Genomic DNA, 41,533 nt, shown 5'->3' on the forward strand with positions numbered 1-41,533 from the left:
CCATCTTTAACATCGAACGTCGGTGTTAAACGTGAAGGATAACGTTGCTTCAGCTACGGCCCGAAGGGCGAGCGAAGCGAGTCATCCTGCACTCCAATCATTTTTATGATGGGGTAGGTGGACGCAGTATCGGTAGTATCCAGCGCAGTTTCGGGTGATTAGCTCAGCTGGGAGAGCACCTCCCTTACAAGGAGGGGGTCGGCGGTTCGATCCCGTCATCACCCACCACTCGGGTCGTTAGCTCAGTTGGTAGAGCAGTTGACTTTTAATCAATTGGTCGCAGGTTCGAATCCTGCACGACCCACCAATTTCAGCATTTAACTCAGATGCTGAACGTGAAGGATAACGTTGCGTCAGCAACGGCCCGAAGGGCGAGGCAAAGCCGAGTCATCCTGCACGACCTACCAATTTCTGAATTGGTGTCGAGTGAAGTTATTCAGGTAGCACCAGAGCGGGTCGTTAGCTCAGTTGGTAGAGCAGTTGACTTTTAATCAATTGGTCGCAGGTTCGAATCCTGCACGACCCACCAATTTCAGCATTTAACTCAGATGCTGAACGTGAAGGATAACGTTGCGACAGCAACGGCCCGAAGGGCGAGGCGAAGTCGAGTCATCCTGCACGACCCACCATCCTGAATGATGGCAGCAGTAAAATCCCGCAAGGGGTCGTTAGCTCAGTTGGTAGAGCAGTTGACTTTTAATCAATTGGTCGCAGGTTCGAATNAACATCAAACTCAGATGTTAAGCGTGAAGGATAACGTTGCGTCAGCCACGGCCCGTAGGGCGAGCGAAAGCGAGTCATCCTGCACGACCCACCAATTTCGAATTGGTGACGAGTGAAGAATATTCAGGCAGTACCCGAGCGGGTCGTTAGCTCAGTTGGTAGAGCAGTTGACTTTTAATCAATTGGTCGCAGGTTCGAATCCTGCACGACCCACCAATTTAACATCGCAGTCAGATGTTAAGCGTGAAGGATAACGTTGCGTCAGCAACGGCCCGTAGGGCGAGCGAAAGCGAGTCATCCTGCACGACCCATCATCCTGAATCGTTCCAGTTAGCAGTAAACCCGCAAGGGGTCGTTAGCTCAGTTGGTAGAGCAGTTGACTTTTAATCAATTGGTCGCAGGTTCGAATCCTGCACGACCCACCAATTTAACATCAAACTCAGATGTTAAGCGTGAAGGATAACGTTACGTCAGCAACGGCCCGTAGGGCGAGCGAAGCGAGTCATCCTGCACGACCCACCAATGTAAAAAAGCGCCCTAAAGGCGCTTTTTTGCTATCTGCCATTTCCTCGAAAATCACAACAATCCGCAATACCTTAATACTGCGTTATTCTACCGTCGCGCTGCGTTTACCGTGGCTACAATTGGCACAGGCCAGCAGCCCGGACAGATGCGTAGCATCGCCTCCGGGAAATGTGCCGGGCCTGATGCCTTTGCGTGGCTTCGTCCCGGGGGCGGCGCTTGACGCGCCTTGCCCGGGCTACAGATTCGTGCGTTCTGCAGGTTTAGCAGCCCGGACAGATGCGCAGCATCGCCTCCGGGAAATGTGACGGCCTGATGCCTTTGCGTGGCTTCATTCCGGGGGCGGCGCTTGACGCGCCTTGCCCGGGCTACAGATTCGTGCGTTCTGCAGGTTTGGCAGCCTGGACAGATGCGCAGCATCGCCTCCGGGAAATGCTCCCTGTGGGAAAAATTCCTCACGACATTTTCTGCACAATCGGCTATCTTGTTTAGCATATAAAACACCATGACCGGTTAATACCTTTCTTCAGGCATTATTACGGTCTGAAAGTTAAGCCAGTGAAACGAGACTGCAAGATGAGCGTAATGTTTGACCCGGAAGCGGCGATTTATCCTTTTCCTCCGAAGCCCATGCCGTTAAACCGCGATGAGAAGCACTTTTATCGCGAAAAAATTAAACGCCTGCTGCGCGAGCGCGATGCGGTGATGGTGGCCCATTACTATACCGACCCCGAAATTCAGCAGCTGGCCGAAGAGACCGGCGGCTGTATCTCCGATTCTCTGGAGATGGCGCGCTTCGGCGCCCGACATTCTGCCTCGACGCTGTTGGTCGCCGGCGTGCGCTTTATGGGAGAAACGGCGAAAATTCTCAGCCCGGAAAAAACCATCCTGATGCCCACGCTCCACGCGGAGTGCTCGCTCGATCTGGGCTGCCCGATCGAGGAGTTTAGCGCTTTCTGCGATGCGCATCCGGATCGTACGGTCGTGGTCTACGCCAATACTTCAGCGGCGGTAAAGGCGCGCGCCGACTGGGTTGTGACGTCGAGCATCGCCGTGGAACTCATTGAGCATCTTGATAGCATGGGTGAAAAAATCATCTGGGCGCCGGACCGCCATTTAGGCAGCTATGTGCAGAAACAGACCGGCGCCGACGTACTGTGCTGGCAGGGCGCCTGCATCGTTCATGATGAATTCAAAACTCAAGCGCTGGCGAGAATGCGGGCGCTTTATCCGCAGGCCGCGGTTCTGGTTCACCCGGAATCACCGCAGGCGATTGTCGATATGGCTGACGCGGTGGGGTCAACCAGCCAGTTGATCAATGCCGCTAAAACGCTGCCGCACAAGCAGCTCATCGTCGCCACCGACCGCGGCATTTTCTACAAAATGCAGCAGGCGGTACCGGAAAAAGAGCTGCTGGAAGCGCCTACGGCAGGCGAAGGGGCAACCTGTCGCAGCTGCGCCCACTGTCCGTGGATGGCGATGAACGGCCTGCAGGCGATTGCGGAAGGGCTGGAAAAGGGAGGCGTTGAACATGAAATTCACGTTGATGAACAGCTGCGAACCGGGGCGCTGGTTCCGCTAAACAGAATGCTCGATTTTGCGGCTACACTTCGGGGATAGCTCATTACTGCGTTACAGAACGCTCTGGGGATAAGATGGATTTTTTTAGTACGCAGAACATATTAGTGCATATACCCATTGGCGCCGGGGGATATGACCTGTCGTGGATTGAAGCGGTCGGCACCGTCGCAGGATTGCTGTGCATCTGGCTGGCGAGCCTGGAGAAGATTGCCAACTATGCCTTTGGGCTGATCAACGTCACGCTGTTTGCCATTATCTTCTTTCAGATCCAGCTCTACGCCAGCCTTCTGCTGCAGATCTTTTTCTTCGCGGCCAACGTCTACGGCTGGTACGCCTGGTCACGACAAACCAGCGATAACCAGGCGGAACTGCAAATCCGCTGGCTGCCGCTGCCGAAAGCGTTAGGCTGGCTGGCGGCCTGCGTGGTGGCGATTGGCCTGATGACGGTATTTATCGATCCGGTTTTTGCGTTTCTCACCAGGATTGCCGTCGCGCTGATGCACACCCTGGGCCTGCAGGTTGCTATGCCGGCGCTGCAGCCAGACGCGTTCCCGTTCTGGGACTCCTGCATGATGGTTCTCTCGGTTGCGGCGATGATCCTGATGACGCGCAAATACGTCGAAAACTGGCTGCTGTGGGTGATTATCAACGTCATCAGCGTGGTTATTTTCGCCCTGCAGGGCGTTTATGCGATGTCGCTCGAATATCTGCTGCTGACCTTCATCGCCCTCAACGGCAGCCGTATGTGGATTAACAGCGCGCGTGAGCGCGGCTCTCACGCGTTTTCCCGCTAATGGTGATGATGGTGTCCATGCCCGGCGTGCGTCATGTTCAGACGGCACTCCGGGCCGCTGCAGGGCTGATACTCCATCTGAACCGTAATGTGTTCAATTTCATACTTATGCTGTAAGAAGCCCTGGATTCGTTCAAGCAGGCCGTCGTGATCGTGCGGCGGTACCACCTGCACGTGCAGCGTCATCACCGTTTTTTCTCCAACCAGCCACGCATGAACGTGGTGTACGTCGCGAACTTCCGGTATCGAGCGGCGCAAATCGCGCTTTAAGGCGTCGACGTCAAGCGAACGCGGCGCGCCCTCCAGCAGCTCATTAACGCTCTCCTGCAGCAAACGCCATGCGCTGCGCAGAACCAGGCACGATACCAGCACGGACAGAATAGGATCGATAGGCGTCCAGCCGGTGGTGATGATCACGATTGCGGCAATAATGGCCCCAACCGAACCGAGTAGATCCCCCAGCACATGCAGAGCGGCGGCCCGCACGTTGAGGTTACGCTCTTCACTGCCGCGATGGAGGATCCAGAAGGCCAGAATATTGGCCAGCAGGCCGGCAACGGCGATGATCATCATGGTTTTACCGGCTACCGGTTGCGGATGATGAAAACGCTGAATGGCCTCCCAGACGATTAATATCGTAATGACCACCAGGGCGATAGCATTGAGAAAGGCCGCCAGCGTGGTCAGCCGCAGCCAGCCAAAGGTGTGTTGAGCATTAGGCGGGCGACTGGCGAAACGCACGGCCAGAAAGGCGAACAGCAGCGCTGCGGCGTCCGTCAGCATATGCCCGGCATCGGCCAGCAGCGCCAGCGAACCTGAAATGAGTCCGCCTGCAACCTCAACCAACATGAATCCGGCCGTGACGCAGAACGCCAGCAGCAGCCGACGGGCATTATTATCTTCGGTGGATTGCGGAGAATTATGCGAGTGTGATTGCCCCATGGTGCCATCCCTACATTATTATTTTGATGATTACTTTATGACATGATTCACCTCTTGGGGTGAATAAAATGAAAAAAGGAGAGCCTTAGCTCTCCTTCCGGGCGGATACCGCGCAGATTATTGGGTGGTACCGTCGGTTTTCGTCGCCTCGTCCTGGCCGACCTTTTTATCGGTATCCGGGCAGCGGCCATCTTTGCACATTGAGTTTTTGTGGACTTCATCGCTCGACATCCCGTCGTGGTTCATGGTCGAGCCGTTGGGGTGGAGCATGGTGCCGCCGGTATCGGTGGAACCGGCGTTAATGTTACCGTTGTCCACGTTGTTTGGCGCCACGTTTTCACGCGCGTCGGGGGCGACCTGACCCGCGTCGGCTGCCGAATTGGCCTGCCCGTTGTTCGACTGCGCGCCGGTATCGGCGGCCAGCGCCGCGCCGCTGGCCAGGCCCAGGGTTGCTGCGAGGAGAAGACTGGTTAGCTTGTTCATTTTCATTGGATGCTCCTGTTATATCGATTTACCGAATTACCTCTTCCAACAGTGCATTGCCGGAGGTTCTACTCGTTGTAGTTAAAGCTTCGCTGTTAGCGATCGGCATTAATATATAATGCTGAATGCTAAAGAAAATTAAGTTCTAACAGTTAAAAATTATAGCTTGTGGCCACTATTCCGCGACTTTATGGCGTTTTTTAGCCTATTTCCAGGAATATTCTGCCGCTACTGTAAAATCACGTTTACACTTTTTGAGCGAAGAGATAGATTGGAGGGATTGCATTTAACTAGATAAGTATGGCAACGCTGGAAATAAGATGAATTATCAGAACGACGATTTACGCATTAAAGAGATCAACGAATTATTACCTCCCGTTGCGCTCCTGGAAAAATTCCCCGCTACCGAAAACGCCGCCAACACCGTTGCGCATGCGCGCAAAGCGATCCACCAGATCCTGAAAGGTCATGACGATCGGCTGCTGGTCGTGATCGGTCCATGCTCCATTCACGATCCGGCGGCGGCCAAAGAGTATGCCGAGCGTCTGCTCGCGCTTCGCGAAGAACTTAAAGGCGAGCTGGAAATCGTGATGCGCGTGTATTTTGAAAAACCGCGCACCACCGTGGGCTGGAAAGGGCTGATCAACGATCCGCATATGGATAACAGCTTCCGCATCAACGATGGTCTGCGGATCGCACGCAAGCTGCTGCTTGATATTAACGACAGCGGACTGCCAGCGGCCGGGGAGTTCCTCGATATGATCACCCCGCAGTATCTTGCCGACCTGATGAGCTGGGGCGCGATTGGCGCGCGTACCACCGAGTCACAGGTGCACCGCGAACTCTCTTCCGGCCTCTCCTGCCCGGTAGGCTTTAAAAACGGCACAGATGGCACCATTAAAGTCGCTATCGACGCCATCAATGCCGCCGGCGCGCCGCACTGTTTCCTGTCGGTGACCAAATGGGGACATTCGGCGATTGTGAACACCAGCGGCAATAGCGATTGCCATATTATCCTGCGTGGCGGTAAAGAGCCGAACTACAGCGCGCAGCACGTGGCAGAAGTGAAGGTGGGTCTGGCGAAAGCAGGCCTGCCCGCTCAGATCATGATCGATTTCAGCCATGCCAACTCCAGCAAACAGTTTAAAAAGCAGATGGATGTCGGCACAGACGTATGCCAGCAGGTTGCCGGCGGCGAGCGGGCGATTATGGGCGTGATGATCGAAAGCCATCTGGTGGAAGGCAATCAGAGTCTCGACAGCGGTGAGCCGCTGGCCTACGGTAAAAGCATTACTGATGCCTGTATCGGGTGGGAAGATACCGATACGCTGCTTCGCCAGCTGGCGAATGCGGTAAAAGCGCGCCGCGGTTAGGTTTTACGGCGAGTCTCAAAATAAAAAAGCGTGGAGGGCTCCACGCTTTTTTTACATCCCGCGAAAATTACTTCGCTTTACCCTGGTTCGCTACGGCAGCGGCTTTCGCGGCGATCTCGTCGGCGTTACCCAGATAGTAATGTTTAATAGGCTTGAAGTTCTCGTCGAACTCATACACCAGCGGTACGCCGGTCGGGATGTTCAGCTCGAGGATCTCTGCTTCGCCCATGTTGTCGAGGTATTTCACCAGCGCGCGCAGGGAGTTACCGTGAGCGGCGATAATCACGCGCTCACCGCTTTTCAGACGCGGCAGAATGGTTTCATTCCAGTACGGTACGACGCGGTCGATGGTCAGCGCCAGGCTCTCGGTGGTAGGCAGCTCAGCGTCGGTCAGTTTTGCATAGCGCGGATCGTGACCCGGGTAGCGCTCGTCGTCTTTGGTCAGCTCCGGCGGCGTTACCGCAAAGCCGCGACGCCACTGCTTAACCTGCTCGTCACCGTATTTTTCAGCGGTTTCCGCTTTGTTGAGGCCCTGCAGCGCACCGTAGTGACGCTCGTTCAGTTTCCATGACTTTTCTACCGGCAGCCAGGCCTGATCCAGTTCGTCCAGCACGTTCCACAGGGTGTGGATGGCACGTTTCAGCACAGAGGTATAAGCAAAGTCGAAGCTGAAGCCTTCTTCTTTCAGCAGCTTACCGGCCGCTTTTGCTTCACCCACGCCTTTTTCAGACAGGTCAACGTCATACCAACCGGTGAAACGGTTTTCGTTGTTCCATTGGCTTTCGCCGTGACGAACGAGTACCAGCTTAGTTACAGCCATACACTTACTCCTCAATACACGTCATCTTTCTCGCCGCTTTGATGCGACCCGAAATCTGTAGTGTGTATATTTATTGATTGATAACTATTCTCATTATATTGCCGCGACTTACCTCACGGCAATGCTTATCCCTAACCATAGCGAAAATAGTCGCTCAGTGTAAGGTGCTTGTAAAACAGAGGTTATGTTTTTGTCTGTAAGTGGCGTATTTTTCAGCGAAAGGATAAAAAAAGCCCTCCATCAGGAGGGCTGGATATTATTTCGCAATAAACTGATATTCCGTCAGGCTGACGTACTCTTCGCCGGGGCGCAGTACGCAATCCGGCTGCGGCCATTCCGGATGGTTCGGTGAATCCGGCAGGAACTCGCTCTCCAGAGCCAGACCTTGCCAGTCAGCGTAAGGCTGCGCGGTGCGCGACGGCGTGCCGGCCAAATAGTTGCCGGAGTAGAACTGCAGCGCCGGAGCGGAGGTATAGACCGTCATCTGCAGCTTTTCGTCCTGCGACCAGACGTGAGCCGCCGGGCTTTTGGCATCGCCCAGCGCCTGGAGCAGAAAGGCGTGGTCGTAACCTTTGACCTTTTGCTGGTCTTCATCGCGCAGGAAATCGTCCGCCAGCATCTTCGGCGTGCGGAAATCGAAGCTGGTCAGGGTGACGTTTTGCAAATCGCCTCCCGGAATACCGTCGCTCTCAACGGGCAGATACGCATCGGCAAAGATTTGCAGCCTATGGCTACGCACGTCGCTCTGCACGCCATCAAGATTGAAATAGACGTGGTTGGTCAGGTTTACCGGGCAGGGCTGATCAACGGTGGCGCGATACTCGATGGCGATACGATTATCGTCGGTCAGGCGGTAGTGCGCCGTAGCCGTCAGATTGCCGGGGAACCCCTGATCGCCATCGTGGGAGGAGAGTGAAAACAGCGCGTGACGATCGTCGGCGCTGACAATCTGCCAGCGGCGCTTATCAAATCCTTCAGGACCGCCGTGCAGCTGATGGCCGGCCTCGTTGGAGGGCGTCAGATTAACGCTATGGCCATCAAGGGAAAAGCGGCTGTTGGCGATACGGTTCGCGTAACGGCCTACGGAAGCGCCGAGATAGGCGGCCTGGCGCGTATAGTCGCCAGGGGTCGCGCAGCCGAGCAGCGCTTCGCGTACGCTGCCGTCGGCCAGCGTCACGCGCGCGGAGAGCAGCGTCGCGCCCCAGTCCATTACGGTGACCGTCATGCCTGCGTCGTTACGCAGGGTGAGGAGATTCCACGGCTGGCCGTCCGGCGCCAGCTCCGTTGTTGGGTTTAGCATTGTCCAGCTCCCTGCGACGGTTTGCAGACGTAAAAGGTCTCTTTGATACCGGTTTTCGCTTCATACTCTTTGGCAACGGCCTGCTGTACGGTCTCGACCAGATCTTCCGGCACCAGGGCGACGATACAGCCGCCGAAACCGCCGCCGGTCATGCGGACGCCGCCTTTATCGCCGATGGTCGCCTTGACGATGTCCACCAGGGTATCAATCTGCGGGACGGTGATTTCAAAATCATCGCGCATGGAGGCGTGGGATTCCGCCATCAGCTCGCCCATCCGCAGCAGATCGCCTTTTTCCAGCGCCGCGGCGGCTTCTACGGTGCGGGCGTTTTCAGTCAGCACGTGGCGAACGCGTTTGGCGACCACCGGGTCAAGCTCGTGGGCGACGGCGTTGAACTCTTGCAACGTGACGTCGCGCAGGGCCGGCTGCTGGAAGAAACGCGCGCCGGTTTCACACTGTTCGCGGCGAGTGTTGTATTCGCTGCCGACCAGAGTGCGCTTAAAGTTACTGTTAATAATCACCACCGCGACGCCTTTCGGCATCGAGACCGCTTTGGTCCCCAAGGAGCGGCAGTCGATCAGCAGCGCGTGATCTTTTTTACCGAGCGCGGAGATCAGCTGGTCCATAATGCCGCAGTTGCAGCCGACGAACTGGTTTTCCGCTTCCTGGCCGTTCAGCGCGATTTGCGCGCCGTCGAGCGGCAGATGGTACAGCTGCTGGAACACGGTGCCGACGGCGACTTCCAGCGAAGCCGAAGAGCTTAACCCCGCGCCCTGCGGCACGTTGCCGCTGATGACCAGATCCGCGCCGCCGAAAGCGTTATTCCGCTGCTGGAGATGCTTCACCACGCCGCGGACATAGTTTGACCACTGCTGGGCATCGTGGCTGGTAATCGGCGAGTCGAGAGAGAATTCATCGGTCTGATTGTCGTAATCGGCGGCAATCACCCGCACGGTACGATCGTCGCGCGGCGCACAGGCGATGACCGTCTGGTAATCAATGGCGCAGGGCAGCACGAACCCATCGTTATAGTCGGTATGCTCGCCGATCAGGTTAACGCGGCCAGGGGCCTGGATAACATGGCTGGCCGGATAGCCAAATTTCTCAGCAAACAGGGCTTGGGTTTTCTCTTTCAGACTCATGGTTATACTCCGGATTCGCGAAAATGGACGTCGCTCACAGCGCGCAGACGTTCGGCGGCCTGCTCGGCCGTCAGGTCACGCTGGGTTTCAGCCAGCATTTCATAGCCGACCATAAATTTACGCACCGTCGCGGAGCGCAGCAGCGGCGGATAAAAATGCGCGTGCAGCTGCCAGTGATCATTCTCTTCATCGTTAAACGGCGCGCCGTGCCAGCCCATAGAGTAGGGGAATGAGCACTGAAACAGATTGTCGTAACGGCTGGTCAGCTTTTTCAGCGCCAGTGCGAGGTCGCTGCGCTGGTCATCGGTTAAATCAGTCAGGCGCTGTACGTGCGCTTTCGGCAACAGCAGCGTCTCGAAGGGCCACGCTGCCCAGTAAGGGACCACCGCGAGCCAGTGTTCGGTCTCGACGACGGTGCGGCTACCGTCGGCTAATTCGCGCTGCGCGTAATCCACCAGCATCGGCGCGCCGTGCTCGGTGAAGTACGCTTTTTGCAGACGATCTTCGCGTTCCGCCTCGTTAGGCAGAAAGCTGTTTGCCCACACCTGACCATGCGGATGTGGGTTGGAGCAGCCCATTGCCGCGCCTTTATTTTCAAAGACCTGCACCCACGGGTAGGTTTTTCCGAGGTCGGCGGTCTGCTCCTGCCACGTTTTAACCACGCCTTCCAGCGCCTCCACGCTCAGTTCCGGCAGCGTTTTGCTGTGGTCTGGCGAGAAGCAGATGACCCGGCTGGTACCGCGGGCGCTCTGACAGCGCATAAGCGGGTCGTCGCTTTCCGGGGCGTCAGGGGTATCGGTCATCAAAGCCGCAAAGTCATTGGTAAAAACAAACGTACCGGTGTAGTTCGGGTTTTTGTCGCCGGTGACGCGGGTATTACCCGGGCACAGGAAACAGTCCGGGTCGTGCGCGGGCAAGGTCTGTTTTGCCGGCGTTTCCTGCGCCCCCTGCCAGGGGCGCTTGGCGCGATGCGGAGAAACCAGAATCCACTGCCCGATTAACGGGTTATAACGACGATGTGGATGGTCGACGGGGTTAAATACGCTCATGAAGGTTCCTTAGTCGGGATAACCCTGCGGATGACGGGACTGCCAGTGCCAGGTGTCCTGCGCCATTTCGTCAAGGTTGCGCGTCACGCGCCAGTTCAGCTCGCGATCGGCCTTTTCAGCGTCCGCCCAGTAGGCCGGGAGGTCGCCTTCGCGGCGCGGTGCGAAGTGGTAGTTAATCGGTTTGCCGCAGGCTTTGCTAAATGCGTTGACCACGTCGAGCACGCTGCTGCCGACGCCTGCGCCAAGGTTATAGATATGCACGCCGGCTTTATCGGCCAGTTTTTCCATCGCCGCGACGTGGCCGTCTGCCAGGTCCATCACGTGAATGTAGTCGCGTACGCCGGTGCCATCTTCGGTTGGGTAGTCGTTGCCGAATACCGCCAGCGATTCACGACGGCCAACCGCGACCTGCGCGATATACGGCATCAGGTTGTTCGGAATACCCTGCGGATCTTCCCCCATATCGCCCGACGGATGCGCGCCGACCGGATTGAAGTAGCGCAGCAGCGCGATGCTCCAGTCCGGCTGCGCTTTTTGCAGGTCGGTCAGGATCTGCTCAACCATCAGCTTGCTTTTACCGTAAGGGCTCTGAGGCGTACCGGTCGGGAAGCTTTCGACGTAAGGGATTTTGGGCTGGTCGCCGTAGACGGTCGCGGAGGAGCTGAAAATAAAGTTTTTCACGCCCGCGGCGCGCATGGCGGAAACGAGTTTCAGTGTGCCGGTTACGTTGTTGTCGTAGTACTCCAGCGGCTTAGCGACGGATTCCCCGACGGCTTTCAGGCCGGCGAAATGGATCACCGCTTCAATGGCGTGATCGTGGAGAATTTCCGTCATCAGCGCTTCGTTACGAATGTCGCCTTCGACAAAGGTGGCGCTTTTCCCGCCGAGACGTTCAATGATTGGCAATACGCTGCGCTTACTGTTGCAGAGATTGTCGAGAATAATCACTTCGTGTCCCTGCAGTAGCAGTTGAACGCAGGTGTGACTTCCAATGTAACCGCTACCACCTGTAACCAGTACTTTCATGATTCGCTCCAATAGGCTTATCGTGTGAGAAGAAGATAGCATACCAAAGAAGCCAAAAGTGTGACACAGGCCAAATTGGTGGAATCGTTTACACTAAAATTTTTAAACAGCCCATTTGAGTTTTTTTGTTTTAAAAACAGGGTGATGTTATGTCTGGTAGCTATTATTCTGAAAAAAACAGGGATCAGCAGACCCCTGTACAGGCTTAATTTTACAGCGGATCCAGCTGGTAAGTGTAACCGTCTCCACTACTCACAAAGGCCAGTCGGTGGGTGATACAGTCCGGGGCGTCTTCGGCGTGATGAGAGACAAACAGCAGCTGCGTCGCCCCTTCGCCAATCAGCACATCAACGAAGCGGCGCACCAGCTGGCGGTTGAGCGGGTCCAGCCCCTGCAGCGGTTCGTCAAGGATCAGCAGAGTGGGGTGTTTGACCAGGGCGCGGACGATCAGCGCCAGCCGCTGCTGCCCCCAGGAGAGGCTATGGAACGGCGCATCGGCGGTGCGTTTGTCGATACCCAGAATATCCAGCCAGTTCTGCACCAGCTTATGCTGCTTGTCGGAAACGGCCTGATAGATGCCGATTGAGTCGAAGTAGCCGGAGAGAATCACGTTACGCACGTTGGTGCTGACGCGGTATTCAAGGTGCAGGCTGCTGCTGACGTAGCCAATATGCTTTTTGATATCCCAGATGGTTTCACCGCTGCCGCGGCGGCGGCCAAACAGGGTCAGGTCGTTGCTGTATCCCTGAGGATGGTCGCCGGCGATCAGGCTGAGCAGCGTGGATTTACCGGCGCCGTTGGGGCCGACTATCTGCCAGTGTTCGCCAGGGTTCACCGTCCAGCTCAGGCGGTTAATAATCGGACGATCGTTGTACGAAACTATGCCGTCGTTCAGCACGATGAGCGGCGCTTCGGCGTCCAGCGCAAGACGCGCTGCCGGTGCGTCGGGCTCCGGCAGCGTCATGCCGTCAAGCTTTTCGCTATGCGCGAGCTGGGCAATAAGCGCCTGCTGCAGCAGGGCCTGCTTTTCGCCGGTTTCGCTCAGCACGCAGTCCGCCAGTACCCCGGCATACTGAACGAACGCCGGGATCTCGTCAAAACGATTGAGGACCAGCACCAGGGTGATACCTTCCCCGTTCAGCGCGGCCAACATCCCGGCGAGCTGCTGGCGCGAGGCGACATCAAGACCGTCGAACGGCTCATCAAGAATAAGCAGGTCGGGATCGCCCATCAGCGCCTGGCACAGCAGGGTCTTGCGCGTTTCGCCGGTTGAGAGATATTTAAAACGGCGTTCGAGCAGGTGGCTAATTGCAAACTGTTCAGCAAGGCGGGCGCAGCGGGAGGGGTCTTTAAACTCATCCTGGATAATTTCCGCCGTCGTGCGGCCGGTGTCTTCTTCTCCCGGGCTGAGCAAATCGGTGTTATTGCGCTGCCACTCATCGCTGACCAGCTTTTGCAGCTGCTCAAAAGAGAGACGGGTGATGCGCGAGAAGGTGCACTCACGCTGCCCGCTTAGCAGGGTCAGCTCGCCGGAGAGCGCCCGCGCAAGCGCCGATTTCCCGCTGCCGTTGCTGCCGACGAAAGCCCAGCTCTCGCCAGCCTGCACGCGGAGGTGTTCAATATTTAACGTTTTTGTATCGCTAAGACGAAACGTGCCTTGCGAAATTTGCAACAATGACATTGTGTATCCCACTTTTTGCAGCGATTTGCTTCAGGGATACGTCTTCGCGAGCGCAATGTCAATGCCGTTAGCACAACGTGGCAAGAATGATGCGATCGGCATTAAAATATGCTATCACCTCCGCCCCTTCCGCCAGATCGCGCGTCTGTTCCACCGGCAGGGTGGCGCAAAGGCTCTGCCCATCCGGGAGCGCCATCAGCACTTCACACTGTTCCGGCCCGCGTTCGATGTGGTTGATACGTCCGGCCAGCTGGTTGTCGGCCCGTTCCGCCTGTGCGGCATCCTGAGTAATGCCAACCCACGGCGCTTTCAGCAGCACTAGTACTTCCTGGCCTTCCTCAAGGCCCAGACGATCGGCGCTTTGGGCGGTAATCGCGACCTTAAAGCGGGTTTGGCCGTCGGCCAGCAGAACGTCAACGTGCTGCTGGACCTGCTGATGGTCGCGGCCGGTAATGGTGCCGAACCACTGGTTGCGCGCGCTGGTCTGCAGAGAGAATCGCGAAATGGCAGCCAGCAGGCTGTCGAGGGGAAGGGCGTCATCATCGCTCAGGACATCGAACGCTTTCTGCTGAATCTGCGCCAGCAGGTCGTAGAGCTGAATCAGCCGCTGCCCGTAGCGGGTGAGGACCGCGCCGCCGCCGCCTTTGCCGCCGGTCGCCCGGTCAACCAGGGTCTGCTCGCTGAGCTGATTCATTTCATTAATCGCATCCCAGGCGCTTTTATAGCTAATGCCCGCGTTTTTTGCCCCCTGGCTAATCGAGCCGGTCTGTTCAATCTGTTTCAGCAGGGCGATACGGCGAGGATCGGCGAACAGGCGCTGCTGTAATTTGAGGGTAAGAAGAATTTCAGCCTGCATAATCATATCCTGATGAAAAAGGGTATTGTGACCGATAGCGGTCATCTTGCAAGATGCATCTCTCACGGTGGCCAGCGGGGCACCGCACAAATGGGGCGTGTTTTTCCGGCTGAATTGGTTACAATAAACTATTCGTACTTTCTGGAGCCAACCATGTTAGAGCTATTGAAAAGTCTGGTTTTTGCCGTAGTCATGGTCCCTGTGGTGATGGCGGTCATTCTGGGCCTGATTTACGGGCTGGGCGAAGTGTTTAACCTCTTCTCCGGAGCCGGTCATAAAGACAGCAGACCGCAAAATCACTGATTTCCCCCGCGCCCGGTTCTGCCGGGCGTTCTTATTTCTTCCCCCCTCCATTTTTCGAACGCTGATTACCCCTAATTTTCGCTGGGAAAAACCTGGCGCTATCGTTATATTGTCTACTACATAACGAACTGACGGGAGATTCAGATGACAGGTCAATGGTTACGCTTTTTTGCCGGAGCAACGTTAACGCTCTCCATTGCGGGCCACGCGCTGGCGGAAGAGGGCAAAGTGACGGTTTTTGCCGCGGCATCGCTCACCAACGCCATGCAGGATATCGCCAAAGAGTATAAAAAAGAGAAGGGCGTGGAGGTGGTTTCTTCATTTGCCTCTTCATCGACCCTGGCACGGCAGATTGAAGCGGGGGCGCCGGCGGATCTGTTTATCTCCGCCGATCAAAAATGGATGGATTACGCGGTCGAGAAAAAGAGCATTGATACCGCCTCGCGCGCGACCCTTCTCGGTAACAGCCTGGTTGTCGTGGCGCCAAAAGCCAGCGCGCAGGGCGAGATAAACATCAGTGATAAAACCGACTGGACCAGCCTGCTGAAGGGCGGCCGCCTGGCCGTAGGTGACCCGGAACACGTGCCGGCTGGCATCTATGCGAAAGAGGCGCTGCAAAAGCTGGGAGCCTGGGAAACCCTGTCGCCGAAGCTGGCGCCGGCAGAAGACGTGCGCGGCGCGCTGGCCCTGGTTGAACGCAGCGAAGCGCCGCTGGGGATCGTTTACGGCTCCGATGCGGTCGCCAGCAAGGGAGTAAAAGTTGTCGGTACCTTCCCGGAAGATTCGCATAAGAAAGTGGAATATCCTCTGGCAATCGTCGACGGCCATAAAAATGCCACGGTCAGCGCGTTTTATGACTATTTAAAAGGGCCGGAAGCGTCCGCTATCTTTAAACGTTACGGATTTACTACCCACTAATGTTCTTAAGCGATCCTGAATGGCAGGCGGTACTGCTGAGCCTGAAAGTCTCCTCCCTGGCGGTGGTACTGAGCTTGCCTTTTGGCATCTTTTTCTCCTGGCTGCTGGTGCGACGAGATTTTCCCGGTAAAGCGCTGCTCGATAGCATTCTCCACCTGCCGCTGGTACTGCCACCGGTGGTGGTAGGGTATCTCTTGCTGATCGCGATGGGGCGACGCGGTTTTATCGGCAGCTGGCTGTATGACTGGTTTGGTCTGAGCTTCGCGTTTAGCTGGCGCGGCGCGGTACTGGCGGCGGCGGTGATGTCCTTTCCACTGATGGTGCGGGCCATTCGCCTCGCGCTGGAAGGGGTGGACATTAAGCTCGAGCAGGCGGCGCGTACCCTCGGCGCTGGCCGCTGGCGGGTGTTTTTCACTATTACGTTACCGTTGACGCTACCCGGCATTATCGTTGGCACCGTGCTGGCTTTCGCCCGCTCGCTGGGCGAGTTCGGCGCCACCATCACGTTTGTTTCCAATATTCCCGGCGAAACGCGCACCATCCCTTCGGCCATGTATACCCTGATCCAGACCCCCGGGGGAGAAGGCGCGGCCGCGCGTTTATGCTTGATTTCGATTGCGCTGGCGCTGGTATCGCTGCTGATTTCCGAATGGCTGGCCCGCCTCAGCCGTCAGCGGATGGGGAAATAAACATGCTTGAGCTCGATTTTACCCAGACGCTGGGTACCCACTGTCTGCAAATTTGCGAGACGCTTCCCGCCAGCGGCATTACGGCAGTGTTCGGCGTCTCCGGCGCGGGTAAAACCTCGCTGATTAACGCCATTAGCGGCCTGACGCGCCCGCAGCAGGGGCGCATCGTCCTCAACGGCAGAGTGCTGAACGACGTTGATAAAGGTATCTGCCTGGCGCCGGAAAAGCGCCGCATTGGCTACGTTTTTCAGGACGCGCGCCTGTTTCCGCACTATAAAGTGCGCGGCAATCTGCAATATGGCATGGCTAAGTCTATGGCGGCGCAGTTTGACAAGCTGGTGGCGCTGCTCGGCATTGCGCCGCTGCTTGACCGCCTGCCGGGCGGCCTCTCCGGTGGGGAGAAGCAGCGGGTGGCGATTGGCCGGGCGCTGCTTACCGCGCCGGAGCTGCTGCTGCTGGATGAGCCGCTGGCATCGCTGGATATTCCGCGCAAGCGCGAGCTGTTGCCCTATCTGCAGCGTCTGGCGCGTGAAATCAAGATCCCGATGCTGTACGTCAGCCACTCTCTGGACGAAATCCAGCATCTGGCGGATAACGTGCTGGTGCTGGAAGAGGGGAAAGTGAAAGCCTTTGGCTGTTTGGAAGAGGTGTGGAGCAGCAGCGTGATGCACCCCTGGCTTCCCCAGGAGCAGCAAAGCACGATCCTGAACGTGACCGTTGCCGCTCAGCATCCGCAGTATGCCATGACCGCGCTGGCGCTGGGGGATCGGCAGATATGGGTTAACCGTCTTGACAGGCCGCAGGGCGAAAGCGCGCGGATCCGCATTCAGGCCTCGGACGTTTCTCTGGTACTGCAGCCCGCTCAGCAAACCAGTATCCGCAATATTTTACCCGCGCAGGTCATGCAGTGTATTGAAAGTCATGGGCAGGTTGAGGTCAGGCTGGAGATAAGCGGCCGTACCCTTTGGGCGCGCATCAGCCCCTGGGCGCGCGATGAGCTGGGGGTGACCCCGGGCCAGCGGCTGTATGCGCAGATAAAAAGCGTGTCGATAGCCGCCTGATTACAGCAGGTGGCGATAGATGTAGTCGGCGATGCTGGTGGTTTCGTTTTCACCGATCACCACGTTGGCGCGCGCTTTGACCTCCTCCACCGCGTTGCCCATCGCCACGCCGGTACCGGCGGCTTCCAGCATGCTGAGGTCGTTATAGTTGTCGCCGAAGGCGATAACATCCTGCATCGACAGGCCCTGCGACGCGACCCACTGCGCCAGGCGTTTGCCTTTGCTGTTGCCTTCCCGGGCAATGTCCACCTGATCGTGCCACGACCATTCGCACTCCAGACCCAGCGTCTGGCCAACGTGTTGGGCAAAGCGCTGCAGTTTGGCGGTATCTTCATCGGTCAGGGCGAATTTCCACACGGCGTTAACTTCGCGGGCCGCCTGCGCCAGAGAATCGACCTGAGTGAATACCGGACGCTGCTCGACGGGCAGCGACTGCGCCCAGCTGGCGGTGCGGATAACGTGCCCGGTCGGCTGCTCGTACAGCATGGCGTCATCGACGTACATCAGGCCGTGAATATCATGCTCGTTCAGCATTTCCGTCAGGCTCAGGGCTTTATCTACCGGCATCGGGTCGGATTCAAGCACCTTTTTTGCATGATAATCATACAAATAAGTGCCATTGCAGCAAATTGCAGGTGTATCCAGCGCCAGCGCCTGATAAAAAGGATGGATAGCGACGTGATGTCGGCCGGTGACGACGATGATCTGATATCCCGCGTCTTTGGCGCGAGCCAGCGCATCGAGCGAGGCGGGGAGGATGGTCTTTTTGCCGGTTAAGAGCGTGCCGTCTAAATCGAGGGCAATCACGCGTGAGGTCATGGGTTGTTTCCGGTTAATGATGAAAAGTTAGCAGGCTATGATGGTACACCGCTGTGCCATTCCGGCAAACTTTTCAGCATCTACCGCTAAAGAGCCGATACACTTGATCTTTCAGGCTACCAGGAGGCAACCTGAAGAGCGTTGTGTATGCATATTGTGTTTTTCAGGGTGTCGTTAGTCTGAAAAATGAAATTTCCACGTGCAGTGAGGAAGGAGTATTCATGAAACAAACCGTTTATACCGCCAGCCCGGAAAGCCAGCAGATTCACGTCTGGGATCTGGATCTTGAGGGGAAACTGACCCTGGTGCAGGTTGTTGATGCCCCGGGCCAGGTGCAGCCGATGGTGGTGAGCCCGAACAAAGAGTTTCTCTACGTCGGCGTGCGTCCGGAGTTTCGCGTACTGGCCTACCGCATTGCGCCCGATAATGGCGCCCTGACTTTCGCCGGTGAAGCCGCGCTGCCGGGTAGCCCAACGCATATTTCTACCGATCGTCAGGGGCGCTTTGTGTTCAGCGCTTCCTATAACGCGGGCTGCGTGAGCGTTACGCCGCTGGTGGACGGCCTGCCGCGAGAAGCGGTGGCGGTGGTTGAAGGTCTGGAAGGCTGCCACTCGGCAAATATCTCTCCGGATAATCGCACCCTGTGGGTACCGGCGCTGAAGCAGGATCGTATCTGCCTGTTTACCCTGAGCGACGACGGTTTCCTCGCAGAGCAGGAGCCGGCTGAAGTGACCACCGTTGAAGGCGCGGGCCCGCGTCACATGGTGTTCCATCCGAATCAGCAATACGGCTACTGCGTCAACGAACTGAACAGCTCCGTTGACGTCTGGGAGCTGAAAGATCCGTACGGAAAAATCGAATGCGTGCAGACGCTGGACATGATGCCGCCTGATTTTGCCGGCGTGCGCTGGGCGGCGGATATCCATCTGACCCCGGATGGCCGTCATCTCTACGCCTGCGATCGTACCGCCAGCATTATCACTATCTTCAGCGTCTCGGAAGACGGCAGCGTGCTGTCCATCGAAGGCTATCAGAATACCGAGACCCAGCCGCGCGGCTTTAACCTCGATCATAGCGGCAAATATCTGATCGCCGCCGGTCAGAAATCGCATCATATCGCGGTGTATGAAATCAAAGGCGAGCAGGGACTGCTCCAGGAAAAAGGGCGCTATGCCGTAGGCCAGGGCCCGATGTGGGTCGTGGTCAACGCTCGCTAAGTTCTCTGTCAGTGACGAAACCTCGCCGCGGCGAGGTTTTTTTACGCCTGCGCAGGGGCTACTTCACCCGCATACGATACTCAATCATGCCGCTTTTCTCCGCGACCCAGTTATACAGACGCTGGCCCCGAAGGTTGGTCTCATGCGTGTGCCAGTACAGGCTGGCTGCGTGACGTTTGCGCGCCTGCAGCTGAACATACTCAATCAGCTGTTTGCCGATATGCTGACCGCGAACGGCCGGGTCAACGAAGAGGTCCTCCAGATAGCAGTAGTCGCTTTCGGCCCAGGTGGAGCGGTGGAAGAGATAATGTACGAAACCCACTATCCTGCCTTCCTGTTTTGCCACTGCGCAGAACATCGGTTCGGCGGGATGGAAAAAGCGCTTCCAGGTGAGCTGCGTGATGGTTTCCGGGATGTCGACGCGATAAAACGTCTGGTAGCTTTTCCACAGCGGCAGCCACTGGGCAAAGTCGCTTTCAGCCGCGGGGTGGAGGGTTACCTGCGCGAGGTTAACGTCGGTTTTGTTGCTATTCATGGCTGTTCCTTATTTTTATCAACCGGATGGTTTGACCTGGCGCTATGGTAGGTGCTGTTCTGGTTCCTAAAAAGTGACACTTTCTGTATATTTATAGGATCCACTTTTATGCCGTCGATGCCCGCTGCCGCTCATGCCAAAACCCATTGCCCCTCTGTTTCAGGAACTGTTATTAGCCCGCGGCGTGATTAAAGATCAGGTCTACCACGCCCTGCGTCAGGCGATTCTGGATGGCCGATTGTCGGCGGGTTCAAAAATCCCCTCCAGCCGGGCGTTGGCTGAGATGATGGCGATCTCGCGAAACTCGGTTATTGCCGGTTTTGACCGCCTGATGGATGAGGGGTACCTGGTCACGCGCAAGGGGGCGGGCACCTTTGTCTGCGAGCATATCCCGGATAACCTCATTAGCGAGTATGACGCGTCGACGCCGCCCGAAACGGCAATAGCCGCCGCAGGGCCGCTTAATCCTGAGGTCGCCGCACTGGTGTCATCATGGTCAGAAAGAGAGGACAGCGGCGAAATGCGTCAGGTTTTTGCCGTCGGTATCGGCTGTACCGATCTCTTCCCTCATGCTTTATGGGGGCGGCTGCTGGGGCGCGTCTGGCGGCAATCGCGTCGTGAGCTGGGAGCGCACGCCACGCCCTATGGATATCAACCTCTACGCCAGGCGATTAGTCGCTATATTCAGGCGACGCGCGGCGTCAATTGCCACGAAGATCGGGTGATCATTGTCAACGGTATTCAGCAAGCGCTTTCCATCACCGCTCAGGCTTTACTGGAAAAGGGCGATGAGGTCTGGCTCGACGATCCCGGATACAACGGCGCCCGCGGCGCATTCGCCGCCAGGGGAGCGGTGGTCCGGCCCGTTCGGGTTGACGAGGAGGGCATGGATATTCAGGATGGCATTCGCCATTACCCGCAAGCTAAGCTGGTCTATACCGCGCCGTCGCACCAGTTCCCGCTCAGTGGAACGCTTAGCCTGCCCAGAAGGCTCGCCTTACTGGAATGGGCGGAAGCCCATCGGGCGTGGATATTTGAAGACGATTACAATAGCGAATTCCGCTATGCCGCCCGCTCTCTGCAGGCGTTGCAGGGGTTAGATAATCATCAGCGGGTCATCTACGCGGGCACATTTTCTAAGATGATGTATCCGGAGTTCCGGCTGGGCTTTTTAGTGGTCCCCGAGCATTTGCGTGAACAGTTTGCCATGACGAAATATTACACCGATCTCTGTAGTGGATATCTCGAACAGGCCGTCCTGGCCCGTTTCATCAGCGAGGGGCACTATGCCAGCCACGTCCGTCGTATTCGCAAAGCCTGTTTTGAGCGAAAAAGCGCGCTGGAGGCGGCGATTGCACGCTACTTTGCCGGGCGCATGGTCGTACATCCAACGGATTCGGGTATTCACATAGTCTGCTGGCTATCAGCGGGTTTAAAGGCAGAAGAGGTCGTCGCTAAGGCGCGCCAGCAAGGTTTCGGCGTGCAGACGTTTGAGCGCTATTGTCAGCGGCCGATGTCGCGCGAAGGAGTTTTATTCGGTTTTGCAAACCATACCCCAGCGGTGTTGACCGAGGGAATTCGCCGCCTGGCTGCGATGTTTTAGCTCAGCAATACGGGAAATATTTTGCAGGGGATTAATGGCATTCATTGCCGGGTTATATTGCAGACAAAGATTATCTTTTTGGAAAACCTGCCCCGTCCTGATTATTCATCTGACAATAGGGGCAGCGTTTTAAAAAGAGAGATACCGCGCCTGGATTTAAAGTATATCCACGGCTTCTGTAATAATATAACCATTCGCTTAGCGATATGTGACTTCCCTGTTTAATTACAGCCGGTTAATAAATCAGATATCATCCATGGTGTAGCTGACGACGATTTCCAGGGTTTTGCGGATAACGTCTGCAGTTACGACATCGCTGGTGGTTTCCAGCGCCGTAATTAACCACAAAATAATCGCCTTGTTGCTGAGATGACCCTCAGACTCAAGGATGCTGCTGATAGCCAGCGACATCACCGCTGATTCATCGATCAGTCTGTCGCCTGCGTTGCGGAAATATTCAGAGAGTGCGGTATCGTTCAGGCCTGCGTAAATATCCGGTTGCTGATGCATAGTCTGTCTCATCATATTCTCTACTTTGTAAGTTAAACATTAGACCAGTAGTGGTCAGTGTATTTTATTCGTACCTGGCTGCTGAGGGGAACCTAATAACGAATTCGGCTCATCCCAATTATGCTTAGCGCCTGAAGTATCCACGGTATTGTTTTTTCCACGGCGAGCTACCATATTACTGATTTCATCGATAATACGCCCAATTGCATTCCGCCGCTTTTTATCCTGTTCCCCAGCCTGCATGGCCTGGAGTTTCCCGATCAGTGCTTGTTTACTAATAGGCCCCTTATTTTTGAGTAGAGAGAGGACAGCCTCTCCAATCAATAAATCGGTTAGTGGATCATAATCATTGCGATTCATAACGGTATCTCTGATCATTGTCATCTCCTTGACTGGGAATTTAGTAGCAAGCCGGTAATCCGTGTCAGATACTGGCCCATCCCTTATATTTCCTCATTCAGTAACGACTTAAATCACCAGATAGCTGAAGCCACTTTTATCACTGATGCTCAAACAAGAGACCAATCAACGTTTGATAATGGTTTTCTTCTTCAGGTTCTGAAGCCACTTCAAGGCGACCCAGCAGTTTCGTACACAGGGATTTGCGATTCAGGTTGCGTCCTTCATTAAGGATATCCATTACAATCTGCCCTAACGTCTCCTGCTGCGAAGGTAACGACGCTTTATTGAAGTAGTGGGCAATAGCGTTAGCCGTGTCAGGAATGTAACCGTTCTGCTGCATATGTGCTCCTGTCAGTTCAATTATCAGTGAAGTTGCGATTAAAGTTATACAATGTTTATCAACTTGTACATAGAAAATGGAAAAAATATGTTAATTTTCTTAATGTTTTTCGTAACATATTGATTTGTATGGTTTTAAAATTGTACAAATCTTAAGGTAAACATCGAGTGGAGATGTACGAGTTGTACAGGTATGCAGGAAGGCAAGAACGCCAGCGAAAAGAGGGTGTTAATGTGATTTATTTGTTAATGACTCGGGCTCTTTTACAGGACTTATGCGGGTAGACCTGCTACTGTAATATCTTATTGGCTTTCATCTCTTCTGTCGGAAACTTCATGCTCACTACCATCATTTATCGCAGCCATATCTGCGACAACGTGTCAATTAAATCGCTCGAAAGCATGGTTGCTGAAGCAAATGTCAAGAATAGTCAGGAAAACGTGTCGGGTATTCTGCTTTTTAACGGCACCCACTTTTTTCAGCTATTAGAAGGACCTGAAGAGAAGGTCGAGGAAATTTACCGCCGTATCTGCGCAGACCCGCGGCACCATAACCTCGTGGAGCTGCTCAGGGATCATGGACCGATGCGGCGCTTTGGTAAAATTGGCATGGAACTCTTTGATTTACGAGAGTTTGACCGCGATGAAGTGCTGCAGGCTGTGCTGGATAAAGGGACCACAAAATATCAGCTCACCTATGACGACAGAGCGCTCCATTTTTTCCGTACCTTCGTCGAAGCCACGGAAAAGGAAAACTATTACGAAATTCCTGCGGCTGAAAGCTGGGAGTTTGTGATAGAAGACGCTGCCTGCTACCCTGAAACTCCGCTGCAAGAGGCCGAATGCAGCTTTGCTTTTCAGCCGGTCATCGATCCGTTTGCCAAAGAGGTCGTCTCCTACGAAGCGCTGCTGCGCACGACTTCCGGTGATTCGCCAGCGGTCTATTTTGACGGACTTTCGCGAGAGGAAATCTACTGGACGGATCTCCACAGCAAGCGCATTGCCTTCGCCATGGCGGGACTTTTGCACCTCCGTGGACGCACGTTGTCGATTAATCTGCTGCCCATGACGCTGGTGAATGTTCCCAACGCTGTCGAATTTCTGTTAGCGGAAATTGAAGCCAGCGGTTTGATCCCTGAGCAAATTATTGTGGAATTTACCGAAAGCGAAGCCATTTCCCGTCTTGATGAATTCACCGATTCCGTGCGTAAGCTCAAGTCTGCGGGAATTCGCGTGGCTATCGATCATTTTGGCGCCGGGTTTGCCGGGCTATTGCTGCTGGCTCAGTTTCAGCCGGACCGCATCAAGATTAATCGCCAGCTGGTTAAAGATATCCATAAGCACGGCCCAAAACAGGCAATCGTTCAGGCGATTATTAAATGCTGTCACTCCCTGGAAATCGCCATTTCTGCGGTAGGTATCGAGCAGGCGGAGGAGTGGATGTGGCTGGAGTCAGCGGGGATTACGCATTTCCAGGGAAATTTATTTGCCAGTCCGTGTCTGGGAGGCATTCCGCCGGTAGCATGGCCAGAGAAAAAAGTAGCGTGTGAGCTTCTTTAAATTTTGACCCCGGCTCAGCGCAGCGTGTCGGTTAAAAAGCGGTGTATAACGGTAAAATAAGCCCTGTTTTTTGCCCGGTATATCGGCGCCCGACCTGTTTATTTTAGCTGTACAAGAAAAGTTAATTGTACAACCAGGCTAAATTCGTTAATTTAGTCGGTAAAGTATTATCAGGTTAGAGGGCGCTAATGGCATATTACAGCATCGGTGAGGTTGCCGAACGTTGCGGAATCAACCCCGTGACTTTGCGTGCATGGCAGCGAAGATATGGTTTGCTAAAGCCGCAGAGAAGCGAGGGAGGCCACCGCCAGTTTGACGAGGAGGACGTTCAGCGCATTGAGGAAATCAAACGCTGGATCGATCGCGGGGTCTCCGTGGGCAAGGTTAAGGCGCTTCTGGAAGGCCATCAACCTGAAACGCAAGACGCTGCCGTCCTGCTCCAGGAAGAGATGATGACGCTTCTGCGAGGTGTCCAGCCCTCAAAATTACGCACCCGCATCATGTCCCTCAGCCATGAATATCCCGTAGATAAACTGATTGACCGGCTCTTTGTCCCCGTCCGCAGTAAGCTCAATCTCGATCCGAATACCTCCATGGCGATTATCAGTATGCTGGACGGTATCCTGATTGATTGCGTAGCGTCCATTCTTGCGGAATCGCGCAAAAAGGTGGGGAAAGAGACGCTGTTGGTGGGGTGGGGTAATGAAGACCGTACCCGTCTGTGGCTGGAAGCGTGGCGTTTATCGCAGCGCGCCTGGCACGTCAACGTGCTGGCGGAGCCGCTGGATTCTCCTCGCCCGGAACTGTTTCCTGGTCAGCACATTTTTGTCTGGACCGGCCGCGCGCTGACCCCCTTGCAGGCAGAATTACTTAGCCACTGGCAAAGCCAGGGCTTCACCATTGAGTTTCACGGAGAGTAAGCGTCTTAGAGGGTTAGCAGCGGAACATTTTTAGAGATGTTATTCCGCCGCTTGTCTTCCTGAAGCATGGCAACATGCGCTGGCAGGTAAATTATCAGAAATTGAGCTGGGTCCAGGCTTTAAACGTTTCGCTGCGGCTAATATTAAAAAAATCTGTCCGACCCGAGCAGCCGAGCTTTTTGATTAAGGTCAGGCGAATTTGATAAATTGTTTTAATATGTAAATTCAGCGACTTCCCTATATTTGCCATCGCTTCACCATCGTTCATCAGGCGAATCACTTCTTTTTCGCGATTGGTAAAAACGATACTTTCAGATTCCCGGTCCGGCTTCTTACCGAACAAGGTGGGGCGGAGAATAAACGATTTTATCTCAGCGGGCGTTGAGCGCGCCGGGATTCTGTACATTGGTATTTCGCTCAGGAAGTTCAAATCATTACCGTCGGTGAGCAGGACAAAACGAACTCTTTTGCGATCGTAATGATGATTAAGCACCGCATAATAGTTATCGCTGGTGAAAAACACATATTTTCCATGAAAACAGCCTGGTGATAATGAATCGAGTACAAGCTGTAATCCTTGACGAAGAAGGTTATTGTTAATCCAAAGATCGTAATGATTAAAAAAGTGACCTTGCTTGTCGTTATTCATTTGTCCTCCGAGGTAGAAATGTTAATAATGGCTTAATTTAACAAATCACATATCATGCTTAGTGATGGTTTTTACCACGTAGCACATGCAGCGTTTGGATATATAAATCGGCGAGTATTTCATTTTTCTCGAGATTCAGGCGCCGCTGAACCTCAACGATTAAACGCTCATGGCTAACGGCTTCGCTCTCCGTCTGGGTCTGCACCATGTGTTCGATATTTTTCAGCAAAGCAGAGTTAGAAATAAACTCTGCAGGAATAGTATTTTTAATCTGCATGGTATATCTCGGGTTATGTTAGACAATAAATCAACAAACAAAGATGCGGGATAAAAATCATCTTTGCTCTACGGTTCTTTACCATTTCAAAGGAAATGGTGTGCATTTTTTAAAATCATAAGAATGCTGTAATGCAGAATTTAAAACTTACGTAATAACTATAGTCACGATCTTCAGGATGTACAATTTTTCCGAATTAATTTTGTACATTTAGTTGGTTTTTTTAACATTGGCTTATAACATATTGTTTTGTATAGTTATTTTTTGTAAAGATAATGTGAAAAAGTTGTACAGGACGGCGTCTGTACAGGGATAACCTACAGGATGAGGGGATAGCGGTGAAGAAGCGGGAAGGGCACAGCGGGAAGAGAAAGAGACAAAGGGGGAATAGCTTCCCCCTTTTGGCGTAAGCGTTACTGCTTCGGTTCAGCGACGACAAAGCTTCCCACGCCGCGGTTGTTGTATTCCCACATGCGGTTGAAGTTAGCGTCATTCAGGTTACGCTGCGGGTTGCCTTTGGCATCCGCAGTACCGGTGTTGCCGCTAAACGGACGGTTTGAACCGACGGCATCAGCCCACGGTTTGGCAATATTAAAGCCTTCATTAATGACGCTATCGCGAATAACGACCTGGCCATTGGTGTTGCCGTCAACGTCCAGAGAGCGGCCCAGCTGCGCGACGTTATCGCCGGAAGCGGTAAAGCGGCTGTTGATCGCCAGGAAGCCGTAGGTCACGCTCTTCAGGGTCGCTGGCGCAAAGACGTAGCCCTCTTTCTGGGTGCGCGAATTGACCACACGGAAGTCGGTATTATCGAACACGACCGCCCCACGACCGGAAACGATATCGACGTCGCCTTCAATATAGCTGTTGCTGACCAGGGTTCGGGTCTGACGGTTATCCTGCAGGCGGTTTTGTACGCCGCTGTTGGTCACGAAAAAGGTGTTCTGGCGACCGAGGATATTCACCTTGTTAATCTGTACCCGATCGCCATCGCTACGCAGCGCCACGGCCTGATGGGTGCCCGCGTCTACGCTGTCGCCGAGGTTGTTGGCGATAGTCAGGTTCTGTAGCTGGAGATCGTTATTCTGCGACCAGAATACCGCTGAGCACATCACGCCAACGGTGGCGGCACGTCTGCTCTGGCAGCTGTCGTACATATACCAGGCCGGTTTGCCCGGCATATATTTGCCGCCCGGATTAACCTGGTGACGCCAGGAGACCGGATCCATTTCTGAATCAATCGCTGCGCTGATTTTTACATCAATCGGCTTCTCACCGGTGCCGTACAGGGTCAGCGCGCCAGGCGCCGCCGGAACGTATACGGTGCCCGCATATTCACCCGGCATGATGGCGATAAACTGACGACGATTGGAGTGGCGGGTAATCGCTGCATCCACCGCGGCCTGAATCGTGGTGTGGGTTACCCCCTGGGTACCCGCAGGACCCACGACAAAATCCGGCTGCGCCGGGAGGCTGATGGCGGACGGGCTCCACGCAGCGGCGTTAGGATCGAGAGACTGGAAATAGCTCGCTGGTAAGAAGTTTTTCGCCTCATCGGCGGTTAAAACTGGACGAGAGGCCGTGCCCGGCGCTGTTTGCGTTGAGGGCTGTTGATCGGCAGGCGTCGAACTACAGGCGGACAACGTCACGCCAAAGGCCAGCGCCAGCGCCAGGCGGGAAACGGAATATGTGTTCATGTTGCTCCGGGCAAGAATAAATTAAGGGTATAGGTCCTTTAAAGCCTGCTGTTTTATACCAACTTAAGCGAAACGGGAAGACGTAGCGCAAAAAAGTTGCTTCTTTACATAATAAGAGCCGGGAAGGGGCCGCTTTTGATCACAAATAAATAACATTTGCCGGGGGCTGAGTTGACATTTCTCGCAGAATCAAAATAAATGTCTATACAACCCATGACAAGTTGACCGCTATGACACACACACCTTCCGAACGCCTAATCTGGCGAAACGTCCGCCTGGCCACGCTCGATCCGCGTTTCTCTCAGCCGTATGGACTCGTGGAGCATCATGCGCTGCTGGTGCGCGATGGACGCATTGAAGCCATTGTGCCCGAAAGCGAGGCGCCCGCAGGGCAAAGTATTGACCTCGGCGGCAGGCTGCTCACGCCGGGGCTGATTGATTGCCACACGCACCTGGTCTTCGGCGGCAGCCGGGCGCAGGAGTGGGAGCAGCGCCTCAACGGCGTCTCCTACCAGACCATTAGCGCCAACGGCGGCGGCATTAACGCGACCGTGCGCGCCACCCGGGAAAGCAGCGAAACGGAGCTGCTGGCGCTGGCCCGGCAGCGGCTGGCTCGTCTGCTGCGCGAAGGGGTCACCACCCTGGAGATCAAGTCCGGCTACGGGCTGGATCTCGCAAACGAACGTAAAATGCTGCGGGTTGTACAACAGCTTGCCGCAACGCATACCGTTGAGATTTCCCCCACGCTACTCTCCGCCCACGCCACGCCGCCGGAATATAAAGGCGACCCGGACGGCTATATCAATCTGGTATGCGAAACCATTCTGCCCACGCTGTGGGAAGAGGGGCTATTTGAAAGCGTCGATGCCTTCTGCGAAAACGTCGGCTTTACCCCCGCGCAAACTGAACGGGTTTACAGCACGGCCCAGGCATTAGGTATCCCGGTAAAAGGTCACGTTGAGCAGCTCTCTTCGCTGGGCGGCGCCGAATTAGTGAGCCGCTATAAAGGCCTGTCCGCCGACCATATTGAATACCTGACCCCAGAGGGCGTGGCGGCGATGAGCCGCAGCGGCACCGTGGCGGTGCTCCTGCCCGGCGCGTTCTATTTCCTTAACGAAACCCGCAGGCCGCCGGTTGAACTGCTGCGCGAATATCAGGTTCCGATGGCGGTGGCGACGGACTACAACCCCGGCACCAGCCCCTTCGCCAGCCTGCATCTGGCGATGAATATGGCCTGCGTGAAATTTGGCTTAACGCCGGAGGAGGCGTGGGCAGGCGTAACCCGTCATGCGGCTCAGGCGCTGGGCCGCCAGGCGAGCCACGGTCAGCTGGCGCCGGGCTTCGTTGCTGATTTTGCTATCTGGGACGCGGAGCATCCGGTTGAGATGGTTTACGAGCCGGGGCGCAGCCCGCTCTGGCAGCGCGTGGTGCGAGGAGAAATCGCATGAAGCTATGACAACCGACGGCCGCCGGGATTTGGCAGGGACGCGACCACAGCGCGGAGGCGCGGCAAATCGCCCATTGGTGGCAGTAGCGATTCAGTATATTCTGGACGTTTCGCCGCCCATTCGCACAAGGAAGCCCGGCCATGTTCTCATCGCAACCTCGTTCCGCGCCTGCGCCTTTCTATGAAAAGGTGAAACAGGCTATTAGCGAAAAGATCCACAGCGGCGTCTGGCGTCCACACGATCGCATTCCTTCGGAGGCGGAGCTGGTGGCGCAGTTTGGCTTTAGCCGGATGACCATCAATCGGGCGCTGCGCGAGCTGACCGATGAAGGCCGGCTGGTGCGATTACAGGGGGTGGGGACGTTTGTTGCGGAGCCGAAAGGGCAGTCGGCGCTGTTTGAAGTGCGCAGCATCGCGGAGGAAATTACCTCTCGTCATCATCAGCACCGCTGCGAGGTGGTGCTGCTGGAGGAAACGCAGGCGGATCTGATTCAGGCCGCGGCGCTCAATGTGGCCGCCGGTACGCGGATTTTCCATTCGCTGATGGTGCATTTTGAAAATGAGGTACCGGTACAGATTGAGGACCGCTGCGTCAACGCCGCCGTGGTGCCGGACTATCTGCGTCAGGACTATACCGCGACCACGCCCCACGACTATCTGTCGCTGATCGCCCCTCTGACCGAAGGGGAGCACATTGTTGAGGCGGTGCAGGCAACGGCGGAGGAGTGCGCGCTGCTGCATATTCACGCGCACGACCCGTGTCTGCTGATCCGCCGCCGCACCTGGTCCACCACCCATATCGTTTCCCACGCGCGCCTGATTTTCCCCGGCAGCCGCTACCGTCTGCAGGGCCATTTTGGTTCCTGATCTTCCTGCGCGTCGGCAAAACGTGATTGCTGACGCAATATAACAAAAATGTATCTTTTGTGTTAAATCCTGGCTTGCGTATGCTTGTATAGACAAGTATATGTATCTACGTACACAACGTTAATTGTCAGGAGAACCCCCCGATGTCGCAAAGCAAATACCGCCAGCAGGACGTACGTGCACCGCGTGGCACAACGTTAAATGCGAAGAGCTGGCTGACCGAAGCTCCGCTGCGTATGCTCATGAATAACCTCGACCCGGATGTCGCCGAAAACCCGCATGAGCTGGTGGTGTATGGCGGCATCGGACGCGCGGCGCGCAACTGGGAATGCTATGACGCTATCGTGAAGGCGCTGAAAAACCTCGAGAGCGACGAAACGCTGCTGGTGCAGTCCGGTAAGCCGGTGGGCGTATTCAAAACCCATGAAAACTCGCCGCGGGTGCTGATCGCCAACTCCAACCTGGTGCCGCACTGGGCAACCTGGGAACACTTTAACGAGCTGGATGCCAAAGGGCTGGCGATGTACGGCCAGATGACCGCCGGCAGCTGGATCTATATTGGCAGGCAGGGCATCGTGCAGGGCACCTATGAAACCTTCGTTGAGGCAGGCCGCCAGCACTACCAGGGCAGCCTGAAGGGGCGCTGGGTGTTGACCGCCGGTCTGGGCGGCATGGGCGGCGCGCAGCCGCTGGCCGCGACCTTAGCGGGCGCCTGCTCGTTGAATATCGAATGCCAGCAGAGCCGCATCGATTTCCGCCTGCGTACCCGCTACGTTGATGAACAGGCGACGTCGCTGGATGACGCGCTGGCGCGCATCAAAAAATACACCGCCGAAGGCCGGGCAATCTCTATCGCACTGTGCGGCAACGCGGCAGAGATCGTACCGGAAATGGTCAAACGCGGCGTGCGCCCGGATATGGTGACCGATCAGACCAGCGCCCACGATCCGCTGCACGGCTATCTGCCGAAAGGCTGGAACTGGGAAGAGTACCAGGCTAAGGCCGAGTCGGACCCGCAGGGCACTATCCTGGCGGCGAAACGCGCAATGGCCGACCACGTGCAGGCGATGCTGGCATTCCACGAAATGGGCGTGCCGACGTTTGACTACGGCAACAACATTCGCCAGATGGCCCAGGAGATGGGCGTTGGCAACGCGTTTGCTTTCCCTGGCTTCGTTCCCGCCTATATCCGCCCGCTATTCTGCCGCGGCATCGGCCCGTTCCGCTGGGTTGCCCTGTCCGGCGACCCGCAGGACATCTATAAAACCGACGCGAAAGTGAAAGAGATCGTTAAAGACGATAAGCACCTGCATCACTGGCTGGATATGGCCCGCGAGCGTATCAGTTTCCAGGGGCTACCGGCACGTATCTGCTGGGTAGGCCTCGAATGGCGGCAGAAGCTGGGGCTGGCGTTTAACGAAATGGTGCGCAGCGGCGAAGTCTCCGCACCGATCGTCATTGGCCGCGACCATCTGGACTCCGGCTCCGTCGCCAGCCCGAACCGCGAGACGGAAGCGATGCGCGATGGTTCCGACGCCGTCTCCGACTGGCCGCTGCTCAACGCCTTACTGAATACCGCCAGCGGGGCGACCTGGGTGTCGCTGCATCACGGCGGCGGCGTCGGGATGGGCTTTTCGCAGCACTCCGGCATGGTTATCGTCTGCGACGGTACCGATGAAGCGGCGGTGCGCATTGCCCGCGTCCTGCACAACGACCCGGCGACCGGCGTGATGCGTCATGCCGACGCGGGCTACGATATCGCGATTGAGTGCGCGACAGAACAAGGTTTGAATCTTCCGATGGTGGCAGCAACGCAGGGGCACGCTAAATGAACGCTTTAACACTGATTCCGGGTCAACTCAGCCTGTCGCAGCTGCGCGACGTCTACAGCCAGCCGCTGAACATTACGCTAGACGAAAGCGCGTTCGCGGCGATTGATGACAGCGTTGCCTGCGTCAACGCGATTCTGGCGGAAGGCCGCACCGCCTACGGTATCAACACCGGTTTTGGCCTGCTGGCGCAGACGCGCATCTCAACCGAAGATCTGGAAAACCTTCAGCGATCGCTGGTGCTGTCGCACGCGGCGGGGATTGGCGAACCGCTGGATGATGACCTCGCGCGTCTGATTATGGTGCTGAAAATTAACAGCCTGTCGCGCGGCTTTTCCGGCATTCGCCTGAGCGTGATTCAGGCGCTGATTGGCCTGGTCAACGCGGGCGTGACGCCGTGGATCCCGGCGAAGGGATCGGTCGGCGCCTCCGGCGACCTCGCGCCGCTGGCGCATATGTCTTTGACCCTGCTTGGCGAAGGGAAAGCGCGCGTGCGCGGCGGGGAGTGGCTGCCGGCGACGGAAGCGCTGCGTCAGGCGGGGCTTGAGCCGATTACTCTGGCGGCGAAAGAGGGGCTGGCGCTGCTCAACGGCACGCAGGCGTCGACGGCGTTTGCCCTGCGCGGCCTGTTCGAAGCCGAAGACCTGTTCGCTTCCGCGGTAGTTTGCGGGTCGTTAACCACCGAAGCGGCGCTCGGTTCGCGTCGTCCGTTTGATCCGCGCATTCACGAAGCGCGCGGTCAGCGCGGGCAGATTGACGCCGCGGCGCACTATCGCCATCTGCTGACCGACGACAGCGCGATTTCCCAGTCGCACCATAACTGCACCAAGGTGCAGGATCCGTACTCTCTGCGCTGCCAGCCGCAGGTGATGGGTGCCTGCCTGACCCAGCTTCGCCAGGCGGCGGAAGTGCTGCTGGTTGAAGCCAACGCGGTATCCGATAACCCGCTGGTGTTCGCCAGCGAGAACGACGTGATTTCCGGAGGTAACTTCCACGCCGAACCGGTGGCGATGGCGGCGGATAATATCGCGCTGGCGATTGCCGAAATCGGATCGCTGTCGGAGCGCCGTATCGCGCTGATGATGGACAGCCATATGTCGCAGCTGCCCCCTTTCCTGGTCAAAAACGGCGGCGTCAACTCCGGGTTTATGATTGCCCAGGTGACGGCGGCGGCGCTGGCCAGCGAGAACAAAGCGCTGTCGCACCCGCACAGCGTGGACAGTCTGCCAACCTCCGCTAACCAGGAAGACCACGTCTCGATGGCCCCGGCCGCCGGCCGCCGCCTGTGGGCGATGGCGGAAAATACCCGCGGCGTACTGGCCGTTGAGTGGCTGGCCGCCGTGCAGGGTCTGGATATGCGCGAAGGCCTGAGCAGCAGCCCGCTGCTGGAAGAGGCGCGCCACCTGCTGCGCGAACGGGTGACCCATTACACCGAGGACCGCTTCTTCGCCCCGGACATCGAAAACGCCATTGCGCTCCTGGCGGCGCGTCATCTGACGCGGCTGCTGCCTGCCGTGCTCTGAGACCAACGCTAAACCATCGCTGTTCTCTGTACCTGCGCCGGGAGGATCTCTTCCTCCCGGCCACCCTACACGCATATTTGTCGTCGTATAAAAACTATCAGGACACTTGCATATGCAACAACAAAACAAGCCACACCTGCTGCGCGGGCTGAATGCCCGGCACATTCGTTTTATCGCCCTCGGCTCCGCCATCGGTACCGGGCTGTTCTACGGCTCGGCATCGGCGATCAAGGCCGCGGGCCCGGCGGTACTGCTGGCCTATCTGATCGGCGGCGCGGCGGTGTTTATCGTGATGCGGGCGCTGGGGGAAATGGCGGTACGCAACCCCGTTTCCGGCTCCTTCAGCAGCTACGCGCGCCAGTATCTTGGCCCGCTGGCGGGTTTTATTACCGGCTGGACCTACACCTTTGAGATGGTGATCGTCGCCCTCGCGGACGTTACCGCGTTCGGCATCTATATGGGGCTGTGGTATCCCGATGTTCCCCGCTGGATCTGGGTGCTGAGCATTATCTTTTTTATCGGCGCCATGAACCTGTGCAGCGTGCGCGTTTTCGGCGAGATGGAGTTCTGGCTGTCGCTGATCAAAGTAGTGGCGATTATTGCCATGATTGTGGCGGGCGGCAGCATCATTTTCTTTGGATTCGGTAACGCCTTTCCGGCAACCGGGCTGGAGAATTTGTGGAGCCACGGCGGCTTTGCCCCTAACGGCTGGGAGGGGATTATAGCCTCGCTCGGTATCGTGATGTTTGCCTTTGGCGGCGTCGAGATTATCGGCGTGACCGCGGCGGAAGCGAAGAATCCGCAGAAGGTGATCCCGCAGGCGATCAATACTATCCCGCTGCGAATCGTGCTGTTCTATGTCTGCACCCTGGCGATTCTGATGGCGATTTTCCCGTGGAACAGCTTCGGCGAGCGGGGCAGTCCGTTCGTGCTGATTTTTGATGGTCTGGGGATTCCGGCGGCGGCTACCATCCTGAATATCATCGTGATCAGCGCCAGTATTTCGGCGATTAACAGCGATATTTTTGGCGCGGGGCGCATGATGTACGGCATGGCGAAAGAGGGGCTGGCGCCGAAGAGCTTCCAGCGCATCGCCAGCAACGGGGTGCCGTGGATGACGGTGGTGGTGATGGGCGTGGCGCTGCTGGCGGCGGTGGTGCTGAACTACCTGATGCCGGAGCAGGTGTTTGTGCTGATTGCCTCGCTGGCAGCTTTTGCTACGGTGTGGGTCTGGCTGATGATCCTGCTGGCCCACTTTGCGATGCGTCGCGGCCTGTCCGCTGAAGAGCGCGGCAATATCGCGTTCCCGGTGCCGTTCTGGCCGGTGGCGCCGCTGCTGACGCTGCTGTTTATGGGACTGGTCATCGCGGTGCTGGGGATGGTGGAGGAGACGCGGATTGCGCTTATCGCCGGTCTGGTATGGCTCGGGCTGCTGACGGCGGTGTGGTTTGCGCGGGTGCGCAAAAACGCCGTGCAGGCGGTGACGGAGTCGTGATTGTTTTGGTTTACCCGGGTTGCGGCTGACGCCTTACCCGGGCTACCCAATCGCACTCACCTGTAGCCCGGATAAGGCGTTTACGCCGCCATCCGGGGCTTAGCTAAACAGGGCGGTAATCGACGCGCTGCCGAGGCTGTGGAAATGGACGTTAAAGCCGACCATCGCGCCGCTCGCGCCCTCATCGACCGCAATTTTTTCGACGTCCAGCGCGTGGACGGTAAAGATATAGCGATGGGTCTCGCCTTTTGGCGGCGCCGCGCCGCCGTATCCGGCCTGGCCAAAATCGGTACGGGTCTGAATCGCCTCTTCGGGCAGTTCCGCCTGTCCGGAGCCGGCTCCCTGCGGTAACACGCGGGTATCGGCCGGAAGATTGGCCACCAGCCAGTGCCACCAGCCGGAGCCGGTTGGCGCATCGGGATCGAAGCAGGTCACCACAAAGCTTTTGGTTCCGGCCGGCACATCGTCCCACGCCAGATGCGGCGAGATATTATCGCCATCGTAGCCCATGCCGTTAAAGACATGACGATTGGGCAGCTTCTCACCATCCTGTAAATCATGACTGATTAATTTCATCGTCTCTCCTCGTAGTCATCCGCTGATTAGCCAGAAAGTGTAGCGCGAGAGAGGCGCCATTACCGTCGCTTATTCGCTAAAAAATGTTTCTTCCTGAACCGCGGCGTTTACCGCCCGCGTCAGGCGGCTCAGCTGCTCCGGCGTAATGATGTACGGCGGCATCAGGTAAATCAGGCGACCGAACGGGCGGATCCACACGCCTTGTTCGACGAAAAAGCGCTGCAGGGCGGCCATATTCACCGGCCGATGCGTCTCGATCACGCCAATCGCTCCCAGCACCCGCACATCGGCAACCTGCGCGGATTCGCGCGCCGGCGCCAGCTCGGCGCTGAGCTGCGCTTCAATGGCTGCCACCTGCTGCTGCCATTCGCCGCTTTCCAGCAGGCGCAGGCTCTCGGTCGCCGCCGCGCAGGCCAGCGGGTTGCCCATAAAGGTCGGGCCGTGCATAAAGCAGCCGGCTTCCCCGTCGCTGATAGTTTCCGCCACCTGACGGGTGGTGAGGGTGGCGGAGAGGGTCATGGTGCCGCCGGTCAGCGCTTTGCCGAGGCACAGAATATCCGCCGCAATCCCCGCGTGCTCGCAGGCGAACAGCTTACCGGTTCGACCAAAGCCGGTGGCAATCTCATCGGCGATCAGCAGGATACCCTCGCGATCGCACATCCTGCGGATCCGCCTGAGCCACTCGGGGTGGTACATCCGCATTCCGCCCGCGCCCTGAACAATCGGCTCGAGGATCACCGCGGCGATTTCATGGCGGTGGGCGGCCATCAGACGGGCGAACGGCACCATATCCCGCTCATCCCAGTCGCCGTCGAAGCGGCTCTGCGGCGCCGGGGCGAAGAGGTTATCCGGCAAATAGCCCTGCCACAGGCTGTGCATTGAGTTCGTCGGATCGCAGACCGACATCGCGCCGAAGGTATCGCCGTGATAGCCGTTGCGGAAGGTGAGAAAGCGCTGGCGCGGGTCTCCCTTCGCCTGCCAGTACTGCAGCGCCATTTTCATCGCCACTTCGACGGCGACGGAGCCGGAATCGGCGAGGAACACGCATTCGAGGCTTTCCGGGGTCATCGCCACCAGCTGGCGGCACAGGGCGACCGCGGAAGGGTGGGTAATCCCACCGAACATGACGTGCGACATCTGGTCAATCTGCGCTTTCATCGCCGCGTTCAGGCGCGGGTGATTGTAGCCATGAATGGCCGCCCACCAGGACGACATGCCGTCAACCAGCTGCCCGCCGTCGGCGAGGGTCAGCTCACAGCCGTGGGCGGCCACGACCGGATAGACCGGCAGCGGCGAAGTCATTGAAGTGTAAGGGTGCCAGATGTGGCGCCGATCGAAAGCGAGGTCGTCCGTTGTCATAATCGACTTGTAAACCATTTTGAAAACATTTAGGTTTACGAGTATAAACCGAACCAACAATTAACAAAACCCTTTGGAGAGGCTAATGGCTCACCACCCCCGCTGGACAATGTCGCAAGTTACTGAGTTATTTAATAAACCCTTTCTGGATCTGCTGTTTGAAGCGCAACAGATCCATCGCCAGCACTTCGACCCGCGCCAGGTTCAGGTCAGCACGCTGCTGTCGATTAAGACCGGCGCCTGCCCGGAAGACTGCAAATACTGCCCGCAAAGCGCGCGCTATAAAACCGGTCTGGAATCCGAACGCCTGATGGAGGTTGAACAGGTGCTTGAGTCGGCGCGACAGGCGAAACAAGCCGGTTCAACCCGCTTCTGTATGGGGGCGGCGTGGAAGAATCCGAACGATCGCGATATGCCGTATCTTGAGCAGATGGTGAAAGGGGTGAAAGCGCTAGGGCTGGAAGCGTGCATGACCCTTGGCACGCTCAACGATAGCCAGGCCCAGCGTCTGGCCGGCGCCGGTCTGGATTACTACAACCACAACCTCGATACCTCGCCGGAATTCTACGGCAATATCATCACCACCCGCACCTATCAGGAGCGCCTCGATACCCTCGATAAAGTGCGCGATGCCGGAATTAAAGTGTGCTCCGGCGGTATTGTCGGGCTGGGGGAAACGGTCAAAGACCGCGCCGGGCTGCTGCTACAGCTGGCCAATCTGCCGACGCCGCCGGAAAGCGTGCCGATTAACATGCTGGTGAAGGTCAAAGGCACGCCGCTGGCGGATAACGACGACGTGGACGCCTTTGATTTTATTCGTACTATCGCCATCGCGCGCATCATGATGCCGACCTCGCACGTGCGCCTCTCCGCCGGTCGTGAACAGATGAACGAACAGACCCAGGCGATGTGCTTTATGGCCGGGGCGAACTCGATTTTCTACGGCTGCAAGCTGCTGACCACGCCAAACCCGGAAGAGGACAAAGACCTGCAGCTGTTCCGCAAGCTGGGGATTAATCCGCAGCAGACCGAGGTACTTGAAGGCGATAACGCCCAGCAGCAGCGGCTGGAGCAGGCGTTGATGAACCCGGATACCGAGGAATATTACAACGCGGCGGCGCTATGAGCTGGCAGCACCGCATCGAGCTGGCGCTGGCGGAACGGCAGGCGGCGGATGCCTTGCGCAGTCGCCTGCCGGTGACGCTGGGCGCAGGACGCTGGCTCAGCCGCGAAGGGCGGCGCTGGCTCAATTTTTCCAGCAACGATTATCTTGGCCTCAGCCAGCATCCGGCTATCGTCAAGGCCTGGCAGCAGGGGGCGGATCGCTACGGCGTCGGCAGCGGCGGCTCCGGCCACGTCAGCGGCTATAGCGAGGCGCACCGCGCGCTGGAGGAGCAGCTGGCCGGCTGGCTGGGCTATCCGCGCGCGCTGCTGTTTATTTCCGGCTTTGCCGCGAATCAGGCGGTGATTGCCGCGCTGGCGGGCAAAGAGGATCGGATTGTCGCCGACCGTCTCAGCCACGCTTCGCTGCTGGAAGCCGCCAGCCTAAGCCCGGCGCAGCTGCGGCGTTTTCAGCACAACGACAGCCGCCATCTTGACGATTTGCTGGCGAAACCGCTATCCGGCCAGCAGCTGGTGGTGACCGAAGGCATTTTTAGCATGGACGGCGATAGCGCGCCGCTGGCTGAGGTTTATCAGGCGGCGCGGGCGGCCGGCGCGCTTCTGCTGGTTGACGACGCGCACGGTATCGGCGCGCTCGGCGAAGAGGGGCGCGGCAGCTGCTACGCGCAGCAGGTACGCCCGGATCTGCTTATCGTCACCTTCGGTAAAGCGTTTGGCGTCAGCGGCGCGGCGGTGCTGTGCAGCGAGGCGCTGGCGGATTATCTGCTGCAGTTTGCCCGCCATCTGATTTACAGCACCGCCATGCCGCCGGCGCAGGCGGTGGCGCTTAGCGCCGCGCTGGCCGTGATTCGCAGCGACGAGGGTCAGCAGCGGCGGGAAACGCTGGCCGGCCATATCGCCGACTTTCGCCGGGGAATGTCCCACTATCCCGGGGAGCTCACTGATTCCGGCAGCGCGATCCAACCGCTGATCGTCGGCGACAACGCCCGCGCGCTGCGGTTGGCGGCGCGTCTGCGTGAGGAAGGCTGCTGGGCGACGGCTATTCGCCCGCCGACGGTTCCCGTCGGCAGCGCGCGGCTGCGCCTGACGCTGACCGCCGCGCACGAGTCTGCCGATATCGCCCGCCTGCTGGAGGTGCTGCATGACGGCGGTGAATAAGCGCGCCGTCGCGGCGGCGTTTGGCCGCGCGGCGGGACATTACGCTCAGCACGACGAATTACAGCGTCTTAGCGCCTCGCTGCTGCTGGAACAGCTCGATATCAAGACCTTTCCTGAGGTGCTGGACGCGGGCTGCGGCCCCGGCAGCATAAGCCGCTTCTGGCGCGATGCAGGGAGCCGGGTGACGGCGCTGGATCTTTCCGTCGACATGCTGGCGGAGGCCCGCCGCGGAAACTGCGCGCACCGCTACGTCGAGGGCGACATCGAAGCGCTGCCGCTGGCGGACGGCTGCGTTGATCTGGCGTGGAGCAACCTTGCGGTTCAGTGGTGCGACAATCTCGCGACCGCCATTGATGAGCTGTCCCGGGTCGTGCGGCCCGGCGGCCGCGTGGCGTTTAGTACGCTGCTGTCAGGTTCGTTACCTGAGCTCATTCAGGCCTGGCAAGCCATCGATGAGCGGCCGCACGCCAACCGTTTTCTCAGCGAGCAGGCGGTGCGTCAGGCGCTGGCCGAACGCCGCGCCAGCGGCCACGTCCACGCCATCACGCTGCCGTTTCCCGACGCGCTCAGCGCGATGCGCTCGCTTAAAGGCATTGGCGCGACCCATCTGCACCACGGACGCAGCCCTGCGCCGCTCAGCCGCGGCAAGCTGCGGCAGCTCCAGCTCGCCTGGCCGCAGCAGCAGGGCCAGTGCCCGCTGACGTATCATCTTTTTACAGGAGTTATCGAACGTGACTAAACGTTTCTTCGTTACCGGCACCGACACCGAGGTGGGGAAAACCGTCGCCAGCTGCGCGCTGCTGCAGGCGGCCAATCGCAAGGGATTTAAAAGCGCTGGCTACAAACCGGTGGCTTCCGGCAGCGACTGTACGGCCCAGGGATTACGTAATGAGGATGCGCTGGCTTTACAGCGCAATAGCCGCGTGGCGCTGTGCTACGAGCAGGTCAATCCGTTCACCTTTGCTGAACCGACGTCACCGCATATTATCAGCGCCGATGAAGGGAGACCGATTGACGCCGCCGCGATTTCTGCTGGACTGCGCGAGCTGGAAGCGCTGTCCGACTGGCTACTGGTGGAAGGGGCGGGGGGCTGGTTTACGCCGCTGTCAGAAACGCTGACCTTTGCCGATTGGGTACAGGAAGAGCGGCTGCCGGTGATTTTAGTGGTCGGCGTTAAGCTGGGGTGCATCAACCATGCCATGCTGACCGCTCAGGCGGTGCTACAGGCCGGACTGCCGCTGGCGGGCTGGATAGCCAACGATATCCAGCCGCCCGCCAGGCGCCACCCTGAATATCTGGCAACGCTGAAACGCGTGCTGCCCGCGCCGTTTCTTGGCGAGATCCCGTGGCTGGTGGAGGCGGCTCAGCGCGAGGATCTCGGTCAGTATCTCGACCTCAGCGCGCTGGATCGGGCGTCATCCACTTCGCCAGCAGCGGGGCATCCAGCTGGATAACGTCGCCCTGAGCTACGCTGCGTCCACAGTGCAGCAGACAGAAACGATCCGCCACCCGACGAATAAACGGCAGGTGCTGTTCGGCGATCAGCACCGTCAGGCCAATATCGCGGTTCAGGCGCATCAGTAAATCCCCGAGCTTGTGCAGGAAGCGCTGGCCGCCGCCGCGCGAAGGTTCGTCGAGGATCAGCAGGCGCGGACGGGTTATCAGCGCCCTGGCCAGCGCCAGCTGGTACTGATCGTCGGCGCTCAGGGTAATCCCTTTACTTTGGCGCAGAGCGTACAGCTCGGGGAACAGATCGTAAATCTCTCCGGCGACCGCTGACGCCGGTTCGCCGCCCGCCGCAAGGGCAATGTGCAAATTTTCCTCCACGCTCAGCTGCGAAAAGATCCGTTTATCCTGCGGTACATAGCCAATGCCGATGGCGCTGCGAGACTGCGCGGAGAGCGGCATCAGGTCATAGGGCGCCGATCCTCCGTCCTGCCAGGTGATAGTGCCGCTGGCCACCGGTAGATGACCGGTAATACAGTTGACGAGCGTGGTTTTCCCCATTCCCTGGCGCCCCATGACGCAAGTGCATTTACCGGGTTTGAGCTCAAGGTCAACATTCCACAGCGTGTGCTGGCTTCCGTAATAGTGGTTCACGGCGCGTAGACTCAACATAGACGTTTTCTCCTTTCCTGGGATAGCAGGCGACGAGAAGATTCTGCAAATCTCTTGCCAGGAAAAAGAACTCTCGGTATTTGCTGGTCAATACAGGTGCGACCGGGCACAAGCGGACCGACCTTGCACTTTCCCGGTGCCCGCGCGCTGAAATGTGGTGCAAAAAATAACAAAAAATCTAGCCACTCTTCGCCAATAAACAGCAAAAAAAATTCAATTAATTTTTTTCGCGGCGGGTTTGGCCGGGGC

41 protein-coding genes and 6 tRNA genes are annotated in these 41,533 nt (G+C 57.1%); 26 read left to right on the forward strand and 21 right to left on the reverse strand.

The window, feature by feature from the left end; genetic code table 11:
- Positions 1–152: 152 nt before the first annotated feature.
- The 8 genes from FQK12_RS09875 to pnuC all read left to right on the forward strand — a co-directional run bounded on the left by FQK12_RS09875 (position 153) and on the right by pnuC (position 3,620).
- Positions 153–228: transfer RNA gene (locus tag FQK12_RS09875), tRNA-Val, on the forward strand.
- A 3-nt stretch (positions 229–231) separates the two neighbouring features.
- Positions 232–307: transfer RNA gene (locus FQK12_RS09880), tRNA-Lys, on the forward strand.
- 146 nt (positions 308–453) lie between these two features.
- Positions 454–529: transfer RNA gene (locus FQK12_RS09885), tRNA-Lys, on the forward strand.
- A 133-nt stretch (positions 530–662) separates the two neighbouring features.
- Positions 663–817 (forward strand) — tRNA-Lys (locus tag FQK12_RS09890).
- 46 nt (positions 818–863) lie between these two features.
- Positions 864–939, forward strand: a tRNA-Lys gene (locus tag FQK12_RS09895).
- Positions 940–1,072: 133 nt separating this feature from the next.
- Positions 1,073–1,148: transfer RNA gene (locus FQK12_RS09900), tRNA-Lys, on the forward strand.
- A gap of 673 nt (positions 1,149–1,821) precedes the next feature.
- Positions 1,822–2,865 carry a quinolinate synthase NadA gene (gene nadA / locus FQK12_RS09910; protein WP_004848967.1) on the forward strand — a complete coding sequence of 348 codons (1,044 nt, stop codon included), beginning with the start codon at positions 1,822–1,824 and terminating at the stop codon, positions 2,863–2,865.
- Positions 2,866–2,900: 35 nt separating this feature from the next.
- Positions 2,901–3,620: a nicotinamide riboside transporter PnuC gene (gene pnuC / locus FQK12_RS09915; protein ID WP_014228459.1), complete on the forward strand. Its 720-nt coding sequence runs from the start codon at positions 2,901–2,903 to the stop codon at positions 3,618–3,620.
- Here pnuC and zitB read toward each other — a convergent pair.
- On the reverse strand, positions 3,617–4,561 hold the full coding sequence (gene zitB, locus FQK12_RS09920) for a CDF family zinc transporter ZitB (protein ID WP_014228460.1): 945 nt from the start codon (positions 4,559–4,561) through the stop codon (positions 3,617–3,619). The genes pnuC and zitB overlap by 4 nt on opposite strands.
- A gap of 117 nt (positions 4,562–4,678) precedes the next feature.
- On the reverse strand, positions 4,679–5,050 hold the full coding sequence (locus tag FQK12_RS09925) for a YbgS-like family protein (RefSeq protein ID WP_014228461.1): 372 nt from the start codon (positions 5,048–5,050) through the stop codon (positions 4,679–4,681).
- 314 nt (positions 5,051–5,364) lie between these two features.
- Between FQK12_RS09925 and aroG the strand changes: the two genes are divergently transcribed.
- The gene (gene aroG, locus FQK12_RS09930; RefSeq protein WP_014228462.1) at positions 5,365–6,417 is read left to right on the forward strand and encodes a 3-deoxy-7-phosphoheptulonate synthase AroG; all 1,053 of its coding nucleotides are present in this window, start codon (positions 5,365–5,367) and stop codon (positions 6,415–6,417) included.
- 67 nt (positions 6,418–6,484) lie between these two features.
- On the opposite strand, the gene gpmA is transcribed toward aroG, so the two are convergent.
- From gpmA to modE, 7 genes are all read right to left on the reverse strand, one after another.
- Positions 6,485–7,237: a 2,3-diphosphoglycerate-dependent phosphoglycerate mutase gene (gpmA, locus tag FQK12_RS09935; protein WP_004100351.1), complete on the reverse strand. Its 753-nt coding sequence runs from the start codon at positions 7,235–7,237 to the stop codon at positions 6,485–6,487.
- 256 nt (positions 7,238–7,493) lie between these two features.
- Positions 7,494–8,537 (reverse strand): galactose-1-epimerase, encoded by a 1,044-nt coding sequence (gene galM, locus FQK12_RS09940; protein WP_014228463.1) that lies wholly within the window; start codon positions 8,535–8,537, stop codon positions 7,494–7,496.
- On the reverse strand, positions 8,531–9,679 hold the full coding sequence (gene galK / locus FQK12_RS09945) for a galactokinase (protein ID WP_014228464.1): 1,149 nt from the start codon (positions 9,677–9,679) through the stop codon (positions 8,531–8,533). Before galK ends, galM begins: the two co-directional genes overlap by 7 nt.
- A 2-nt stretch (positions 9,680–9,681) precedes the next feature.
- Positions 9,682–10,728 (reverse strand): galactose-1-phosphate uridylyltransferase, encoded by a 1,047-nt coding sequence (gene galT / locus FQK12_RS09950; protein WP_014228465.1) that lies wholly within the window; start codon positions 10,726–10,728, stop codon positions 9,682–9,684.
- Positions 10,729–10,737: 9 nt separating this feature from the next.
- Positions 10,738–11,754: a UDP-glucose 4-epimerase GalE gene (galE, locus tag FQK12_RS09955; protein ID WP_004130603.1), complete on the reverse strand. Its 1,017-nt coding sequence runs from the start codon at positions 11,752–11,754 to the stop codon at positions 10,738–10,740.
- A 211-nt stretch (positions 11,755–11,965) separates the two neighbouring features.
- Positions 11,966–13,435: a molybdate ABC transporter ATP-binding protein ModF gene (gene modF, locus FQK12_RS09960; protein WP_014228466.1), complete on the reverse strand. Its 1,470-nt coding sequence runs from the start codon at positions 13,433–13,435 to the stop codon at positions 11,966–11,968.
- Positions 13,436–13,502: 67 nt separating this feature from the next.
- Complete coding sequence (gene modE / locus FQK12_RS09965; RefSeq protein WP_004848991.1) at positions 13,503–14,291, reverse strand: molybdenum-dependent transcriptional regulator; 789 nt, start codon at positions 14,289–14,291, stop codon at positions 13,503–13,505.
- A gap of 153 nt (positions 14,292–14,444) precedes the next feature.
- On the opposite strand from modE, the gene FQK12_RS09970 reads away from it, so the two are divergent.
- From FQK12_RS09970 to modC, 4 genes are all read left to right on the forward strand, one after another.
- Complete coding sequence (locus FQK12_RS09970) at positions 14,445–14,594, forward strand: AcrZ family multidrug efflux pump-associated protein (protein WP_004848993.1); 150 nt, start codon at positions 14,445–14,447, stop codon at positions 14,592–14,594.
- A gap of 144 nt (positions 14,595–14,738) precedes the next feature.
- A complete protein-coding gene (gene modA, locus FQK12_RS09975) occupies positions 14,739–15,512 on the forward strand; it encodes a molybdate ABC transporter substrate-binding protein (RefSeq protein ID WP_014228467.1) in 774 nt (257 codons plus the stop codon).
- The gene (gene modB, locus FQK12_RS09980) at positions 15,512–16,201 is read left to right on the forward strand and encodes a molybdate ABC transporter permease subunit (protein ID WP_004848997.1); all 690 of its coding nucleotides are present in this window, start codon (positions 15,512–15,514) and stop codon (positions 16,199–16,201) included. Before modA ends, modB begins: the two co-directional genes overlap by 1 nt.
- Positions 16,202–16,203: 2 nt before the next feature.
- Positions 16,204–17,262, forward strand: a complete 1,059-nt coding sequence (modC, locus tag FQK12_RS09985) for a molybdenum ABC transporter ATP-binding protein ModC (protein ID WP_014228468.1) — start codon at positions 16,204–16,206, stop codon at positions 17,260–17,262.
- Here the strand turns inward: modC and FQK12_RS09990 are convergent, their stop codons facing one another.
- On the reverse strand, positions 17,263–18,081 hold the full coding sequence (locus FQK12_RS09990) for a pyridoxal phosphatase (protein ID WP_014228469.1): 819 nt from the start codon (positions 18,079–18,081) through the stop codon (positions 17,263–17,265).
- 221 nt (positions 18,082–18,302) lie between these two features.
- On the opposite strand from FQK12_RS09990, the gene pgl reads away from it, so the two are divergent.
- A complete protein-coding gene (gene pgl, locus FQK12_RS09995) occupies positions 18,303–19,298 on the forward strand; it encodes a 6-phosphogluconolactonase (RefSeq protein ID WP_014228470.1) in 996 nt (331 codons plus the stop codon).
- Between the two features lie 58 nt (positions 19,299–19,356).
- On the opposite strand, the gene FQK12_RS10000 is transcribed toward pgl, so the two are convergent.
- A complete protein-coding gene (locus FQK12_RS10000) occupies positions 19,357–19,833 on the reverse strand; it encodes a GNAT family N-acetyltransferase (protein WP_014228471.1) in 477 nt (158 codons plus the stop codon).
- Positions 19,834–19,966: 133 nt separating this feature from the next.
- Here FQK12_RS10000 and FQK12_RS10005 point away from each other — a divergent pair, with 133 nt between their 5' ends.
- Positions 19,967–21,436: a PLP-dependent aminotransferase family protein gene (locus tag FQK12_RS10005; protein WP_014228472.1), complete on the forward strand. Its 1,470-nt coding sequence runs from the start codon at positions 19,967–19,969 to the stop codon at positions 21,434–21,436.
- Positions 21,437–21,679: 243 nt separating this feature from the next.
- Here the strand turns inward: FQK12_RS10005 and FQK12_RS10010 are convergent, their stop codons facing one another.
- From FQK12_RS10010 to ycgZ, 3 genes are all read right to left on the reverse strand, one after another.
- Positions 21,680–21,946, reverse strand: coding sequence for a biofilm development regulator YmgB/AriR family protein (locus FQK12_RS10010; protein ID WP_004849010.1), 267 nt, complete (start codon positions 21,944–21,946; stop codon positions 21,680–21,682).
- A 54-nt stretch (positions 21,947–22,000) separates the two neighbouring features.
- Positions 22,001–22,324, reverse strand: coding sequence for a hypothetical protein (locus tag FQK12_RS10015; protein WP_014228473.1), 324 nt, complete (start codon positions 22,322–22,324; stop codon positions 22,001–22,003).
- A 121-nt stretch (positions 22,325–22,445) separates the two neighbouring features.
- Positions 22,446–22,688 (reverse strand): regulatory protein YcgZ, encoded by a 243-nt coding sequence (gene ycgZ, locus FQK12_RS10020; protein ID WP_004849015.1) that lies wholly within the window; start codon positions 22,686–22,688, stop codon positions 22,446–22,448.
- Between the two features lie 335 nt (positions 22,689–23,023).
- Between ycgZ and FQK12_RS10025 the strand changes: the two genes are divergently transcribed.
- The gene (locus FQK12_RS10025) at positions 23,024–24,247 is read left to right on the forward strand and encodes a diguanylate phosphodiesterase (RefSeq protein WP_014228474.1); all 1,224 of its coding nucleotides are present in this window, start codon (positions 23,024–23,026) and stop codon (positions 24,245–24,247) included.
- Positions 24,248–24,435: 188 nt separating this feature from the next.
- The gene (locus FQK12_RS10030) at positions 24,436–25,167 is read left to right on the forward strand and encodes a MerR family transcriptional regulator (RefSeq protein WP_014228475.1); all 732 of its coding nucleotides are present in this window, start codon (positions 24,436–24,438) and stop codon (positions 25,165–25,167) included.
- A 94-nt stretch (positions 25,168–25,261) separates the two neighbouring features.
- Here the strand turns inward: FQK12_RS10030 and FQK12_RS10035 are convergent, their stop codons facing one another.
- The 3 genes from FQK12_RS10035 to FQK12_RS10045 form a co-directional block, all read right to left on the reverse strand.
- Positions 25,262–25,816 carry a LuxR C-terminal-related transcriptional regulator gene (locus FQK12_RS10035; protein ID WP_004849021.1) on the reverse strand — a complete coding sequence of 185 codons (555 nt, stop codon included), beginning with the start codon at positions 25,814–25,816 and terminating at the stop codon, positions 25,262–25,264.
- 58 nt (positions 25,817–25,874) lie between these two features.
- On the reverse strand, positions 25,875–26,093 hold the full coding sequence (locus tag FQK12_RS10040; RefSeq protein WP_014228477.1) for a hypothetical protein: 219 nt from the start codon (positions 26,091–26,093) through the stop codon (positions 25,875–25,877).
- A gap of 413 nt (positions 26,094–26,506) precedes the next feature.
- Positions 26,507–27,790: a putative acyl-CoA thioester hydrolase gene (locus FQK12_RS10045; RefSeq protein ID WP_014228478.1), complete on the reverse strand. Its 1,284-nt coding sequence runs from the start codon at positions 27,788–27,790 to the stop codon at positions 26,507–26,509.
- Between the two features lie 230 nt (positions 27,791–28,020).
- Here FQK12_RS10045 and hutI point away from each other — a divergent pair, with 230 nt between their 5' ends.
- The 5 genes from hutI to FQK12_RS10070 all read left to right on the forward strand — a co-directional run bounded on the left by hutI (position 28,021) and on the right by FQK12_RS10070 (position 34,951).
- A complete protein-coding gene (gene hutI / locus FQK12_RS10050; RefSeq protein ID WP_014228479.1) occupies positions 28,021–29,238 on the forward strand; it encodes an imidazolonepropionase in 1,218 nt (405 codons plus the stop codon).
- 140 nt (positions 29,239–29,378) lie between these two features.
- Positions 29,379–30,104 (forward strand): histidine utilization repressor, encoded by a 726-nt coding sequence (locus FQK12_RS10055; RefSeq protein ID WP_014228480.1) that lies wholly within the window; start codon positions 29,379–29,381, stop codon positions 30,102–30,104.
- A 143-nt stretch (positions 30,105–30,247) separates the two neighbouring features.
- On the forward strand, positions 30,248–31,936 hold the full coding sequence (hutU, locus tag FQK12_RS27615; RefSeq protein WP_014228481.1) for a urocanate hydratase: 1,689 nt from the start codon (positions 30,248–30,250) through the stop codon (positions 31,934–31,936).
- A complete protein-coding gene (gene hutH / locus FQK12_RS10065) occupies positions 31,933–33,456 on the forward strand; it encodes a histidine ammonia-lyase (RefSeq protein WP_014228482.1) in 1,524 nt (507 codons plus the stop codon). Before hutU ends, hutH begins: the two co-directional genes overlap by 4 nt.
- Before the next feature lie 112 nt (positions 33,457–33,568).
- A complete protein-coding gene (locus tag FQK12_RS10070; protein WP_004849033.1) occupies positions 33,569–34,951 on the forward strand; it encodes an amino acid permease in 1,383 nt (460 codons plus the stop codon).
- Between the two features lie 99 nt (positions 34,952–35,050).
- On the opposite strand, the gene FQK12_RS10075 is transcribed toward FQK12_RS10070, so the two are convergent.
- Both FQK12_RS10075 and bioA read right to left on the reverse strand, forming a co-directional pair.
- A complete protein-coding gene (locus FQK12_RS10075) occupies positions 35,051–35,527 on the reverse strand; it encodes a kinase inhibitor (protein ID WP_009653774.1) in 477 nt (158 codons plus the stop codon).
- 69 nt (positions 35,528–35,596) lie between these two features.
- Positions 35,597–36,886: an adenosylmethionine--8-amino-7-oxononanoate transaminase gene (bioA, locus tag FQK12_RS10080; protein ID WP_014228483.1), complete on the reverse strand. Its 1,290-nt coding sequence runs from the start codon at positions 36,884–36,886 to the stop codon at positions 35,597–35,599.
- 85 nt (positions 36,887–36,971) lie between these two features.
- On the opposite strand from bioA, the gene bioB reads away from it, so the two are divergent.
- From bioB to bioD, 4 genes are read left to right on the forward strand one after another with little or no spacing between them, the layout of a single operon-like run.
- The gene (bioB, locus tag FQK12_RS10085) at positions 36,972–38,012 is read left to right on the forward strand and encodes a biotin synthase BioB (RefSeq protein WP_014228484.1); all 1,041 of its coding nucleotides are present in this window, start codon (positions 36,972–36,974) and stop codon (positions 38,010–38,012) included.
- Positions 38,009–39,166: an 8-amino-7-oxononanoate synthase gene (gene bioF, locus FQK12_RS10090; protein WP_014228485.1), complete on the forward strand. Its 1,158-nt coding sequence runs from the start codon at positions 38,009–38,011 to the stop codon at positions 39,164–39,166. The genes bioB and bioF overlap by 4 nt, the downstream gene beginning before the upstream one ends.
- A complete protein-coding gene (bioC, locus tag FQK12_RS10095; RefSeq protein ID WP_014228486.1) occupies positions 39,150–39,905 on the forward strand; it encodes a malonyl-ACP O-methyltransferase BioC in 756 nt (251 codons plus the stop codon). Before bioF ends, bioC begins: the two co-directional genes overlap by 17 nt.
- Positions 39,898–40,620 (forward strand): dethiobiotin synthase, encoded by a 723-nt coding sequence (gene bioD / locus FQK12_RS10100; RefSeq protein WP_014228487.1) that lies wholly within the window; start codon positions 39,898–39,900, stop codon positions 40,618–40,620. Before bioC ends, bioD begins: the two co-directional genes overlap by 8 nt.
- Here the strand turns inward: bioD and FQK12_RS10105 are convergent.
- Positions 40,562–41,284, reverse strand: coding sequence for an ABC transporter ATP-binding protein (locus FQK12_RS10105; RefSeq protein WP_014228488.1), 723 nt, complete (start codon positions 41,282–41,284; stop codon positions 40,562–40,564). The two genes, bioD and FQK12_RS10105, sit on opposite strands and share 59 nt — an antisense overlap.
- The coding region (locus FQK12_RS27455) for a hypothetical protein (RefSeq protein WP_222435538.1) at positions 41,278–41,533 on the reverse strand (256 nt) is incomplete at its 5' end. The genes FQK12_RS10105 and FQK12_RS27455, both read right to left, overlap by 7 nt.

The sequence above is a fragment of the Klebsiella sp. ME-303 genome (assembly GCF_007910085.1).
Taxonomy (GTDB): domain Bacteria; phylum Pseudomonadota; class Gammaproteobacteria; order Enterobacterales; family Enterobacteriaceae; genus Klebsiella; species Klebsiella michiganensis.

Excerpts from the sequence above, each read along its gene's own strand:
- nadA (WP_004848967.1), top strand. The coding sequence starts at position 1,822 with ATGAGCGTAATGTTTGACCCGGAAGCGGCGATTTATCCTTTTCCTCCG.
- pnuC (WP_014228459.1), top strand. The coding sequence starts at position 2,901 with ATGGATTTTTTTAGTACGCAGAACATATTAGTGCATATACCCATTGGC.
- zitB (WP_014228460.1), bottom strand. The coding sequence starts at position 4,561 with ATGGGGCAATCACACTCGCATAATTCTCCGCAATCCACCGAAGATAAT.
- FQK12_RS09925 (WP_014228461.1), bottom strand. The coding sequence starts at position 5,050 with ATGAAAATGAACAAGCTAACCAGTCTTCTCCTCGCAGCAACCCTGGGC.
- aroG (WP_014228462.1), top strand. The coding sequence starts at position 5,365 with ATGAATTATCAGAACGACGATTTACGCATTAAAGAGATCAACGAATTA.
- gpmA (WP_004100351.1), bottom strand. The coding sequence starts at position 7,237 with ATGGCTGTAACTAAGCTGGTACTCGTTCGTCACGGCGAAAGCCAATGG.
- galM (WP_014228463.1), bottom strand. The coding sequence starts at position 8,537 with ATGCTAAACCCAACAACGGAGCTGGCGCCGGACGGCCAGCCGTGGAAT.
- galK (WP_014228464.1), bottom strand. The coding sequence starts at position 9,679 with ATGAGTCTGAAAGAGAAAACCCAAGCCCTGTTTGCTGAGAAATTTGGC.
- galT (WP_014228465.1), bottom strand. The coding sequence starts at position 10,728 with ATGAGCGTATTTAACCCCGTCGACCATCCACATCGTCGTTATAACCCG.
- galE (WP_004130603.1), bottom strand. The coding sequence starts at position 11,754 with ATGAAAGTACTGGTTACAGGTGGTAGCGGTTACATTGGAAGTCACACC.
- modF (WP_014228466.1), bottom strand. The coding sequence starts at position 13,435 with ATGTCATTGTTGCAAATTTCGCAAGGCACGTTTCGTCTTAGCGATACA.
- modE (WP_004848991.1), bottom strand. The coding sequence starts at position 14,291 with ATGCAGGCTGAAATTCTTCTTACCCTCAAATTACAGCAGCGCCTGTTC.
- FQK12_RS09970 (WP_004848993.1), top strand. The coding sequence starts at position 14,445 with ATGTTAGAGCTATTGAAAAGTCTGGTTTTTGCCGTAGTCATGGTCCCT.
- modA (WP_014228467.1), top strand. The coding sequence starts at position 14,739 with ATGACAGGTCAATGGTTACGCTTTTTTGCCGGAGCAACGTTAACGCTC.
- modB (WP_004848997.1), top strand. The coding sequence starts at position 15,512 with ATGTTCTTAAGCGATCCTGAATGGCAGGCGGTACTGCTGAGCCTGAAA.
- modC (WP_014228468.1), top strand. The coding sequence starts at position 16,204 with ATGCTTGAGCTCGATTTTACCCAGACGCTGGGTACCCACTGTCTGCAA.
- FQK12_RS09990 (WP_014228469.1), bottom strand. The coding sequence starts at position 18,081 with ATGACCTCACGCGTGATTGCCCTCGATTTAGACGGCACGCTCTTAACC.
- pgl (WP_014228470.1), top strand. The coding sequence starts at position 18,303 with ATGAAACAAACCGTTTATACCGCCAGCCCGGAAAGCCAGCAGATTCAC.
- FQK12_RS10000 (WP_014228471.1), bottom strand. The coding sequence starts at position 19,833 with ATGAATAGCAACAAAACCGACGTTAACCTCGCGCAGGTAACCCTCCAC.
- FQK12_RS10005 (WP_014228472.1), top strand. The coding sequence starts at position 19,967 with ATGCCAAAACCCATTGCCCCTCTGTTTCAGGAACTGTTATTAGCCCGC.
- FQK12_RS10010 (WP_004849010.1), bottom strand. The coding sequence starts at position 21,946 with ATGCATCAGCAACCGGATATTTACGCAGGCCTGAACGATACCGCACTC.
- FQK12_RS10015 (WP_014228473.1), bottom strand. The coding sequence starts at position 22,324 with ATGATCAGAGATACCGTTATGAATCGCAATGATTATGATCCACTAACC.
- ycgZ (WP_004849015.1), bottom strand. The coding sequence starts at position 22,688 with ATGCAGCAGAACGGTTACATTCCTGACACGGCTAACGCTATTGCCCAC.
- FQK12_RS10025 (WP_014228474.1), top strand. The coding sequence starts at position 23,024 with ATGCTCACTACCATCATTTATCGCAGCCATATCTGCGACAACGTGTCA.
- FQK12_RS10030 (WP_014228475.1), top strand. The coding sequence starts at position 24,436 with ATGGCATATTACAGCATCGGTGAGGTTGCCGAACGTTGCGGAATCAAC.
- FQK12_RS10035 (WP_004849021.1), bottom strand. The coding sequence starts at position 25,816 with ATGAATAACGACAAGCAAGGTCACTTTTTTAATCATTACGATCTTTGG.
- FQK12_RS10040 (WP_014228477.1), bottom strand. The coding sequence starts at position 26,093 with ATGCAGATTAAAAATACTATTCCTGCAGAGTTTATTTCTAACTCTGCT.
- FQK12_RS10045 (WP_014228478.1), bottom strand. The coding sequence starts at position 27,790 with ATGAACACATATTCCGTTTCCCGCCTGGCGCTGGCGCTGGCCTTTGGC.
- hutI (WP_014228479.1), top strand. The coding sequence starts at position 28,021 with ATGACACACACACCTTCCGAACGCCTAATCTGGCGAAACGTCCGCCTG.
- FQK12_RS10055 (WP_014228480.1), top strand. The coding sequence starts at position 29,379 with ATGTTCTCATCGCAACCTCGTTCCGCGCCTGCGCCTTTCTATGAAAAG.
- hutU (WP_014228481.1), top strand. The coding sequence starts at position 30,248 with ATGTCGCAAAGCAAATACCGCCAGCAGGACGTACGTGCACCGCGTGGC.
- hutH (WP_014228482.1), top strand. The coding sequence starts at position 31,933 with ATGAACGCTTTAACACTGATTCCGGGTCAACTCAGCCTGTCGCAGCTG.
- FQK12_RS10070 (WP_004849033.1), top strand. The coding sequence starts at position 33,569 with ATGCAACAACAAAACAAGCCACACCTGCTGCGCGGGCTGAATGCCCGG.
- FQK12_RS10075 (WP_009653774.1), bottom strand. The coding sequence starts at position 35,527 with ATGAAATTAATCAGTCATGATTTACAGGATGGTGAGAAGCTGCCCAAT.
- bioA (WP_014228483.1), bottom strand. The coding sequence starts at position 36,886 with ATGACAACGGACGACCTCGCTTTCGATCGGCGCCACATCTGGCACCCT.
- bioB (WP_014228484.1), top strand. The coding sequence starts at position 36,972 with ATGGCTCACCACCCCCGCTGGACAATGTCGCAAGTTACTGAGTTATTT.
- bioF (WP_014228485.1), top strand. The coding sequence starts at position 38,009 with ATGAGCTGGCAGCACCGCATCGAGCTGGCGCTGGCGGAACGGCAGGCG.
- bioC (WP_014228486.1), top strand. The coding sequence starts at position 39,150 with ATGACGGCGGTGAATAAGCGCGCCGTCGCGGCGGCGTTTGGCCGCGCG.
- FQK12_RS10105 (WP_014228488.1), bottom strand. The coding sequence starts at position 41,284 with ATGTTGAGTCTACGCGCCGTGAACCACTATTACGGAAGCCAGCACACG.